This is a genomic window from Variovorax sp. P4_B10 (genome assembly GCF_056402375.1).
This window is the reverse complement of sequence record NZ_JBFUHN010000016.1, coordinates 1-55,724: the sequence shown is the minus strand read 5'-3', so window position 1 is coordinate 55,724 and position 55,724 is coordinate 1. Positions and strand designations below refer to the sequence as shown.

The 55,724-nt window shown below is 68.1% G+C and carries 52 protein-coding genes and 1 pseudogene (1 of these 53 running past the window's edge); 20 read left to right on the top strand and 33 right to left on the bottom strand.

The window, feature by feature from the left end:
• The 10 genes from AC1DXX_RS10440 to AC1DXX_RS10395 all read right to left on the bottom strand — a co-directional run.
• Window positions 1–629, bottom strand: partial view of an ATPase, T2SS/T4P/T4SS family gene (locus AC1DXX_RS10440; protein ID WP_478134108.1) — the 5' portion only. 1,015 nt of this gene lie to the left of the window's left edge; 629 of the gene's 1,644 nt are visible here — the first part of the coding sequence; the start codon lies at window positions 627–629; the stop codon falls past the left edge of the window.
• A 12-nt stretch (window positions 630–641) separates the two neighbouring features.
• Window positions 642–2,258, bottom strand: a complete 1,617-nt coding sequence (locus tag AC1DXX_RS10435) for a type II and III secretion system protein family protein (RefSeq protein ID WP_478134107.1) — start codon at window positions 2,256–2,258, stop codon at window positions 642–644.
• 65 nt (window positions 2,259–2,323) lie between these two features.
• On the bottom strand, window positions 2,324–3,235 hold the full coding sequence (gene cpaB, locus AC1DXX_RS10430) for a Flp pilus assembly protein CpaB (protein ID WP_478134106.1): 912 nt from the start codon (window positions 3,233–3,235) through the stop codon (window positions 2,324–2,326).
• Between the two features lie 54 nt (window positions 3,236–3,289).
• On the bottom strand, window positions 3,290–3,493 hold the full coding sequence (locus tag AC1DXX_RS10425) for a hypothetical protein (RefSeq protein WP_478134105.1): 204 nt from the start codon (window positions 3,491–3,493) through the stop codon (window positions 3,290–3,292).
• A gap of 10 nt (window positions 3,494–3,503) precedes the next feature.
• On the bottom strand, window positions 3,504–4,226 hold the full coding sequence (locus AC1DXX_RS10420) for a hypothetical protein (RefSeq protein WP_478134104.1): 723 nt from the start codon (window positions 4,224–4,226) through the stop codon (window positions 3,504–3,506).
• Window positions 4,226–5,218, bottom strand: coding sequence for a hypothetical protein (locus AC1DXX_RS10415; RefSeq protein ID WP_478134103.1), 993 nt, complete (start codon window positions 5,216–5,218; stop codon window positions 4,226–4,228). The genes AC1DXX_RS10420 and AC1DXX_RS10415 overlap by 1 nt, the downstream gene beginning before the upstream one ends.
• A gap of 16 nt (window positions 5,219–5,234) precedes the next feature.
• Window positions 5,235–7,121 carry a pilus assembly protein TadG-related protein gene (locus AC1DXX_RS10410; protein WP_478134102.1) on the bottom strand — a complete coding sequence of 629 codons (1,887 nt, stop codon included), beginning with the start codon at window positions 7,119–7,121 and terminating at the stop codon, window positions 5,235–5,237.
• A 22-nt stretch (window positions 7,122–7,143) separates the two neighbouring features.
• Window positions 7,144–7,449 (bottom strand): Flp family type IVb pilin, encoded by a 306-nt coding sequence (locus tag AC1DXX_RS10405; protein WP_478134101.1) that lies wholly within the window; start codon window positions 7,447–7,449, stop codon window positions 7,144–7,146.
• 133 nt (window positions 7,450–7,582) lie between these two features.
• Window positions 7,583–8,521, bottom strand: coding sequence for an AraC family transcriptional regulator (locus AC1DXX_RS10400; protein WP_478134100.1), 939 nt, complete (start codon window positions 8,519–8,521; stop codon window positions 7,583–7,585).
• Between the two features lie 328 nt (window positions 8,522–8,849).
• A complete protein-coding gene (locus AC1DXX_RS10395; protein WP_478134099.1) occupies window positions 8,850–9,284 on the bottom strand; it encodes a putative toxin-antitoxin system toxin component, PIN family in 435 nt (144 codons plus the stop codon).
• Window positions 9,285–9,365: 81 nt separating this feature from the next.
• Between AC1DXX_RS10395 and AC1DXX_RS10390 the strand changes: the two genes are divergently transcribed.
• Complete coding sequence (locus AC1DXX_RS10390; RefSeq protein ID WP_478134098.1) at window positions 9,366–9,788, top strand: surface-adhesin E family protein; 423 nt, start codon at window positions 9,366–9,368, stop codon at window positions 9,786–9,788.
• Between the two features lie 8 nt (window positions 9,789–9,796).
• Here the strand turns inward: AC1DXX_RS10390 and AC1DXX_RS10385 are convergent, their stop codons facing one another.
• Both AC1DXX_RS10385 and AC1DXX_RS10380 read right to left on the bottom strand, forming a co-directional pair.
• Entirely contained in the window at window positions 9,797–12,706 is a 2,910-nt protein-coding gene (locus AC1DXX_RS10385) for a C1 family peptidase (RefSeq protein ID WP_478134097.1), read from the bottom strand.
• Between the two features lie 211 nt (window positions 12,707–12,917).
• A complete protein-coding gene (locus tag AC1DXX_RS10380) occupies window positions 12,918–14,147 on the bottom strand; it encodes a THUMP domain-containing class I SAM-dependent RNA methyltransferase (RefSeq protein ID WP_478134096.1) in 1,230 nt (409 codons plus the stop codon).
• 82 nt (window positions 14,148–14,229) lie between these two features.
• Here AC1DXX_RS10380 and AC1DXX_RS10375 point away from each other — a divergent pair, with 82 nt between their 5' ends.
• The 5 genes from AC1DXX_RS10375 to AC1DXX_RS10355 all read left to right on the top strand — a co-directional run bounded on the left by AC1DXX_RS10375 (window position 14,230) and on the right by AC1DXX_RS10355 (window position 18,643).
• Window positions 14,230–16,014, top strand: a complete 1,785-nt coding sequence (locus AC1DXX_RS10375; RefSeq protein ID WP_478134095.1) for a sensor histidine kinase — start codon at window positions 14,230–14,232, stop codon at window positions 16,012–16,014.
• A gap of 90 nt (window positions 16,015–16,104) precedes the next feature.
• Window positions 16,105–16,719, top strand: a complete 615-nt coding sequence (locus AC1DXX_RS10370; RefSeq protein ID WP_478134094.1) for a cytochrome b — start codon at window positions 16,105–16,107, stop codon at window positions 16,717–16,719.
• Window positions 16,716–17,303, top strand: a complete 588-nt coding sequence (locus AC1DXX_RS10365) for a YceI family protein (RefSeq protein ID WP_478134093.1) — start codon at window positions 16,716–16,718, stop codon at window positions 17,301–17,303. The genes AC1DXX_RS10370 and AC1DXX_RS10365 overlap by 4 nt, the downstream gene beginning before the upstream one ends.
• 52 nt (window positions 17,304–17,355) lie before the next feature.
• Window positions 17,356–17,982, top strand: a complete 627-nt coding sequence (locus AC1DXX_RS10360; protein ID WP_478134092.1) for a YceI family protein — start codon at window positions 17,356–17,358, stop codon at window positions 17,980–17,982.
• 13 nt (window positions 17,983–17,995) lie between these two features.
• The gene (locus AC1DXX_RS10355) at window positions 17,996–18,643 is read left to right on the top strand and encodes a LysE family translocator (protein WP_478134091.1); all 648 of its coding nucleotides are present in this window, start codon (window positions 17,996–17,998) and stop codon (window positions 18,641–18,643) included.
• Window positions 18,644–18,653: 10 nt separating this feature from the next.
• On the opposite strand, the gene AC1DXX_RS10350 is transcribed toward AC1DXX_RS10355, so the two are convergent.
• The 7 genes from AC1DXX_RS10350 to argS all read right to left on the bottom strand — a co-directional run bounded on the left by AC1DXX_RS10350 (window position 18,654) and on the right by argS (window position 26,849).
• A complete protein-coding gene (locus AC1DXX_RS10350) occupies window positions 18,654–20,252 on the bottom strand; it encodes a phospholipase D family protein (RefSeq protein WP_478134090.1) in 1,599 nt (532 codons plus the stop codon).
• Window positions 20,253–20,262: 10 nt separating this feature from the next.
• Window positions 20,263–21,846 carry an RNA polymerase factor sigma-54 gene (gene rpoN / locus AC1DXX_RS10345; RefSeq protein ID WP_478134089.1) on the bottom strand — a complete coding sequence of 528 codons (1,584 nt, stop codon included), beginning with the start codon at window positions 21,844–21,846 and terminating at the stop codon, window positions 20,263–20,265.
• An 18-nt stretch (window positions 21,847–21,864) separates the two neighbouring features.
• Entirely contained in the window at window positions 21,865–22,659 is a 795-nt protein-coding gene (gene lptB, locus AC1DXX_RS10340; RefSeq protein ID WP_478134088.1) for an LPS export ABC transporter ATP-binding protein, read from the bottom strand.
• On the bottom strand, window positions 22,656–23,375 hold the full coding sequence (lptA, locus tag AC1DXX_RS10335) for a lipopolysaccharide transport periplasmic protein LptA (protein ID WP_478134087.1): 720 nt from the start codon (window positions 23,373–23,375) through the stop codon (window positions 22,656–22,658). The genes lptB and lptA overlap by 4 nt, the downstream gene beginning before the upstream one ends.
• Window positions 23,376–23,570: 195 nt before the next feature.
• Window positions 23,571–24,218, bottom strand: a complete 648-nt coding sequence (locus tag AC1DXX_RS10330; RefSeq protein WP_478134086.1) for a thiol:disulfide interchange protein DsbA/DsbL — start codon at window positions 24,216–24,218, stop codon at window positions 23,571–23,573.
• A 151-nt stretch (window positions 24,219–24,369) separates the two neighbouring features.
• Window positions 24,370–25,155 (bottom strand): SPOR domain-containing protein, encoded by a 786-nt coding sequence (locus AC1DXX_RS10325; RefSeq protein WP_478134085.1) that lies wholly within the window; start codon window positions 25,153–25,155, stop codon window positions 24,370–24,372.
• 8 nt (window positions 25,156–25,163) lie between these two features.
• Window positions 25,164–26,849 carry an arginine--tRNA ligase gene (gene argS, locus AC1DXX_RS10320; protein ID WP_478134084.1) on the bottom strand — a complete coding sequence of 562 codons (1,686 nt, stop codon included), beginning with the start codon at window positions 26,847–26,849 and terminating at the stop codon, window positions 25,164–25,166.
• Window positions 26,850–26,979: 130 nt separating this feature from the next.
• Between argS and AC1DXX_RS10315 the strand changes: the two genes are divergently transcribed.
• Complete coding sequence (locus AC1DXX_RS10315; RefSeq protein WP_478134083.1) at window positions 26,980–27,399, top strand: hypothetical protein; 420 nt, start codon at window positions 26,980–26,982, stop codon at window positions 27,397–27,399.
• Between the two features lie 72 nt (window positions 27,400–27,471).
• On the opposite strand, the gene AC1DXX_RS10310 is transcribed toward AC1DXX_RS10315, so the two are convergent.
• The 5 genes from AC1DXX_RS10310 to AC1DXX_RS10290 form a co-directional block, all read right to left on the bottom strand.
• The gene (locus tag AC1DXX_RS10310; RefSeq protein ID WP_478134082.1) at window positions 27,472–29,523 is read right to left on the bottom strand and encodes a fused MFS/spermidine synthase; all 2,052 of its coding nucleotides are present in this window, start codon (window positions 29,521–29,523) and stop codon (window positions 27,472–27,474) included.
• A 6-nt stretch (window positions 29,524–29,529) separates the two neighbouring features.
• Window positions 29,530–29,982, bottom strand: a complete 453-nt coding sequence (locus AC1DXX_RS10305) for a DUF2214 family protein (RefSeq protein WP_478134081.1) — start codon at window positions 29,980–29,982, stop codon at window positions 29,530–29,532.
• 61 nt (window positions 29,983–30,043) lie between these two features.
• Window positions 30,044–30,970 (bottom strand): LysR family transcriptional regulator, encoded by a 927-nt coding sequence (locus AC1DXX_RS10300; protein ID WP_478134080.1) that lies wholly within the window; start codon window positions 30,968–30,970, stop codon window positions 30,044–30,046.
• A 32-nt stretch (window positions 30,971–31,002) separates the two neighbouring features.
• Window positions 31,003–32,193, bottom strand: coding sequence for a CaiB/BaiF CoA transferase family protein (locus AC1DXX_RS10295; RefSeq protein ID WP_478134079.1), 1,191 nt, complete (start codon window positions 32,191–32,193; stop codon window positions 31,003–31,005).
• Window positions 32,186–33,133 (bottom strand): hydroxymethylglutaryl-CoA lyase, encoded by a 948-nt coding sequence (locus tag AC1DXX_RS10290; RefSeq protein WP_478134078.1) that lies wholly within the window; start codon window positions 33,131–33,133, stop codon window positions 32,186–32,188. Before AC1DXX_RS10290 ends, AC1DXX_RS10295 begins: the two co-directional genes overlap by 8 nt.
• Before the next feature lie 116 nt (window positions 33,134–33,249).
• On the opposite strand from AC1DXX_RS10290, the gene AC1DXX_RS10285 reads away from it, so the two are divergent.
• Window positions 33,250–33,990, top strand: a complete 741-nt coding sequence (locus AC1DXX_RS10285) for an IclR family transcriptional regulator (protein WP_478134077.1) — start codon at window positions 33,250–33,252, stop codon at window positions 33,988–33,990.
• Window positions 33,991–34,128: 138 nt separating this feature from the next.
• Here the strand turns inward: AC1DXX_RS10285 and hisC are convergent.
• Window positions 34,129–35,118, bottom strand: a pseudogene (gene hisC / locus AC1DXX_RS10280) (histidinol-phosphate transaminase); the annotation flags it as partial.
• 226 nt (window positions 35,119–35,344) lie between these two features.
• On the opposite strand from hisC, the gene AC1DXX_RS10275 reads away from it, so the two are divergent.
• Both AC1DXX_RS10275 and AC1DXX_RS10270 read left to right on the top strand, forming a co-directional pair.
• Window positions 35,345–37,519: a malate synthase G gene (locus tag AC1DXX_RS10275; protein ID WP_478134076.1), complete on the top strand. Its 2,175-nt coding sequence runs from the start codon at window positions 35,345–35,347 to the stop codon at window positions 37,517–37,519.
• Window positions 37,520–37,647: 128 nt separating this feature from the next.
• Window positions 37,648–38,916 carry an MFS transporter gene (locus AC1DXX_RS10270; protein WP_478134075.1) on the top strand — a complete coding sequence of 423 codons (1,269 nt, stop codon included), beginning with the start codon at window positions 37,648–37,650 and terminating at the stop codon, window positions 38,914–38,916.
• Window positions 38,917–38,943: 27 nt separating this feature from the next.
• Here AC1DXX_RS10270 and AC1DXX_RS10265 read toward each other — a convergent pair whose 3' ends face one another.
• A complete protein-coding gene (locus AC1DXX_RS10265; RefSeq protein WP_478134074.1) occupies window positions 38,944–39,735 on the bottom strand; it encodes a hypothetical protein in 792 nt (263 codons plus the stop codon).
• Window position 39,736: 1 nt separating this feature from the next.
• Entirely contained in the window at window positions 39,737–39,955 is a 219-nt protein-coding gene (locus AC1DXX_RS10260) for a hypothetical protein (RefSeq protein ID WP_478134073.1), read from the bottom strand.
• Window positions 39,956–40,412: 457 nt separating this feature from the next.
• On the opposite strand from AC1DXX_RS10260, the gene AC1DXX_RS10255 reads away from it, so the two are divergent.
• Window positions 40,413–40,919, top strand: a complete 507-nt coding sequence (locus tag AC1DXX_RS10255) for a fasciclin domain-containing protein (RefSeq protein ID WP_478134140.1) — start codon at window positions 40,413–40,415, stop codon at window positions 40,917–40,919.
• A 117-nt stretch (window positions 40,920–41,036) separates the two neighbouring features.
• Here the strand turns inward: AC1DXX_RS10255 and AC1DXX_RS10250 are convergent, their stop codons facing one another.
• Complete coding sequence (locus AC1DXX_RS10250; RefSeq protein WP_478134072.1) at window positions 41,037–41,972, bottom strand: LysR substrate-binding domain-containing protein; 936 nt, start codon at window positions 41,970–41,972, stop codon at window positions 41,037–41,039.
• An 82-nt stretch (window positions 41,973–42,054) separates the two neighbouring features.
• Here AC1DXX_RS10250 and AC1DXX_RS10245 point away from each other — a divergent pair, with 82 nt between their 5' ends.
• The gene (locus AC1DXX_RS10245) at window positions 42,055–42,378 is read left to right on the top strand and encodes a DUF2917 domain-containing protein (RefSeq protein WP_478134071.1); all 324 of its coding nucleotides are present in this window, start codon (window positions 42,055–42,057) and stop codon (window positions 42,376–42,378) included.
• 32 nt (window positions 42,379–42,410) lie between these two features.
• The gene (locus AC1DXX_RS10240) at window positions 42,411–43,214 is read left to right on the top strand and encodes an enoyl-CoA hydratase-related protein (RefSeq protein WP_478134070.1); all 804 of its coding nucleotides are present in this window, start codon (window positions 42,411–42,413) and stop codon (window positions 43,212–43,214) included.
• 61 nt (window positions 43,215–43,275) lie between these two features.
• On the opposite strand, the gene AC1DXX_RS10235 is transcribed toward AC1DXX_RS10240, so the two are convergent.
• Entirely contained in the window at window positions 43,276–44,169 is an 894-nt protein-coding gene (locus AC1DXX_RS10235; protein ID WP_478134069.1) for a DUF4261 domain-containing protein, read from the bottom strand.
• A 251-nt stretch (window positions 44,170–44,420) separates the two neighbouring features.
• Here AC1DXX_RS10235 and AC1DXX_RS10230 point away from each other — a divergent pair, with 251 nt between their 5' ends.
• Window positions 44,421–45,683, top strand: a complete 1,263-nt coding sequence (locus AC1DXX_RS10230) for a 6-phosphofructokinase (protein WP_478134068.1) — start codon at window positions 44,421–44,423, stop codon at window positions 45,681–45,683.
• Entirely contained in the window at window positions 45,680–45,907 is a 228-nt protein-coding gene (locus tag AC1DXX_RS10225; RefSeq protein WP_478134067.1) for a cysteine-rich CWC family protein, read from the top strand. Before AC1DXX_RS10230 ends, AC1DXX_RS10225 begins: the two co-directional genes overlap by 4 nt.
• Here AC1DXX_RS10225 and AC1DXX_RS10220 read toward each other — a convergent pair.
• Complete coding sequence (locus AC1DXX_RS10220; RefSeq protein WP_478134066.1) at window positions 45,898–47,232, bottom strand: zinc-binding metallopeptidase family protein; 1,335 nt, start codon at window positions 47,230–47,232, stop codon at window positions 45,898–45,900. The two genes, AC1DXX_RS10225 and AC1DXX_RS10220, sit on opposite strands and share 10 nt — an antisense overlap.
• Before the next feature lie 128 nt (window positions 47,233–47,360).
• Here AC1DXX_RS10220 and AC1DXX_RS10215 point away from each other — a divergent pair, with 128 nt between their 5' ends.
• The 3 genes from AC1DXX_RS10215 to AC1DXX_RS10205 all read left to right on the top strand — a co-directional run bounded on the left by AC1DXX_RS10215 (window position 47,361) and on the right by AC1DXX_RS10205 (window position 50,880).
• Window positions 47,361–48,848 carry a DHA2 family efflux MFS transporter permease subunit gene (locus AC1DXX_RS10215; RefSeq protein ID WP_478134065.1) on the top strand — a complete coding sequence of 496 codons (1,488 nt, stop codon included), beginning with the start codon at window positions 47,361–47,363 and terminating at the stop codon, window positions 48,846–48,848.
• Between the two features lie 74 nt (window positions 48,849–48,922).
• Entirely contained in the window at window positions 48,923–50,062 is a 1,140-nt protein-coding gene (locus AC1DXX_RS10210) for an ABC transporter substrate-binding protein (RefSeq protein WP_478134064.1), read from the top strand.
• A gap of 50 nt (window positions 50,063–50,112) precedes the next feature.
• Complete coding sequence (locus tag AC1DXX_RS10205) at window positions 50,113–50,880, top strand: class II glutamine amidotransferase (RefSeq protein WP_478134063.1); 768 nt, start codon at window positions 50,113–50,115, stop codon at window positions 50,878–50,880.
• 17 nt (window positions 50,881–50,897) lie between these two features.
• Here AC1DXX_RS10205 and gshB read toward each other — a convergent pair whose 3' ends face one another.
• On the bottom strand, window positions 50,898–51,851 hold the full coding sequence (gene gshB, locus AC1DXX_RS10200) for a glutathione synthase (protein ID WP_478134062.1): 954 nt from the start codon (window positions 51,849–51,851) through the stop codon (window positions 50,898–50,900).
• 214 nt (window positions 51,852–52,065) lie between these two features.
• Between gshB and AC1DXX_RS10195 the strand changes: the two genes are divergently transcribed.
• Window positions 52,066–52,479, top strand: coding sequence for a nuclear transport factor 2 family protein (locus AC1DXX_RS10195; RefSeq protein WP_478134061.1), 414 nt, complete (start codon window positions 52,066–52,068; stop codon window positions 52,477–52,479).
• Window positions 52,480–52,489: 10 nt separating this feature from the next.
• Window positions 52,490–53,413 carry a polysaccharide deacetylase family protein gene (locus AC1DXX_RS10190; protein ID WP_478134060.1) on the top strand — a complete coding sequence of 308 codons (924 nt, stop codon included), beginning with the start codon at window positions 52,490–52,492 and terminating at the stop codon, window positions 53,411–53,413.
• A gap of 25 nt (window positions 53,414–53,438) precedes the next feature.
• On the opposite strand, the gene AC1DXX_RS10185 is transcribed toward AC1DXX_RS10190, so the two are convergent.
• Together AC1DXX_RS10185 and AC1DXX_RS10180 are read right to left on the bottom strand one after the other, a co-directional pair.
• Window positions 53,439–55,307, bottom strand: coding sequence for a potassium transporter Kup (locus AC1DXX_RS10185; protein WP_478134059.1), 1,869 nt, complete (start codon window positions 55,305–55,307; stop codon window positions 53,439–53,441).
• A gap of 174 nt (window positions 55,308–55,481) precedes the next feature.
• The coding region (locus AC1DXX_RS10180; RefSeq protein WP_478134058.1) for a glutamate--cysteine ligase at window positions 55,482–55,724 on the bottom strand (243 nt) is incomplete at its 5' end.

The window sequence follows — 55,724 nt, the reverse complement described above, 5'->3', positions numbered from 1 at the left end:
ATCACTTCCGTCACGCTCTCGTCCTTGAGCAGCACTTCGAGCGGTCCGAGGCCGATGGCTTCGTCGAGCAGTTGCTGGCTCAGGAGCGCGCGGTCGAGTTCCACCGGCAGTTCGCGCGTGTCGCGAATGATTTCGCTGATGAGCGAACGGATGTTGGAGCGCAGTTCCTCGTCCTTCATCTGCGCGGTGTCGATACGGCGGTTGTCCAGTTGCTGCAGCAGGGTGCGGTGCAGCGTGCGGCGCCATTGCAGGAGCGGGTCTTCGATGGCGAGCGAAGTTTCCGCCATCTGCGCGGCATCGGCCGCATCCTGCGGATCGGTGCCTGCCGGCCTGAGCGCGACGTCGAGCGACACCACCAGCGTGTGGCCGCCAATGATGATTTCTTCTCCGCCCTTCATCGGCCCGAAGCGCGTGACGCGGTTGCCGTCGACCCAGGTGCCGAAGAGGCTGCCCAGGTCCTGCACGAACACCTCTTCGTCGTGCAGCACGAACTGGGCGTGCAGCTTCGCGACGTTCCAGCCCGACAGCACGATGTGGCTCGTGCTGTCCTTGCCGACCTGGAGTTCCGCGACGTCGATCGGGACCTCGCGGACGCCCTGCTGCGGAGAATTGACGAAGACCTTGTGCATGGCGGCCGTGCCTCAGGGAGCGACGGGCTGGGCGGGCGTGCCGGCGGGGATACCGCCGATGTCGGCCGCAGCGGGTGGCGGGCGCGTGCCGCCGGGGTCCGACTTGTCCTCGGTCAGCGTGCCGAAGTTGCTCCCCACGTCCTGCTCGAGCTGGCGCGCGCGCTCGACGCGCGGCCGGCTGTCTGCCGGGCCGACCACGCGCGGCGTGATGAACACCACGACCTCCTGCTCCTTGTCGGTGTCGTTGTCGGCACGGAAGGCGCGCCCGATGATCGGCGCCTTGCGCAGGCCCGGCACGCCGTCGCTGGAGCGGGTGGACTCGCGGCTCAGGAGGCCCGACAGCACGATGGTCTCGCCCGCCTTCACGTTGAATTCGGTGTCGGTGCGGCGGATCAGGAGACCCGGAATGCCCTGCACCGCCACGCTGCGGTCGATGCTGCTCACCTCCGTGAGGATGCTGCCCGACACGTTGCCTTCGCCGTCTGCGATGGGCTTGATGTTCAGGCGCACGCCGTAGGGCTTGAACTCGACCGAGCCGGCCCCCTGGGTGCTGAGCGCGGGCAGCGGAATTTCGCCGCCGGCCAGGAACTTGGCCTCGCCGCCGCTGCGCGTGGAGAGATTCGGCGAGGCGAGCAGGAAGGCGTTGCCGCGCTGCACCAGCAGGTTGATGCGCGAGGTCAGGCTCAGGCCGATGCCGAAATAGGCCTCGGGCGTGCGGCGGTTCTGGCTCAGCAGGTTCGCGGTATTGGAACCGTTGAATGCCGAGCCATCGGGCAGGATGCGGTAGCTGCCGCTGGAGGCGATGTCCGAGAACAGGCCGAAGTTGAAGCCGTCGCCCGAGCTCTGCCAGCGCACGCCCAGGTCGTCGAGCGCCGTCTTGCTGAACTCGACGATGCGCACCTGGATGTCGACCATGCGGTCGACGCGGATGCGGTCGGCCGTGGCCAGCGACACCACCGCGGGCGCATAGAGCTGGGCCACCGTGTTGAGGCGCTCCACCGCGGCCGGGTCGAGGCTGTTGCCGTCCATGATGATGCGCTCGCCGATGCGGCGGATGTTCACGCCGGAAATGCCATGCGTGATCTCGCGCAGCTCGTCGGCGATGCGGTCGAGGTCGACCACGTTGACGCGCACCTTGAGCTTGCGCACGGTGCCGTTCTTGTCCCAGACATGCAGCGTGCTGTCGCCCGCGTCCTGCGCGGTGATTAGCATGTTGGCGCCGTCGAGCACGCGCGCCTCGATGACCTTGCCGCTGCCGATCGCCACCCGGGCCACGCCCGGCATCTTGACCAGCACCATCTGCCCGACATAGAGCGTGAGCGAGTCCGGCAGCCGCTGCATCACCGTGGCGCGCGCGGCGATGCGCTGCAGCTCGGCCTCGGTGATCGCCGCCGGCGCGGGCGGCGGCGCGGCGGGACGGATGCCCGGGGAGCGTTCGGTGGCGGACGAGCCCGATGCGCCCGAAGGCAGGGGCGAGAACCCGGGCGGCGGCGCGATCGCGCCGGCCGGCACCGGCGGCGCCAATACAGGCGCCGGCGCCGCTGCCGTGCCAGCGCGCTGGCCCTGCGCCGTCGCCTGGAAAACAAGACACAGCGCCGTCGCTGCCAAAGTGCATCGCTTGAGGTTCATCGAACTTTTCTGGAAATCAATAAAACGGGCACGCCCTTGCGGGCGACGTTCGGGGCGACGGGACTTCAGCGCGGCAACGCATCGCCGGGCGGCAGCGCGGCGCCCAGGCCGGCCGCGCCGACGCTGCTGCGGTTGCCGGAGCCGCCCACGATGTATTCGACGCCGGGCCGCGAGGGTCCGCTGGCGACAGCCATCGGCCGCGAGCGCTGCGGCCTGAAGCCCGCCACGATGGCGTCCAGGTCGACCGCGTCGACCCCGCTGGTCATGGTGGCGCGGTCGTCGGGGTTGCGCAGCGTGGCGATGATCTTGCCCAGGCGCTGGGCCAGGATGAGCTTCTGCGCATCCTGCGGCTGGATCGCCACGGTGACGGTGGAGTAGCGCTGCTGCGCATAGGGGTCGGTGTCGGCCGAGACGTCGGCGCGCTTGCGCATCGAGGCGAACTGCTCCGAAGTGATCTGGCCGGTGGCGCGCACCTCGACGTCCTGCAGGAGCGGGATCACCACCGAGGGATCGTTGGCGGCAGACTTTTCGACCACGTACATGAAGTCGATGCGATCGCCGGCGCGCAGCATGCCCGAGATGGAGCTGATCTCGTCCACCGGAATGGTGATGGCGCGCACGCCCTGCTCGATCTCCTGCGCGAAGACCTTGCGCGGCGTCGAGAAGAACGACGCCAGCAGCGGCTTGCCGGCAGCCACCGGCACAGAAAGCTGGCGGCCCGCGAACTGCGCGAAGGTCTCGGGCGTGAGCGCGTCGTTGTGCACGTACTCGTTGGGCACCGAGCGCTTGGCCACCATGCCGGGCAGCACCGTGGTGCCGTCGCCCAGCGCCTGGCGCGCCACGACCACGTCGCGGCGCTGGCTGTCGGCGTCCTTCTCCAGGCTGGCGGCGATTTCGCGCTCGCTCGCCCGCAGGTAGTACCAGCCCAGGCCCGCGGCCAGGAGGCCGAGCATCAGGGCACCGATGAGGGGGGACAACCGTTTGACGCTTTGCTTGAACTTGAGGAGTCCCGGAGATGATTTCATGCCTGGCTACAGAGGATAGGAAAGGGTGTACGAGTAGGTCGACCAGGCATCGCGGAAAGCCTTGATGAGCAGCGCTATCACCGAGCGGTCGGAACCCGGAAAGGTGGCGAACAGCATCACGGCGAGGATGCCGGCGACGATCACGTATTCCGCGATGACCTGGCCGCGCTGGGCGCGGCGGGAAGAAGGACGGCGGTGGCGTGGACGCATGGGGGAGCCGCTATTCCGGCGTGGTCTGGCTGGCGACGATGAAATAGGCGCCGTCGTTCCTGGAGATGGTCACGACCATCTCCTCGCTGTTGCGGCGGAACACCAGCGCCGAGCGCGTTCCGCCCTCGACGGTGCGGTCCTGCACCAGCGTCCAGCCCAGGCGGATCATCTGTTCGCGCAGGTAGAGCGCATTGGTCTCCACGCTCACGTTGTTGGTGATGACGACGGTGCGGTTGCGCTGGCCCTCGTCGTAGGAGAGCGTGTCCGACACCACCTGCGAGCCGGCCGGGCGCGGAAAGCCCTTGCCGATGCGCTCGGCACGCTCGCGCAGGCCCTGCTCGCTCCTGACCTCGTCGTAGACCACCGCCGCCACCAGCCGGCCCACCGTGCCCGAGGGCGCCGCGCGCAGTTGCACCGTGACCTGGTACAGGCCCAGCCGTGCGCCAAGCACGCGCATGGGGCCCACGGTGTTCACACCGTAGCCGGTCTTGTCGGCGAGCCACTTTTCGTAGAAGCGCGAGACGACCTCCATCGAGTCCGCGGACTCGATGCCGCGGATCTGCATGGGAATGGTGTTCTGCTCGATGTACTCGGCGATCCAGAAGGTCTTGGCGCCCGAGGGGGACGGAATCGCCGGCCAGTCCAGTTGCGGCGGTGCTGCCGCAGCCGCGCTGCACAGGCAAAGCCAGCAGGCGGCGAGCATCCATCGCAGGAACGGCGCGGGCACGGTCATCAGGGCAGGGTGTTGACCACGGGGGTCGGCGGGAAGGCGCGGTAGTAGCGGAAGTGGTCCTTGACGCTGCCGCCGTTCGCCTCGCCGTCGCCGCCGGTCTCGCCGGTCGCTTCGGGCGGGATGCGCTCGAAGCGGTCCAGCGGTGTCTTCTCCAGGGCATCGCCCGGCGTGAAGCCCATGGTGAGGTTGTTCATGTCGAAGGCGGGATAGACCTGCTTGATCTGGTAGGCCGTCTGGTGCATGCCGCCGCGCAGCTGCTGGTAGAAGGCGCCGTCGAGAAGCTTCATCGGCACCAGGCCCTGGATCTTCGTTTCCTCGCGGTTCGTGCCGCCGGCGTTCCAGGCTTCGGTGAGCATGGTGACCTGCTCGCTCATGTCCAGCGCGGGAACCATCGTGAATTTGGTGTTGGTCTGGCTCACCTTCACCTCGTGGCGCAGGTAGCCGCTGCTCACCATCTGGAACTTGCCCAGCGGCCCCGTGATCGCGTTGGACCCCAGCGCGGCCTGCGCCACCCGGATGCCGCCGAACACCACGTCGCTGGCATTGAGCAGCGACGGCATGGGCGCGGCCGTGCTCGATGCGGTGACCGCCGTGGTGCGCGGGTCGATCGCCGGCAGCATCGGCTCGAACTCGGCGATGTCGGCGGCGTGGATGGAGATGCCGGGCGCCGTGCGATCGAGAAAGATGTGGCGGCGCAAGTCGCGCGTGACCTCCGCATCGGTCTTCTTGACGGCACCCGACGCGCCTTTGGCTTCCGCGGCGGTGATGCCTTGCTCCTCCGGCATCCACACGGTGCGCTGCCAGGCCACCAGCTTGGCGGCAGCCACGGTCTGCATGCGCTTGGCGCCGTAGTCGGCAATGGCCGGGATCGCGGCCAGCGTGACGGCGGCGAAGCTCACGATGAGCAGCGTCTCGACCATCGCGTGGCCGGCGACAGCGGCAGCGCTCGCGCGCGCCGGGCGTCTGGACGGGCATCGATGCGAGCGGGTCATGCGCGGGCTTTCTTCATCAGTTTCCGTTGTCTTCGTCGGCCGAGCCGCCGACGGCCGCGCCGCCCATGGCGATGGCGCGCGCCCAGAGCGATGGCTCCACGTTGTGCACGTGCCAGTAGGGACTGAACAGGCTGCGGTGCTCGATGTAGCCGCCGGCAAAGCCCACGTTGTATTTGCCGACCTTCGAAGGATCGGCAACCGCGTTGTCGCGGCGCGCCCAGCGGTCTTGCGGCCGGCGGAAGTAGACCTGCGAGGTCGACACCGCCTTGATCTCGCGGCCCTGGAAGTTGTCGCGCAGGCCCGCCTTGCCATCGGCCGCGGAGTTGCCGAAGCCCGCGACCTCGCCCGTGCGCACCTTGTCGCCGCCTTTTTGCACCACGAGCGTGAAGGCCGGGCCCTTGTCGGTGTTCTTGCCCCACTTGAGCGGGTTGGCGCCCTTGAAGCCGTTTTCGGCAAGCCAGTTGTCCGATTCGTTGGCCACCATCGGCGGGTGGTCCTTGATCTCGGTGAAGCGGGGCATCGCCCAGCTCTTCGTGACGGTGCCGATGTCGGTGCGCGGGCTGTAGTGCAGCTTGGCGTTGAACACCAGCACCGCCATCGGGGCCAGCAAGAGTTCGCCGTTGCGATCGCGGGCGGCTCTCTCGAAGGATTCGCGCTCCATGTACGCGGTGTCGCCGACCTCGCCGTTCAGGCCACCGTAGGTGCGGCCCTCGCGGGCATAGCTGCGCAGCGTGAGGCGCTGGCCTTCCCAGCTTTTCATGTAGTTGGGTCCGCCCGCGGCGGCCGCGCCGGCACCGAGCCCGAAGCGGCCGCGCACGATGTCGTCCCAGCCGCCGATGAGATCGGTGTAGAGCACCCCGATGGGCAACTTGATCTCGATCGAATCGGCCGACTGCCAGCGAATGCGCCCGGTCTCGTCGCCCACGATGCCTTCGGTCGCGACCAGTTCGGTGCCCCCCTTCCACTCGAGGAGCCCGCCCATCATGTCGCCGGTGACATCGCCGAAGCCCGGCGGCGAGGTCGGGCTGCTGGAAATCATGCCCTGCATGGCGCCGGACATGCCCGAGGCGACCCAGCCGAGAACGTTGGGCAGGAAGCGGCGATTCTTGGTCCAGTCGTCGCGTGTGGCCTGGGCGGCATGCGCGAAGCGCAGCACCTCGTTGAACTCTTCGTCGTTGAAGGCGAGGCTGCCCGACTGGTGGTAGGTCTTGAGATAGGTTCCCACGTCGGCCACGAACTTGACGACGAAGATCGCGGTCTCGGCCGGCGGGACCGACGCGTCGGGATCGTTGGAGTTGACGACGTCCTTCACCAGTTGCGGCAACTGCGCCGTCGTGCCCACGAGCATCGCGACCTGGCTGGCCGAGATGCCCTGGTTGAACGCGCGAAGAATGTCGGCCCCGATCTGCAGCGGCTTGGCCGAGGGCTCCACGAAACCGGCAATGCGGTCGGCGGTGCGCTGCAGGCGTTGTGCCTTGGCCAGGTTGCCCAGGTACTGCAGGAAGAAGATCGGGCCCACGATCGGGAGGCGGCTGCGCTCGAGATTGCGCGCACCCTTGAGGGCCTCGGCGACGACCAGCCCCTCCTGGATGTTGGCCGCGCTCGTGATCAGCATGGCCATCGAGGTCTGCGCACTCGCCAGCGTCGCGATGCTCGCCTCGTTGGCGGCCATCGCGCGGTTGGTGTAGGCCAGGTAGTTGAGGGCGCGTGCCGTGAGCACGCTCGCGCTGTAGGTGGTCGCGTCGGCCGTGTTCTGCAGCTTCATCTTCTCGCGCGTGGCGGTGGCGGTGTTGTAGACCACCAGCACGCTCAGGAAGATGATCGGCAGCATCGCCACCAGGTACACGATCGCCTGGCCCGACTGGCGGGCCACGGTCGTGGAAAGCCTGGGAGCGACAGCCACGGCCGGACTCACGCGGGTGGCGTTACTTCGCGCCGTCCGCACCGCCCTTGGTGTAGGTGCTCATGTTCATGTTGACCTGGGCATTGGTGGAAGCCTTGCCCGCGGCGGTCTGCGCGTTGGTGACTTCGGCGCTGCCGGTCTTGCCGCCCACTTCCTGCGCCATGCCGGCCACCTGGTTGCGCATGGTCTGGCCGAAGAAGCTGAACACGGCGATCGCGGCGATGGCGATGAGACCCAGGATCACGAGGTACTCGGTCATGCCCTGTCCGCGGATCTTGATCTTCGCGGCAATACGGCGGCTCAGCTGGGTCAGACGATGGATTTGCATGGGAGAGGTTCCTGAAAGGTGGCTGAAAGAACAGGCGGATCGTAGGGACGCATCCATCGCGTGCTCGATACACTTTTTGCGAATGCCGATACGAATTGACGTTCAGGAAACATTCTCGAAATGCGCGAATTCTTTAGTTCTCCAAACTACCCGCCCCTTCGAAACGCAGCTGGCTCTGCCTGCGGAATTCGGTCGGCGTCACGCCCTTGATCTCCAGGAACCGGCGGTTGAAATTCGAGACATTGTTGAAGCCGACCTCGTAGCAGATCGAGGTGACATAGCGCTCGCTTTGCATCAGCAGCAGGCAGGCCTTGTTCACCCGCACCTGGTTCACGTAGCTCAGGAAGCTGTGGCCGGTGGCGCGGCGAAACAGCCGGCTGAAGCGGCCTGCGTTCATGCCGAGTTCGGCCGCGATGTCCGCCGCGCTGAGRTCCTTCGAGGGCTCGCTGGCGATGCGCGTCACGATGTCGTTGATGGCCTCGATGCCGTGGTCGCCGTCTGTCTGCATGCCTGACAGCAGGCGGTAGTCGGTGCACTGCGCCAGGTCGGCAAGGAAGTCGCAGAAGAGGCTGAAGCGCTTGAGGCCGCGCGCCTCCCTCACGCGCCCCCARTGCGCTTCGGCGGCGGCGGCCATGCCGAAGAACTCGATGCCGTAGCGCGCGCGCTCGAGCATGCGCACGGCTTCGAGCAACTCCGGAATCCGCTGGGCCGCCTCGAAGATCGGATCGTGCAGGAACTGGATCACCAGGTCGCGCCGCGGCACGCCTTCCGGTGGTGCGTCGAGCGAGATCCAGTTGTGRGGCAGCTTGGGGCCGCACAGCACGAGGTGCCCCGGCGCGAAGGAACCGATCCAGTCGCCCACGAAGGCCTGGCCCGAAGTGGCGACGATCAGGTGGAGCTCGTACTCCTCGTGGCAATGCCAGCGTGCCAGCGGCGTTGGAAAGCCATGCGCAAGGCAGCGCACCAACCCCACGTCGTTCGATGGCTCGTAGCCGAGGTCTGTCGAGCGGGCGAGCTCGACTTCGAGCTCGGGCAGGAGCTGACGCGGTGATCGCTGGATGGAACTCGGCATGACTCTTTACCTGGATGACAAGGGGGCGCGTTCCCGATCCTGGGGCGCGCGGGCGACACGTCGATGAAGCGGCGGTCTTCGGGATCGAACAGGTCTGCGGCGCGCTCGTCTGAACGACGAGCGCAGGACCTGGGTTCGCGCCGCGGAAGATATTGGCTGGGCCTTGCAATTGCCAGACCCTATGCGAACTACGAAGATTCGTATGCGCGCATGGCAAGCGCCGGATTCGTGCCGCCAGCGCTGTCTATACAGCCGGCTTTCGCCCCTCGCTTCCCATGAAAGCTTTCGCCCGGGCAGGCGCGATGAAGAGGCTTGCGCAGAAGCCTGTCTAGACGGCGGCGATCAGCGCCGCCAGCACCGTCACGCGCTGTGCTGCGAGGCGTTTGCGCATCGTGAGCACCGCGCGGTCCTTGCTGATCAGCAGCGCGCGTTGCGCGACCGCGAGATCGATGAAGACCTGGTCGTCGGGGTCCTTGCACACACACGGTGCGCGCGGTGGTGCATCGGCCAGCAGGTGCACGCGTGCATCGAAGGCCTCGAGCACGCTGGCTGCTTCCATCTGCCGCGACGCCAACCGCCTTGCGATCAGCGGGTAGCCGAGCACCCGCGCGAGCTCGCTGCGCATGGGTGCGGTGGCGAGCCAACGCAACTCGCCGGCCGCGAGTGCGGCCGCCAATGGCGCGCAGTCGGGGTTGTCGAACACGAGAAGGTCGAGCGCGATGTTGGTGTCGATGACGACGAGGCCGGGTTCTGGAAGGGTCATGGTTGCGCGGAAATGAGTACCGATGTTGCACCATCACAATATGCGCACCGCGCCCTCTTCGACGAAACACAGCCTCCCCTCATGAAACGACTCCCGCTGCTCTGCCTTGTCCTGCTCGCCTGCGCGGGTGTCCGGGCCGAGTGGTTGACCCTGACCGGCTCGCCCGGCGATGCGACCAGCAACTACGTGCAGGTCGATCCGACCCGCATCGAGATCGACGGCTCGCGCCGCGGCGTGACCTTGCGCATGAACTTGGCGCAGGACCGCACCAGCAAGGACGGCATCCAGTTCCGCTCGTTCGAGGCCCGGGCGAATGTCGATTGCGAAGCCCGCACCGCCCGCTATGCGAGCGCCAGCTATTTCGGCCAGCCGAACTTCGTCGGCGAGCCCGTTGCCGTCAGGCATTTCGAAGAAGACGACATCCGTCCCATGACGCTGCCCGGCGCCCCGCCCGAGCTGGCCGCGAAGACGGTGAACGCCGCGTGCAGCGTGGGCACCCGGTAGCGCAGGCCTCAGAAACCCCGCAGGTCGTCCACCGGCAGTGACAGGCCGCCGCCCGTGATCCGCTCCAGCGTGCGGCCGAAGACCTCGATGTCGTTGTCGAAGCCGCCATGCCCTGCCGCCTCCAGGATCGGCGCGCCCTTGGGATCGAGCGCGACCTGGATGCGGTCGTCCTTGACGCGCTGGGTGCGCTTGTCGAGCTTCGCAGCCTTGGCCGAGCTGCGCCAGACGGAGAGCGCCTCGCCGGTGTCCGACGAGCCGTCCCATCCCGAATAGGCCTCGTCGTTGACGCGGTCGAGGCCGAGGATCGGCATGTGCAGGTCCGCCTCCAGCGCGTTGGACACGAGGTAGAGCAGCGACTTGCGATAGACCTTGCCGACGTTGTCGTCGGCTTCGAGCTTGTCCGAGAGCACGTCGAGGTGCAGGCGCTCCATCACCGTCGCGTTGCTGGCGTAGTGGCGGTTCGCGAAGGCGACGGTGCAGGCCGGCGCGTACAGGTTCACCGAGGCGAGCCGTTCGCTCAGGCCGCCGTCGCGGCCGGCGCGCCGGCGTGCGCTCAGTGCGCTGAGCAGATGGCCGATGGCGATCGACCCGGCCGAATGACCGACCAGGTGCAGCTCGAACTGCGCCCCCCAGTTGCCGGCCAGCGCCTGGATCGCGTCCAGCAGCAGGTCGCCGCCGCGGCGGTCGGCGAACGCCAGTTCGGCGTTTTCCTTCATCTCGCTCCAGATCGGGCGTGCGAGTGGCCGGCCGATGCCCTTTTCGATCAGCAGGTCGGTCTTGTCGGTGATCCAGTCGCCCGCACCGGAACCGGCGGGCAGCGAAGGCAGCTTGCCGGCGATGATGCCGCCGATCGATTCGAAGAGGCCTGTCTTCCAGACCAGGAACAGCGGGTAGCAGCCGTTGCCGACGAAGTAGCGCCCCATGGCGCAGGCGCGCTGGATCGCCGCGTCCTCGTCGTTGAGGCCGCCATGCACGTAGAGCACCAGGCGCTTTTTGGCCGAAGGCTGGCGCCTGAACCAGTCGTCGGGCAGCACGCAGGCCTGCTGCTGCAGCTTGCGGGGCTGCTCGTCTTCGGTGAGGTAGCGGCTCACGCGGCCGTCGTTGCCCAGCACCACGCTGTGCTGGTAGGCCAGGCCGGTGTCCCACCACTTGCGGCGGTCCGCGGCCGAGGCGCTGCCGCGCGCCTCGGTGGCGGCGGCGCCGTTCACCGCGAGCCGGCCGGCCACCACGCCGGGCACGCCGAGCGAGACCACCCAGGCGTCCATCGCATGGGCCAGCCAGTCGAGGTAGCCGATCACCGCGAAGCCGCCCGCGCCCCATCGGTTGCCCCAGGAGTTCTGCAGGATGAAGCCCTGGGCGTTGAAGCCGACCAGCGCGAAGGCATGGCCGCCCTCTTCGGAGCGCCGGCCGTCGAAGGGAATGAGCGGAAGGTCGGCGTGCGTCTTCGGGGTCTTCGATGCCTTCACTTGGCTCCAGCCGTCGTGCGTGAAGGCCGAGACGAACACCGCCTGGTGCTGCGCGATGGCCGCCTGCATGTCGGTGATCGACGAAGTCTCGATGCGGTAGTAGACCCCGAGGGTGGTGTTCGCGGCGCGGTCGGCGAAACCGTACTTCGCGGTGTTCGACTTGTCGGCCGAGTAGGGCCAGTCCGACTCCAGGCAGACGCCGTTGTTGAACCAGCCCTTGAGCGCGCCGCGGCAGCTCGAGCCTTCGTAGTTCTCGCCCTCGTACTCGTCGTGGCGGCGCGCCAGCGTGTAGAGCATGCGCGGACTCACCGATTCCATCCTTGCCGGCGTGCGCGCCTTGACCCAGCGCAGGTAGTTGACGACACAGCTCAGGCCGAAGCCGGTGCAGGCGCCTTCCTGGCCCTGGTCGAGGATGAGCCCGGCCTTGTCGTAGGCCGGCAGGTACTTGCGCATTTCCTCCACCGGCGGGTGCTCGTCGGGCAGGCTGATCGCGGCGGGCTGGTAGAGCCGGTCACGCAGGTCGGCGGCGTCCTTGCGGGTGCGCAGGTCGGCGGTGCGGGGGGCCGAGGACTTCGGCCGGGCCGCTGCGGCGCCCGCGCCAACGCGTGCGACCTTGACCGCGCCTGCGGGGGCATCGCCCCACACCGTCTTCGCACGCTCGAACACATCCCTGAAGCGATCGAGCCCGTGCGCACCGCCATTGACCAGCCGGCGGGCCTCCTTCAGCCCGTCCTTGCCGCCGATGCCGTCGCTGCGGATCGCAGCGCGGAACTTGTCCGCCTTGTCGGCCAGGAAGAGCGCGAGCAGCACCGCCGCGATCTCGGGCGCATTGGCGCGGTCCGGGGTCGCCTCGAGCGGCATGCCGACGCGCTGGCCATAGCGCCGGTAGTTGTCCTTGCCGGTCAGCTGCACGAAGCCCCGGCCGCGATAGCGCTCGCCGTCGCCGGGCTGGCTGTTGCCCAGGTCGCCGCGCGTGTCGTAGAGGCTGAAGGGCGCGCCGCCGGGCGGCGTGTTGAATTTGGAGATCCCCTCCGGAATCGGCACGAAGCCTTCGGTCTCGGCCCGGATGGTGCCGAGCGCGCCGAGGATCATCGCCCGGTCGGTGAGCTTCGCGACGCCGAGCGCCGCCTCGATGTAGGGCAGGTAGCGCGCGATGTTCGCCGCCTTGGTGGCGGGGAAGAGCCTGCTCACATGCGCCACGTCGAGCGCGAGCTCGAACTGGCTCGTGTCGAGCGCGATGAGATCGAGCAGCAGCTGGCAGCGCGGCCCGATCACGCCATCGCCGATCAGCCCGACGCCGGCCTGCCATCGGCGGATGGCGGCATCGAAGTCGTCGTCGATCGGCGTGCCGGATCGGCTGAGCGACGCAAACAGGTCTGCGTCGCTGCCGAGTGCCTTGGCGAGGGCCTTGCGCAGACGGTCGACGTCTTCACCCACGCTGCCTTTGCTCATCAGGATGTCCATGCGCTTCCCCTTTGCGGGCCGTGGTGGCCGCGGAACGCATGGTGAGACGCACCCGAAGGCGCGTCCATCCATCAAATTGACTAGGCCAAGCGTCTCCCCTTCGCGAAACACGTGGAACCGGCTTCGCCGGGCCACTGGTGCTGTCCCCGGCCCGGGGGAAGGCGCAGCGACACGAAGTGCGCGCAGCCTGGGGGCGAGCCTATTTCCGCGCGGAGCCAGCGACCATGTCGAAGCGGAACAGTCGACACTCGATCGGCCCGTTCCACATCGGCACGCGGCGCGATTCCTTGAGCCGCATGTGCTTGGGCAGCTTCAGGTCGGGCGTGAGCACCCAGGCTGTCCAGCCGGCATAGTTCTTCTTCCAGTGGGCGGCGAGCTGCGGAAAGAACTCGCCGCCGTCGCCCTCTTCGGTCTGCGCCGATTCGCGGGCGCCGAAGCGGCCCGTGCCGGCCACGCCGCCGACTTCGATGCGCTCGCCGTACGGCGGGTTGAGCACGATCACCCCGCCTTCGGCCGGCGGCATGCGCTGCAGCGCGTCGCCGCCGCGGAACTCGATGGCTTCGGCCACACCGGCGCGCTCCGCATTGCGCTCGGCAAAATCGACCATGCGGTGCGAGACATCGGAGCCGAAGATCGCGACATCRCCCGCTTTCACGGCCGACTCGGCTTCCTTCCTGATGGCGTCCCAGACATGCGCCTGGAACGGCAGCAGCTTCTCGAAGCCGAAGCGCCTGAGCGATCCGGCCGCGATGCCGCGCGCGATCTGCGCCGCCTCGATCGCGATGGTGCCGCTGCCGCAGCAGGGGTCGTACAGCGGCTGCGCGGCCACGGTGCCGGTCTCGGGGTTCCACCAGCCGCTGGCGGCCAGCATGGCCGCGGCCAGGGTTTCCTTCAGCGGCGCATCGCCCTTGTCCTGGCGCCAGCCCCGCTTGAACAGCGGCTCGCCCGAGGTGTCGATGTAGAGCGTGCAGCTGTCGGTGGTCAGGTGGGCGAACACGCGGCAGTCGGGCCACTGGGTCTCGATGCTGGGGCGCACGCCGTTGGCCTTGGCGCGGAAGCGGTCGGCAATCGCGTCCTTGATGCGCAAGGTGGCGAAATTCAGGCTCTGCAGCGGGCTGTGCTGGGCGGTGGTCTCGATCTTGAAGGTCTGCTTCGGCGTGAACCAGATCTCCCAGGCCACGCCGCTCGCGATGGCGTAGAGGTCGTTCTCGTTGCGGTAGGGCGCATGGGCCAGCTCGACCAGCACGCGCTGCGCGAGCCGGCTGTGCAGGTTGAGCTTCAGGGCGTCGCGCCAGTCGGCGCGCACCCGCACGCCGCCGCGCAGCGTGAGCAGGTCTTGCCCGGCGCGGCCGGTCAGGGCATGCACCTCCTGGGCGAGGAACTCCTCGACGCCGGCGGCGCAAGGCAGGAAAAAAGAGAGGTCGTTCACGGGAAGTTGGCCATCGGGAAGCCCGACTAGGGGACTCCATTGTCGCCGCGTCACGATCCTTCTCTATATAGTCGATTTGCCGATGAATCCCACTCCCGCACCCCTGGTCGCCCCGGCCGCCGACAGCAGCGACCGCTTTGCGATCCAGTGCGAGGTGCTGCGGCTGTCCATCCGGCCCATCGGACCGGTGCTGCTGGTGCAGTACCTGCTGAACTGCGGCGTGGCGGCGCTGTTCGCCTGGCAGTACTCGCTGGCGCACGCGCTGGCGTGGATCGCGCTCATCACCGGGGTGACGGTGATGCGCGGCTTCTTCCCGCAGCGCCTGCCCGATCCCTTCACGCCCGGGAGCCTGCGCGCCGCACAGCGGCTGCATACGCTGCGCACCGCCATCTGGGAGCTGGCGCACGGCCTGGCCGGGGTGCTGCTGTTCAACCCGGACAAGCCCGACCAGCAATTGCTGCTCGGCTTGATGCTGATGGGCATGACGCTGTCGTCGGCCTTCTCGGTGTCGTTCTACACGCCGGCCACGCAGCTGGCGATCACGCTGCTGCTCGCGCCCGTGATCGTTGCCGGCCTCTGGCTGGGCGCGCCGACGATGATGGCCGTCGCGGTGATCGGCATCGGCCTGACCGCAATGATGTGGAAGCTGGTGGCCGAGCGCTCGCGCCAGCTCGAGGAAAACATCGGCCTGCGGCTCAACGAGCGCACGCTGCGCGAACAGGCGCTGGCCGGCCTGCGCGCCTCCGAGCAGGCGCAGGCCGAGCGGCTGCGCTTCTTCTCGGCCGCAAACCACGACCTGCGCCAGCCGGTGATGGCCATCGGCCTGCAGACCGAGGTGCTGCGCCAGCAGCTCGACACCGGCGCGGATGCCGGCGCGGTCCAGCACACCGTGACGTCGCTCGCCCGGGCGCAGCAGGCGCTGGAGGGGCTGACCAACCAGCTGCTCGAAATCGGCCGCATCGAAGCGGCCGTCGATCCGCTGCGGCCCGTGGCGGTGGCGCTGGCGCCGCTGCTGCAGGATCTGGCGCGCCAGGCCGGCAACGGCCGCGTGACGGTGCGCTGCCCGGCCGACGCCGTCGTCTGGACCGATGCGGTGTCGCTGCGCCGCGTGCTGGCCAACCTGGTCGACAACGCCGTCAAGTTCACGCCGCGCGGCCGCGTGCTGCTGGCAGTGCGGGCGCGGCGGCGCGGTGCCGAACGGGCCTGGCGCATCGAGGTGCGCGACAGCGGGATCGGCATCGCGGCGGAATCGCAGGAACGGGTGTTCGACGATTTCGAGCAGATCGGGAATGTCGAGCGCAACCTGCAGCACGGCCATGGCCTGGGCCTCGCGATCGTGCGGCGGCTGGCGGCGCAGCTCGGCATCCAGGTGTCGCTGCGCTCGGCGCCGGGGCGGGGTTCGGTGTTCGGCTTCGCGCTGCCCGCCGCATCCGGCAACGCAGCCGTGCCGCCCCCCGGCCCCACGCCGCAGGCCGGCCCCGACACGGCGCCCGTGCTGCGCCCCGGCCTCGCCGTGCTGGTGGTGGAAGACAACGCGGTGGTGGCCGACAGCCTGTTCGCGCTGCTGCGGCAATGGGAGGTGGCACCACGCGTCTACACCAGCGCGGCCGAGGCGCTGGCGCTGGCCGACCTGCAGGCGCTCGACGCGGCGCTGTGCGACATCCGGCTGCCGGGCGCGCTCGACGGCATCGCGCTGGCAGAAAGGCTGCAGCGGCAGAAGCCCTCGCTCACCATCGCGCTGATCTCGGCCGACATCAACGAAGCCACCCAGCGGCTCGCCATGGAGCGCGGCTGGCATGCGCTGCGCAAGCCGGTGCAGCCGGACGAATTGCGCGGCGTCCTGCTGCGGGCCCAGCAGCCGACCTGACGCGCGGTGCAGCTTGCGCTGGCACGGGCCGTGCAATGCTGTCATCACTTCCGAGATATGCTCCGCGCACAGGCCGCAGGTCCCGCCCCGATGTCCGTCGCCCCTCCCCTTCACCCCGTTGCCGCCGATCCGCACGGCCTGCGCAACCAGCGCTATGGCCTGGTCGCGATCGTGCTGCACTGGCTGCTCGCGGCCATGATCGTCACCTCCCTCGGCGTGGGGCTCTACATGACGGGCCTGCCCTTCTCGCCGCAGCGCCTCAAGCTCTACAACTGGCACAAGTGGGCCGGCATCACGATCCTCGTGCTGTCGGCGCTGCGGCTGCTGTGGCGGCTCGTCCATCGCCCGCCCGCGATACCCGCGCACGTGCTGGCCGCCATGCCGCGCTGGCAGCTGGCGGGCTATCGGGTCAGCCACGCACTGATGTACCTGCTGTTCTTCGCGGTGCCGCTGTTCGGCTGGGCCTACACCTCGGGCCTGGGCATTCCGGTCGTGTGGTTCGGCGTGCTGCCGCTGCCCGACTTCGTGCCGGTGGACAAGGATTTCGCCGAGGCCATACTCAAGCCGCTGCACAAGGGCAGCGCCTTCACGCTGGCGGGCGTCACGCTGCTGCACGTGGCGGCGGCGCTCAAGCACCACTTCATCGACCGCGACGGTCTTCTGAAACGCATGTGGCCCGGGCCACGCAAGGAATCTGCCGGATGACGCGCCTCTTTCGCCCCTTGTCCCTCCTGATGCTGCCGGCACTGGCCTTCGCCGCACCGATGCCGGCCGCCGCCGCGCCGGCCGCGAAGCTGGTGGCCGACAAGAGCCAGATCGTCTTCGTCAGCAAGCAGATGGGCGTGCCGGTGGAAGGCAGCTTCAAGAAGTTCGACGCCCAGATCGCCTTCGACCCGAAGAAACCCGAGGGCGGCACGGTCGCCCTGCAGATCGACACCGCGAGCGCCGCCTTCGGCGTGCCGATGAGCGATGCCGAGCTGCCCAAGGCGCCATGGTTCGATGCCGCGCGCTTTCCGCAGGCGAGCTTCCAGTCGACCGCCATCAAGGCGCTGGGCGACGGCAAGTTCGAGATGGCGGGCAAGCTCACCATCAAGGGCACGGCGAAGTACGTGACGGTGCCCGTCAGCATCGCGCCGGCCGACGGCTACCACGCGGTGGCCACCGGAAGCTTCACGATCCAGCGGCTCGACTACAAGGTGGGCGACGGCGAATGGACCGACACCTCGGTGGTCGGCAACGAGGTGCAGGTGCGCTTCAAGCTCACGCTCTCGGGCCTCGGGCCGCTTTGACGCCAACCCTCTTTTCTCATTGCACTCTTCCATGTTCCACACACCCACCGCCATGAAGAAGCTCCTCCTTGCCTCGGTGTTGTCGGCCACGGTCGTCCCGTGGGCCTCGGCCCAGGAATTCACCCCGCCCGTGGCCGCCAAACCTGCGGGCGGCCCCGCGAAGAACGCCAGCTACGTGATCGACCCGACGCACACCTTCGTGATGTACGAGATGGGCCACTACGGCACCACCACCAACCGCGGCCGCTTCAGCACCAAGGACGGCTCGGTGCAGATCGATGGCACGGGCACCAGCGGCAAGGTCGACATCACGATGGACATCGGCACCATCAACACCGGCGTCGACCTGCTCAACCGCCATGTGCAGAGCAAGGATTTCTTCAACGTCGCCGAATTCCCGACCGGCCGCTTCGTGGCCGACCGCATCGACATCAGCGGCGACAAGGTGGTCGACGTGCCGGGCACGCTCACGCTGATGGGCCAGACCAAGCCGGTGACGCTGAAGGCCGTGCGCTTCAACTGCTACCTCAACCCGCTGATCAACCGCCAGGTGTGCGGCGGCGACTTCGAGACCACCGTGCAGCGCAGCGACTGGGGCATCACCTGGGGCCTGAACTTCGGCTTCGAGAACAAGGTGAAGCTGCTGGTGCAGGTCGAAGCGGTAAACGTGCAGCAATAGCCGGAGCCACGCGATGATGGACACCACGCTTTCCCTGCTCGGCATCGCCGGCGCCATGGCCGTCGGCGCCATGAGCCCGGGCCCGAGCTTCGTCATGGTGGCGCGCACGGCCGTGGCTTCGCGCGGCGACGGGCTGGCCGCGGCGTTGGGCATGGGCGCAGGCGGCATCGTCTTCGCAATTGCGGCGCTGGCCGGACTGCAGGCGGCGTTTCTCGCGGTGCCGGGGCTTTACCTCGCCATCAAGGGCTTCGGTGGCGCGTACCTGATCTACCTCGGCATCCGCATCTGGCGCGGCGCACGGCAGCCGCTCACGATGACGCAGGATGCAGCCGGCACATCGCCCGGGCAGCAGGGCCGCGGCGGGCGCACCTTCCTGCTGGGGCTGGCCACGCAGGTCAGCAACCCGAAGACGGCCGTGGTCTACGCGAGCATCTTCGCGGCCTTCCTGCCGCGCGAGGTGCCGCTGGTGCTGGCGCTCGCGGTGCCGGTCGTGATCTTCTGCATCGAGACGGGCTGGTACGCCATCGTCGCGCTGGCGCTGTCCTCGGCGGCGCCGCGTTCGGCCTACCTGCGCTACAAGGTCTGGATCGACCGCGCCGCAGGCGGCGTGATGGGCCTGCTGGGCCTGCGGCTGGTCTGGTCGGCCGTGCGCGGCAACTGACCGGCCGGGTCTACAGCAGGCTCTCCGGCGTCAGCGGCGCCAGCAGTTCGAGCATCGTGCGGTCCCAGAAGCCGGAGTCGGGCTCCTCGTCGAGCACCGTGGTCTTGCCCGCTTCTTCGCTGATCCACTCGATGCGCGACGCGCTGCCTTCGGCGAAGCGCAGACGATAGGCGCCCTGCTGCTTGAGCACGTCGATGAGCTTGAGCGTCTGCTGCGCCATCTCGGCGCTGCGGATGAAGAGGCCGATCTCGGTGTTGTGCGTCTCGGAGCGCGGATCGAAGTTCATCGAGCCGACGAAGAGGATGCGCCGGTCGATCACCGCCGACTTGGCATGCAGCCGCCCCACCGAGGTGCCGAACAACCCGAGCCGCACGCTGCGCCGCGTGCGCGTGGTGCTCAGCTCGTAGAGGTCGGCGCCGAGCGTGAGCATCTCGGGCCGGTAGCGGCGGTACGCGGTGTGCACCAGCGGCTCGTCGGTGGCGGCGAGCGAGTTGGTCACCACGCTGATCTTCACGTTGCGCCGGCGGATCTCGCGCATCACCTCGAGCCCCGCGGCGCCCGGGATCAGGTAGGGCGAGACGATGGTCACCTCGGAGCGCGCGCGGCGCATCTGCTCGACCACGTTGTAGCGCACGCTGTCGACGTCGAGCAGCGGCACGCCGCCGTACGAGGCGGTCTTGCCGATCACGCGCTCGGGCGAATCGGCGTACGCCTCGGCGATGGCCCAGATCAGGCCGAGCTTGCCGGTGTCGAGGTCCTCGACCAGCGGGCTGTAGCCCAGCAGGTCGTTGGGGGCGGGCTTCGGCGGCGGCGGCGTGGTGTCGGGGCCGGTGGCGGCGTCGAAGCGCTTCTGCAGCTTCTCGCGCGACAGGCCGCTCGCCACCACCGACTGGATCGGCCGCACATGGACGCTGTTCCAGTACTGGTCGAACAGGGTGCCCAGGCGCGGGATCAGCGCGCCGGTCACGAAGGTGTCGAGGTCGATGAAGTTCTGGCCCGAGTTGCGCCTGAAGTACTGGTTGCCGATGTTGCGGCCACCCGCCACCGCCATCGCGCCGTCGGCGATGAAGAGCTTGTTGTGCATGCGCCGGTTGACGCGGCTGAAGTCGAAGAGCGAGGCGGTGAAGCGCCGCAGCAGGCTGCCGCGCCCGGCCGGAAACGGATTGAAGAGGCGCAGCTCGACGTTCGGCGTGGCGGCCAGCCCGAGCAGCAGTTCGTCTTCGCCCGAGGTGTAGAGGTCGTCCATCAGCAGCCGCACGCGCACGCCGCGCTGCGCCGCATCGCGCAGGGTGCGCAGCAGGTAGCGGCCGGTCTCGTCGTTCTCGATCTGGTAGTACTGCACGTCGAGCGTGCGCTGGGCGCGGCGCGCGAGCTGGATGCGGGTGTCGAAGGCGAAGTCGCCGCCCGGCATCAGGCGGAAGCCGCTGAGGTCGGGGTCGGGCTGGGAGGCCAGCGCGATCTTGCCGAGGGCCGTGTCGGCCGAGACGGCGAGGGCCTTGGTGGGCGGGCGTGGCGCTTCGTCGGGCAGGGTGGCGCAGCCTGCGAACAGCAACGATGCCGCCACGACGAAGACCCAGTGCCCACAACACGACAGCAGGCGACGGATCATCGGCGGCTTTCTACAGTGCCTTGCGCAGGTTGGCGGGCGCGATGCGCAGGGCTTCGCGGTACTTGGCCACGGTGCGCCGCGCGCACTCGATGCCCTGCTCCTTCAGCATCTCGGAAATCTGGCTGTCGGACAGCGGTTTCTTGATGCTCTCGGAGCTCACGAACTGCTTGATCAGCGCGCGCACCGCGGTGCTCGACGCATTGCCGCCGGTCTCGGTGCCGAGCGCCGAGCCGAAGAAGTACTTGAGCTCGACCGTGCCGAACGGTGTGGACATGTACTTGGCCGTGGTCACGCGCGAGATGGTCGATTCGTGCAGGCCCAGCTCGTCGGCAATTTCGCGCAGCACCAGCGGCCGCATCGCGAGCTCGCCGTGCACGAAGTAGCTCTTCTGACGCTCGACGATCGCATTGCTCACGCGCAGGATGGTATCGAAGCGCTGCTGGATGTTCTTGATGAACCAGCGCGCCTCCTGCAGCCGCTGCGACAGCGCCTGGCTGCCCTCGCCCTTGTGCGACTTGAGCGCACCGGCGTAGATGTCGTGCACGCGCAGGCGCGGCATCACCTCGGGGTTGAGCATGACGCGGAACTTCACGTTCGTGCCGCGGCCGATCTTGGTGACGATCACGTCGGGAATCACGATGTTGCGCTCGACGTCGACGAAACGGCGGCCCGGCTTGGGCTCGAGGCGCGCAATGATCTGCAGCGCCGAGCGCACCAGCTCTTCGTTGGTGCGCGTCAGGGTGGCCAGGCGCTTGAAGTCGCGCCGCGCGAGCAGCTCCATCGGCTGCTTGCAGATGGCGATGGCGGTCTTGCGGACCAGCGCTGCCTCCTCGGCCTCGTCCTCGCTGGCCAGTGCGCGCAGCTGGATGCCGAGGCATTCGCCCAGGTCGCGCGCGCCGACGCCGACGGGCTCCAGGCTCTGCAGCAGGCCGAGCGCCATCTGGAAGTGGTGCACGAGTTCGTCGAACTGGTCGTTGTCGTCGCCCGCAAGGCCCGAGGCCAGCGCGGGCAGCGAGTCTTCGAGGTAGCCGTCGTCGTTGAGCGATTCGATCAGGAAGCGCAGCGCGGCGCTGTCGTTCTCGTTCAGGCGCAGGCTGAGCGCCTGGCGGTGCAGGAACGATTGCAGCGATTCCTGGCTGCGCGCGAGCTCGGTGGCGTCGGCACGTTCGTCGTCGCCGAGGTTGTTCTGGCGCGCAGGCGCATCGCTGCCCCACTCGCTGTCGTCGGGCGCCATGTCGACGGTGCCGTCGCCTTCCCAGTCGGGCTCGCGCTCGGTGGTGTCGGCAGTGGCGCCATCGGCGTCGCTGGTTGCCGCGGTGTCGGTGGAGGCGGTCGTCGCGCTGCTGGCCGGCGCCGAGGCGAATTCGCTCTCGCCGGCCTCCTCGCGCGGCACGGGTGTGTCGACGGCATCGAGCCCGAATTCCTCGCGCGCCGCTTCTTCCGCGGTGCGTTCGAGGAACGGGTTCTCGTCCAGCATCTGCTCGACCTCCTGGCTCAGTTCGAGCGTGGAGAGCTGGAGCAGCCGGATCGACTGCTGCAGCTGTGGCGTGAGCGCCAGATGCTGCGAGACGCGAAGGGACAGCCCTTGCTTCATGGAGAACGCGACCCTCCCTTACATCCGGAAGTGCTCGCCCAGGTACACCCTGCGTACTTCGGCGTTGTCGACGATCTCCGAGGGTGTGCCTTGTGCCAGCACATGCCCGTCGCTGATGATGAACGCGTGATCGCAGATGCCCAGCGTTTCACGCACGTTGTGGTCGGTGATGAGCACGCCGATGCCGCGCTCCTTCAGGAAACTGATGATCCGCTGGATCTCGATGACCGCGATCGGGTCGATACCGGCGAAAGGCTCGTCCAGCAGGATGAAGCGCGGCTGGGTGGCCAGCGCGCGCGCGATCTCGACGCGGCGGCGTTCGCCGCCCGAGAGCGCGAGCGCGGGCGAGTCGCGCAGGTGGTCGACCCGCAGGTCGGCCAGCAGCTCGGACAGGCGCTCTTCGATGTGCTTCTTGGAAAGCGCCACCACCTTGCCGCTTTCGTCGGGTTCGCGCTGCAGCTCGAGCACGGCCCGCACGTTCTCTTCGACCGTCAGCTTGCGGAAGATCGAGGCTTCCTGCGGCAGGTAGCTCAGGCCCATGCGCGCACGGCGATGGATCGGCATGTGGGCGATGGGCTCGCCGTCGATGGTGATCTCGCCGGCGTCGGCACGCACCAGCCCGACGATCATGTAGAACGAGGTGGTCTTGCCGGCGCCATTGGGGCCGAGCAAACCGACGACTTCGCCCTTCTGCACGTCGAGCGAGACGTCCTTGACGACCGTGCGGCTGCCATAGCTTTTCTGCAGGCCGCGTGCGACCAGGCGGCTGCCCGGGACGTTGTTGGCTTCCTGGATTCCGGCGGTTTCGATCACTTGTGCCCTTCTCCCTCTCCACTGAGCGTGGTGGTCGAGCGCAGGCCGGTGCCAGGCGCGGGTGTGGGGGCCGGGGCCGCGGCAGGTTTCGCGCCCGCCGGGGCGGAGGCGCCGGGCTTCGGTGCGGCGGCCGCCTTGGGGGTGAGGATGGTCCTGACGCGTCCGCCCGGATTCGCCGCGTTCACGGCGGTGTTCGGCGGCACGGTGGAGCCGTTGACCGTGTAGGTGTCGTTGCTCTGGTCGTAGACGATCAGTGCGCCGGTGCTTTCGTCGTTCGGCGTGGCGCCCAGCAGGCGGCGCATGACGGCATTGCGGATGAACTTGACGTTGTCGGCGCGGCTGTCGTACTCGATGACTTCGGACTCGCCCTCGATCCACTCGTCGGGCGCATTGCGTTTCTGCTTGTAATAGGCCCGCTTGCCCGGCGCCGCCGTGACCACCCCGTACTGGTAGCCCTCGGCATCCTGGCGCACGTCGAGGCGCGCGCCGCGGATGATGATCGTGCCCTTCGTGACCAGCACGTTGCCGGTGAACACGCTGGTCTGTTTCAAGTCGTCGTAGCGCATCGAGTCGGACTCGATGTTCATCGGCTTGGTGCGGTCGGCCGTCTCGGCCAGGGCGCCCGAGGCGAGGCCGGCCAGCAACAGCGCGCCGATGGCCAGGTGGCCGATGCGACGAATGAGGGGGGGAGTGGTAGGGTAAGAATGCAATGTCATAGAGGCACGAAACTTGCTCTGAACCATTGTATGCGGCGGATTGCACCAGCCCACCAGCGCGGATGAAAAAGCCCGCCAAGGCGGGCCGGGTGTCCCTCAGGGGAGACACCGCGAAACCGGCTTCGCCGGGCCGCAGGTGTCGCCCCCTGCAAGGGGGTAGGCGCAGCGGACACGAAGTGCCGCGCAGCCCGGGGGTTAACCCTTCTTTGCTTCGCCGATCAGGTAGGTGACGACCTGGAGCACGTTGGTCATGTTGCCAGCGGTTTCGCCATCCACGTACCAGCGGCCGGCAACGGCCATCGCCGGCACCCCGGCCACCTTGTAGGCATCGGTCATCTGCGAGGCGCGCTTGGCCTTGCTGGCCACGCCGAACGAGGTGAAGACTTCCTTGAACTTGGCGCCGTCGAGGCCGTTGGCCGCGGCCCAGGCAATGATGTTGGCATCGCCGTTCACGTTCTGGCGCTGCTTGTGGATCGCGTTGAAGACCTTGGGCTGGAATTCGTCGACCTTGCCCATCGCTTCGAGCGCGTAGTACAGGCGCTGCTTGGCTTCGACGTCGTTGCCCACGAACGGCACCGGAATGCGGCGGAAGGCCACTTCCTTCGGGGCCGCCTTGGCCCAGGCCTCGAGCGCCGGCTCGAAGTCGTTGCAGTGCGGGCAGTTGTACGAGAAGAACTCGACCACTTCGATCTTGCCGGCCGGGGCATCGACCGGCACGCGCTTGTCGAGCACGAGGTACTGGGAGCCGGCCTTGGGCGCGAGCGCCTGGGCGCGGGCCGGGTTGGCGGCCAGCGAAAGCAGCCCGAGCGAAGTGGCGGCCAGCGAAAAGTCACGACGTTTCATTGAAAGAATTCTCCTGTTGTACGGCAGACTGAGCCGGCGCGCGGCGGGGAGTTCCCCCGATGCACAGTGCACACGGCGCGCCCAAGGCGATGGATGGTGGCGGCAAACGCCGCGCGGCGAAGCTTAAAGGCTATTCGTGGCAGTTGCTTGCTCAGCGCTGCACGCGGACCAGGGCCGACTCCAGGCCGCCGCCGTCGAGCCGCTCCTTGAGCCGGTCGGCCTCGTCCTTCTTGTTGAACGGGCCGGCACGGACACGGTAGACCGTGCGGCCGGCCTGCTCGCGCTCGGTGACCTTGGCCTCCACGCCCATCAGCGACAGCTTGGCGCGTTGGGCCTCGGCGTCGTCGGTGGTGCGGAAGGCGCCGGCCTGCACGAAGTACATGAACGGGTCGGAACCGGAGGATGCCGCCGCATTGCTGTTGCTGCTGCTCGGCGCGGCGGACGCCGTGGTCGTGCTGCCTGAGCCCGAGCCCGAGCCGGCGCCGATGCCCGCACGCGCCCGGGCGAGGTCACCCAGCGGATCGTTCGATGGCGGCAGCGCACTGGCTTCGGCCGGCACCGGCGCGGCGCGCGTCGGCTTGGGCGCGACCACCACGGGCACCGGTGCGGTCGCCGGGGGCGGCGGCGGCGTGCCGGGTGCGACGGCGGTGTTGGTGGCCGGCTCGCCGGTGACCGGGTTGACCGGACCGGCCGCGGCCGGCGGCGTGGGCCTGGCTGCGCCGGCCTTGCCGGCGAGCGGTGCGTTGGGGTCCCAATCGCGGTTCTTGCGGGCTTCGGCTTCGTCCTGCTCGGCGCCGCCCTTCTGCGTCTTGGTCACGAACGGGATCGGCACCTTGGTCACGTAGACCGCGATGCCCAGCGCGACCCCCAGGCCGAGCACCAGCCCGATGATCAGGCCGATGACGATGTTGCCGCGTTGTCTGGTTGTCTTCTTCATGGTGAGGTTCACATCTTGCTCGGCGCACTGACGCCGAGAATCGCGAGGCCATTGTGCAGCACCTGCGCACAGGCTGCGACAAGCGAAAGGCGGGCTTTTTTGAGCGTTTCGTCGTCAACAAGCACGCGTTCCGCGTCGTAGTAACTGTGCAGATTGGACGCCAGCTCGCGCAGGTAGAAGGTCACGTCGTGCGGCGCAAAATCCTTCGCTGCTGCTGTCAGCATCTCGGGATACTTGGCAAGCTGCAGCATGAGGGTCTGTGCCTGTGGCGCCTCCAATGAGGACAGATCGCTCGTGCTCAACGATGCGACTTCGCCACCCCAATCGCGCAGCATCTTGCAGATGCGCGCGTGCGCCATCTGCACGTAGTAGACCGGGTTGTCGTTGTTCTGAGCCAACGCCAGATCAATATCGAAGAGAAATTCGGTATCGGGCTTGCGGCTCAGCAGGAAGAAGCGCACGGCGTCCGTGCTGGTCCACTCGATCAGATCGCGCAGCGTGACGTAGCTGCCGGCGCGCTTGCTGATCTTGACCTCTTCGCCGCCCTTCATCACGCGCACCATGGTGTGCAGCACGTAGTCGGGGTAGCCCTCGGGGATGCCCTCGCCAGCCGCCTGCAGGCCGGCGCGCACGCGCGCGATGGTGCCGTGGTGGTCGGTGCCCTGGATGTTGACCACCTTGTGGAAGCCGCGCTCCCACTTGGCGATGTGATACGCGACGTCGGGCACGAAGTACGTGTACGTACCGTCCTGCTTCTTCATCACGCGGTCCTTGTCGTCGCCGTAGTCGGTCGACTTGAGCCACAGCGCGCCGTCCTGCTCATAGGTCTTGCCGGCGGCCACGAGCTTCTGCACCGCGGCCTCGACACGGCCGCTGGTGTAGAGGCTGGATTCGAGGTAATAGTTGTCGAAGCGGACGCGGAAGGCCTGCAGGTCCAGGTCCTGCTCGCGGCGCAGGTAGGCCACCGCGAATTCGCGGATCGCGTCGAGGTCGCCGATGTCGCCGCTCGCGGTGTACTCGCGGTCGTCCGACTTGACGGTCTTCTTCTGCTTGAAGTCTTCGGCGATGTCGGCGATGTAGTCGCCGTTGTAGGCGGGCGCCTTTTCGCCGCTCGGCCACTCGGGGTCGCCGGGCTTGAAGCCGCGGGCGCGCAGCTGCGTGCTGTTGGCCAGCGTCTGGATCTGCACGCCGGCGTCGTTGTAATAGAACTCGCGCCAGACGGTGTCGCCCTGGGAAGCGCGCAGGTTGCAGATGGCGTCGCCCAGCGCAGCCTGCCGGCCATGGCCCACGTGCAGCGGGCCGGTCGGGTTGGCCGAGACGAACTCGACCAGCACCTTCTCGCCGGTGGCGGGCTGCTGCCCGAAGGCGTCGCCGGCGGACAGCACTTCGCGCACGATCTGCTGCTTGGCGGCGGTCTTGAGGCGGATGTTGAGAAAACCGGGGCCGGCGATCTCGATGGCTTCGACCCATTGGCCGAAAGCGGGGGTGGCGAGCAGCGCGGCGCTCAGTTGCTCGGCCAGTTCGCGGGGCTTGCGGCCCAGCGGTTTGGCGAGCTGCATGGCGGCAGTGCTGGCGAAATCGCCATGCGCTGCCACCTTGGGCGATTCGAACGCGGCTTTGGAGCCGGCGCCGGGCGAGAGGGATTCGAGCGTGTTCGCGAGCGCCGCGAGCAGCTCCTGTTTGACCAATAGCATCTGCGAATTTTACCGGGGGCAAACCCGGACACAGTTAACCATCGTCATCCGATCGTTACCTTGGCCCGTTAGGAGGGTCGGCCCCGGGGCGGGGCACCTGTCACAACCCACCTTGCAAGGACATATCACCATGAAGAAGTTCCTTTCCCTGGTCGCCCTGGGCGCCTGTCTCTCCTTCGGCGCCGCACAGGCACAAGACAAGGCCCCGGCCAAAGCCCCGGCGCCTGTCGTCGTCGCTCCCGCTGCCACGCCAGCCACTCCAGCCACGCCTGCCACGCCCGCCGCTCCTGCGGCAAAAGCCCCTGCAGCGCCCGCCACCGCGGCGGCTCCCGCCGCCGGCGCGAGCTGCGAAGCCAAGGCCATCGACAAGAACGGCAAGCCGCTGGCCGGCGCCGCCAAGGGCAGCTTCATCAAGAAGTGCGAAAAAGACGCCAAGGCGGCCGCAGCGCCCGCTTGCGCAGCCAAGGCCGTCGACAAGAATGGCAAGCCGCTGGCCGGCGCCGCCAAGGGCAGCTTCATGAAGAAGTGCGAAAAGGACGCCAAGGCCTGAAGCCGCGCTGCGCTTCAGCCTGCGCAAACAGGGCCCGCCGCGTGCGGGCCTTTTTCATGGCCGCGACGCCGGCTACTTCAGCACGCTCAGCAGGTTGTTGAAGTCGTCGGTCCAGGGCCGCATGCCGGCCACCGGCGCAATGGCGGATGCCGCAGCACCTATCGGCTCGCGCGCCAGGGTTTGCGCATCGCGCGCGACCAGCACCCAGTCGGTGTCGCGCAGCCACGCGGTGTCGGAGGTGTCGTCGTGCACCAGCACCGCATGCAGGCCCTTGGACTCGGCGATCTTCGCGACCACCGGCGCCAGCGCCAGGAAGCGGTTGGTCACATGGAAGGCCACGATGCCGCCGGACCGCAGATGCCGCAGGTAGACATCCATCGCCTCGGCGGTGATCAGGTGGATAGGCACCGAGTCGCCCGAGAAGGCATCGACCGCCAGCACGTCGAAGCCCTGCGCCGGCTCGCCTTCCAGGGCCAGCCGCGCGTCGCCCAGCACCCGCTCGATCCTGGCGGGGCTGTCGCGCAGGAAGCTGAACTCGGTGTCGGCCAGCTCGAACACCTGCGGGTTGATCTCGTAGACGCGGTAGACGTCGCCGGCCCGGCCGTAGCCCGCGAGCGTTCCCGCGCCCAGTCCGATCAGGCCGACACGGCGCGGCCCCGCAGGGGCGGCAGCGATCGTGCGGCCGATGCCTGAGGTGCGGCCGTAGTAGGAGGTGGGCTCGCTGCGCCGTGCCGGCGCGAGGAACTGCTCGCCGTGCTTGACCGAGCCGTGGTACATCTGGCGCACGTCGTCGGCCGGGTCGTCGCGTCGCGTGTCGAGCGTGACCAGCGTGCCGTAGAAATTGCGCCGCAGGGTGCGCGCATCGGCCGTGTCGTCGCGCACCTGCAGCGACAGGAACCAGGCGCAGCAGCCCGCGACCGCCACGCTGGCCGCCAGCAGCCAGCGCCTGCTGCGCAGCACGGCCGCAGCCACCAGCGCCGTCAGCACGAGACCGATGCCCAGCTCGTAATAGGCGGGCAGCACCAGCGGCGCGACCAGCCCCACCGTCACGCCACCCAGCGCACCGCCGAGCGACAGCATCAGGTAGAAGCGCGTCAGATAGCGCGCGCCCGGCCGCAACCGGGCCATTTCGCCGTGCAGGAACATGCACAGCGCGAACAGGCCGGCCGCATAGATCGGCAGCGCGGTCTTGACGTTGGCGCCGATGCTGTCCTGCAGGCCGAAGGAACACAGCAGCAGCATCACGGCCGCGAGCGGCAGGAACACGCCACGCCGGTACCAGCGATCGCTCTCGAAGCACAGCACGAAGGTCAGCAGATAGAGCGAGAGCGGCAGCACCCAGAGAAAGGGAACGGCCGCCACGTTCTGGGTGATGTGGTTGGTCACCGCCAGCAACAGCCACGAGCCCAGCGCAGGCAGCGCGAGCCACAGCAGGTAGTCGGCTGCACGCGGCGGTTTTTTTTCAGGGGCGACGGCTGCGGCAGCCGCGCTGCCTGAAGCTTGCGGCAGTGGCACCGCATCGGCCCAGCGGCGCGCCACATACAGCGTGGTGCCGCTGCACAGCGCCACGAACGCGCCGTAGCCCCACGACCAGCCGTGCGCCTGCTGCAGCAGCGCGCTGCGCGGCTCGATCAGCACCGGATAGCTCAACAGCGAGAGCAGCGACGCCAGGTTCGACAGCGAGAAGTACCGGTACACCTGCGCGCCCCAGGGCGTGCGCGCCACCCACGACTGCACCAGCGGTCCGGTGGTCGAAAGCAGGAAGTACGGCAGGCCGATGGTGCCGAGCAGCAGGCCGAGGATCCACCAGGTCGGGTCTTCGGCGCCAGTCGGCTTCCAGCGTGCGCTGGTCACGATCGGCAGGAAGGCGAGGCTCGCGAGCAGCAGCGCGACGTGCAGCGCCGCCTGGGCGCGCACGCGAAGACGGCGCGTGATCCAGTCCGAATACGCATAGCCCGCGAGCAGCACGACCTGGAAGAACACCATGCAGATCGACCACACGGCGGCCGAGCCGCCGAACCACGGCAGGATCTGCTTGGCAATGAGCGGCTGGACCAGGAACAGCAGGAACGCGCTGCTGAAGATCGTGCCGGCAAACAGGAGCTGGATGCCGGCGGGTCCCATGCCGGCTTACTTGCCGAAGCCGCGTGCGAGGAACACGGCCACCAGCGGAATCAGCGCGATCAGGTGGGCCTGCACCATCACCAGCTTGCGCGTCTTCTTGATGTCTTCTTCCACCGGCAGCTTGCCTGTCGAACGCAGCGTCTTGCGCCAGCGGAAGTAGGTCAGCGTCGGGAAGATCGAAAGCACGCCGACGATGATGAACAGCCCCAGCTTCACATGCAGCAGCGGGTTGGTCCAGTACCAGGCCGTGCCCTTCACGCCCCACCAGGTGCGCGCGATGCCGGTGGCGAGCACCGCGATGGCGGCGATGCCGTAGACCATGTCGACCTTGGCGAGCCGCTCGACCACCGCGGCGTTGAGCCACTGGACGCGGCACAGCGCGGCTTCACTGGAGATGAACACGACCATCGTGAGGATGGCGAGCAAATGCACGTAGGCGAGGATGGCTTCGAGGGTCATCGATGGCTTTCTTCCGGAACGGGTTGCAAATGCAAACAGATTGTGACGCCGCCGGTGCGCCTTAAGGCATGCCTCCCCAGAATTCAGGCCGTCCGTATTGATCCTTGAGGAAATCGAGCCACAGTCGCACCCGCAGCGGCAGGTGCTTGGCGCCCGCGAACACCGCATAGATGCCATTGGGCGGTGCGGCGAAATCGTCGAGCAGCGGCACGAGCAGGCCGGCGTCGATCTCGGCCTCGACCTCCCAGGTGCTGCGCCAGGCGATGCCGTGGCCGGCCAGGCACCAGTCGTGCAGCACCTGTCCATCGGAGCAGTCGAGCGGGCCGCTGGGGCGCAGGTGGATCAGCTCCTGGGTACCGCCTTCGGCCGTAATGCGAAAGGCCCAACCGCGCGTCTGCGAGGCATCGCTCGACAGCGTCAGGCAGGCAAAGCGCGACAGCTCGCCCGGGTGCTTCGGCGTGCCGTGGCGGCGCAGGAACTCGGGTGTCGCCACGCAGCGGCGGCGGTTGTCCGCGAGCCGTACGCTCACCAATGAAGAGTCGGGCAGGTCGCCCACGCGCACTGCGCAGTCGAAGCTTTCGCCGGTGACGTCGACCACGCGGTCGCTGAGGTTGAGCGAGATCGTCACCTCGGGATGCATCGCATGAAAGCGCGGCACCAGCGGCGCGACGTGGCGGCGCCCGAAGCCGGCCGGCGCAGTGACGCGCAGATGGCCGCTGGCCTTGACGCCGCCGGCACTCACGCTGGCCTCGGCGTTGGCGAACTCGGCCAGCAAGCGCTGGCAGTCCTCGAGAAAGGCGCTGCCCTCGTGCGTGAGCGTGATGCGGCGCGTGGTGCGCACCAGCAGCTTGACGCCCAGCCGCTCCTCGAGCGCGTCGAGCCGCCGCCCCATGATCGCGGGCGCCACGCCCTCGGCCTTGGCCGCGGCCGTGAGACCGCCGCGGGTCGCCACCGAGACGAAGGATTCGAGTTGCTTCAGGCGGTCCATGGGGCGGGAACTATATCGCCCGCCGCCGGGGATCAGTCGCCTGTCGTGATGCCGTGCGTCCTGAGCACGGCGATTTCCGCGTCGCTGTAGCCCACTTCTTTCAGCAGCGCGTTGCTGTGCTCGCCGATATGCGGCGGCTGCAGGCGGATGCCGGGGCGCTCGCCGCCGAGCGTGAAGGGCATCAGCGGCACCCTGGCCTCGCTGCCGTCGTTCATGCGCACCGGCGCGAGGCCGCCGGTGGCGTTGAGGTGCGGATCGTCAAACAGCTCCTGCGGCTTGGTGATGGGCGCGAAAGGCAGCTCGTTCTTCTCGAACACCGCGGCGAGCTCGGCCGCGCTGTGGCCCGCGAGGTGCGAGCGCAGGATCGGCATCATCCAGTCGCGCGCACGCACGCGGTCGTTGTTGGTCTTCAGGCGCGGATCGGCCAGCATCTCTTCGAGGCCGAAGGCCTTGCAGAAGATGGCCCACTGCTTGTCGCTCACCGCCGCGAGGAAGATCTGCTCGCCGTCCTTCACGGTAAACACGTCGTACACCGCCCAGGCCGAGATGCGGCTCGGCATCGGGTCGGCGGCCTTGCCGGTGGCGGCGAACTGCATCATGTGCTGCGCGACCAGGAACACGTTGTTCTCGAACAGCGCGGCCTGCACCTCGCAGCCCTTGCCCGTGGCATCGCGCTGGCGCAGCGCGGCCATCGCGCCGATGGCGCCGAACATGCCGCCCATGATGTCGTTCACGCTGGTGCCCGCGCGCAGCGGGTCGCCGGAGCGGCCGGTCATGTAGGCGAGGCCGCCCATCATCTGCACCACCTCGTCGAGCGCGGTGCGGTGGTCGTACGGGCCGGGCAGGAAGCCCTTGTGGCTCACGTAGATGAGGCGCGGGTTGAGCTTGGCCAGCGTGTCGTAGTCGAGCCCCAGCTTCTTCATGGTGCCGGGCTTGAAGTTCTCGCTCACGATGTCGGCGGTGGCGATCAGGCGCAGCGCGGCCTCCACGCCTTCGGGCTTCTTGAGGTCGAGCGCAATGCTCTTCTTGTTGCGGTTGAAGGTCGGGAAAAAACCCGAGCCCGAACCGAGCAGGCGGCGCGTGCTGTCGCCCTCGATGGGCTCGACCTTGATGACCTCGGCGCCGAGGTCGGCCAGCAGCAGTCCGCAGGTCGGGCCCATCACCATGTGGGTGAATTCGACGACGCGGACGCCGGCGTAGGGAAGTGGGTTGGCTTCAGACATGTGCGTTGGTTTCCTGGACAAAGCCCTGAACAAAACCTCTGGGCAGGCCGGCTTCGGGCGTCATGCCGTAGACCGGTTCGCCGGGCAGGCCGGCCATGAGCGGCGCGCGCGCCGCAATGAGTTTCCCGATGTCGATGCCGGTGCGAACGCCCATGGCCTCGAACATGAAGACGAGGTCTTCGGTGACGGCATTGCCCGAGGCGCCGGGCGCGTAGGGGCAGCCGCCGAGACCGCCGAGCGAGGCGTCGAAGGTGCGCACGCCCTCGTCCCAGGCGGCGAGGCAGTTCGCGATGCCGAGGCCGCGGGTGTTGTGCATGTGGGCCGCACCCGCGTGCTGGCCGATTTCTGCACGCAGGCGCTTGAAGAGGCGGCGCACCTGCGCGGGATTGGCATAGCCCACGGTGTCGGAAAGGCCCGACTCRTCGGCGCCGGCCTCGACGCATTGCGCGGCGAGGCGGATCACGTCGTCCTCCGGCACCAGCCCCTGCAGCGTGCAGCCGAAGGCGGTGGAGATGCCCGCTTCGAGCAACACCCGCGGCGCGATGGCGCGGCGCAGTTCGGAGATGGCGCGCACCTCCTCGACCATCTCGGCCGGCGTCTTGCGTACGTTGGCGAGCGAGTGCGCCACGCTGGCCGAGACCGGCATCGTGAGCTTGTGCACGCCGGCTTCGAGCGCGGCCTGCGCGCCCTTGCGGTTGGGCACCAGCGCCATCACGGTGAGGCCGGGCAGCGTGATCGCATGGCGCACCACCTCGGCGGCGTCGGCCATCTGCGGCAGCAGCTTCGCGGGCACGAACGAAGCGACCTCGATCTCGCGCACGCCGGCAGCGTAGAGCGCGTCGATCCAGCGCAGCTTGTCGGCGGTCGGCATGGTGGCCTTGACCGATTGCAGGCCGTCGCGCGGACCGACCTCGCTGATGAGGACGTCGGGGGGTGTCATCGAATTCGTCTCCTTGAAGCGATCGGATGTTGATCGCTTGACAGTTCTATCTAACAGAACTAAATTCCGCCAAACAGAATTAAACCGCCGATCGACTTTCACTGTCAAGTCACGCCATGCCCCGCAAAGCCCAGACCGAATCGGTTTCCGACCTCAATGCCGCTCCCGGCGGTGCCGCCGCGGTCGACCGCGCGCTGAGCTTGCTCTCGGCGTTCCAGCCAGGCGACGAAGCGCTGACGCTTGCGCAGTTCGCCGAGCGCACGCAGCTCTACAAGAGCACGGTGTTGCGGCTGCTGGCTTCGCTCGAACATGCACGGCTGATCCGCCGGCAGGACGATGGGCGCTATGCGCTGGGCATGGAGATCGCGCGGCTGCACGGGCTCTATGCGGCGTCGCAGTCGCTCGACCGCATCGTGCTGCCGGTGCTGCGCGCGCTGGCCGCCACCACCGGCGAGAGCGCGGCGTACCACGTGCGGCAAGAGCAGGGCGACAGCTGGGTGCGGCTGTGCCAGTTCCGGGTCGATTCATCACATGTGGTGCGTGACCATGTGCGGGCGGGCGACCTGCTGCCCAACGACCGCGGTGCGGGTGCGCGCGTGCTGATCGCCTTCGGACCCGAGGCCGAGCGGCCGCGCGGCGCCAAGGAACGCAAGCTGTACGACGCGATCCGCGCGCAGGGCTGCTGCGCACTGGTAGGCGACCGCACGGCCGAACTGGCGGGCATCTCGGCGCCGGTGTTCCATGCGGACGGCAGCCTCGCCGCGGCGGTCACGCTGACGATGCCGACGCACCGCTACGACGAGGGCTACATCGAGCCCGTGCGCGCTGCGGCGCGGGAGCTCAGCGGGCAGGTGTGACGGCCTTCTTTCTTGCTCCTTCCCCTTCCGGGGGAAGGCTGGGATGGGGGCAAGCGGCCTTTGAACAGGCTGCGGCGCATCGATCGCCGTCGTGCCCCCACCCCGCCCTCCCCCGGGAGGGGAGGGAGAAATGCGGGGTCAGCGCAGCGCAGCGAGCACGGCCTGGTTCTGTTCGGGCAGGCCGACGCTCACGCGCAGCCATTGCGGCAGGCCGTAGGGCCCGAGCAGCGAGACCTCGATGCCGGCGGCCAGCAGGCGTGCATGCACGGCCTGGGCATCGCCGACCTGCACCATCAGGAAGTTGCCCGACGAGGGGATGTACGTGAGGCCCAGTTCGGCGAAGCCCGCGGCGAGCTGGTCGCGTCCGGCCGTGTTGAGTTCATAGGTGCGTGCGAGGAAGTCGGCATCGCCCAGCGCCGCCACCGCCGCCGCCTGGGCCGGCGTCGTCACGTTGAAGCGCGGGCGCTGCGCGTTCATGCGCGCCGTCAGCGCCGGCTGCGACACGCCATAGCCGATGCGCAGCCCGGCCAGGCCGAAGGCCTTGGAGAAGGTGCGCGCCACGATCAGGTTGGGCAGGCGCCGCACCCATTCGATGCTGTTGTAGCGCTGCGCGGGCGAGAGGTACTCGGTGTAGGCCTCGTCGAGCAGCACCGTCACGTGTGCGGGCACCGATTGCAGAAAGGCCAGCAGCGGCGCAGCATCGATGAAGGTGCCGGTGGGGTTGTTCGGGTTGGCGACGAAGACCAGTTTCGTGTCGTCGCCGATGGCGGCGCGCATCGCGTCGAGGTCGTGCCCGAAGTCGCGCGACGGCACGACGGTGGCGCGCGCATGGGCATGCGCCGTGGCCTGCGCGTAGACGATGAAGCCGTACTGCGAGTAGACGACGCCCTCGCCCGGCTTCAGGCTCACCTGCGCCGCGAGTTCGAGGATTTCGCTCGACCCGCTGCCGAGCGTGAGCCACTCGGGCGGCACGTCGAGCCGGGCGGCGAGCGCATTCTTGAGCGCCGTGCCGTTGCTGTCGGGATAGTTGCCGGCGCCCTCGAGGGCGGCTGCGGCGGCGCGGCGGGCCGACTCGGGCATGCCGAGCGGGTTTTCGTTGGAAGCCAGGAGGATCATTGCGGCAGGGTCGGATTATTTAAGAAGTTAAATATATCCCGCGTTTGCGCCGCGCACCTATCAGTGCCTACCCTTTGAGCAGAAAGACGCAACCCAGGCAATTACATTCATTTTTGTCACAGATAAATCCCGATTTCGGCTCTTACTCGTCAGCAAAGTATCGAATAAAGTTCGTGCACCTGCCTCTGACATCCTTCGTCTTTTGATTTCCGTATTGCGTTCCCAAGGAGAGAAACCCATGACCGCCCGCACCACCACCCACGGCCTCGAGGTTGCGACCGAGCTCCACCGCTTCATCGAAGAAAAAGTCCTGCCCGCCAGCGGCGTGGCCAGCGACGTCTTCTGGAAAGGCTTCGACGCCATCGTCAGCGACCTCGCACCGAAGAACATCGCCCTGCTCGCCGAGCGCGACCGCCTGCAGACCGAGCTGGACACCTGGCACAAGAAGAACCCCGGCCCGATCGCCGACATGCCGGCTTACCGCGCCTTCCTCGAAAAGATCGGCTACCTGCTGCCGCAGCCCAAGGGCGTGAAGGCAACGACCGCGAACGTCGACTCCGAACTCGCACTGCAGGCCGGCCCGCAGCTGGTGGTGCCGATCCTGAACGCGCGCTACGCGCTCAACGCCGCCAACGCGCGCTGGGGTTCGCTGTACGACGCGCTCTACGGCACCGATGCCATCTCCGAAGCCGGCGGCGCCGAAAAGGGCAAGGGCTACAACCCCGTGCGTGGCGCCAAGGTCATCGAGTTCGCGCGCAACGTGCTCGACCAGGCCGCGCCGCTGGCCAACGGCTCGCACAAGAACGCCACCGGCTACAGCGTGAAGGACGGCAAGCTGGTCGTCGCACTGCAAAGCAGCAGCACCGGCCTGGCCGACCCCGCGCAGTTCATCGGCTACCAGGGCGATGCGGCGGCACCGTCTTCCGTGCTGCTGAAGCACAACGGCATCCACCTCGACATCTGCATCGACCGCAACACCGCCATCGGCAAGGCCGACGCGGCCGGCGTGAGCGACCTGGTGCTCGAAGCCGCGCTCTCGACCATCCTGGACCTCGAAGACTCGGTGGCCGTGGTCGACGCCGCCGACAAGGTGGTCGCGTACGCGAACTGGCTCGGCATCGTCGAAGGCACGCTGACGGAAGAAGTCGCCAAGGGCGGCAAGACCTTCACGCGCGGCCTCAACGCCGACCGCGAATACACCGGCGCCGACGGCCAGCCCGTCAAGCTGCACGGCCGCTCGCTGATGTTCCTGCGCAATGTGGGCCACCTGATGACCAACCCCGCCGTGCTCTACGCGGGCGGCAAGGAAATCCCCGAAGGCATCCTCGATGCCGTGGTGACCACCACCATCGCCACCATCGACCTGAAGCGCAAGGGCAACTCGCGCACCGGCAGCATCTACATCGTGAAGCCCAAGATGCACGGCCCGGCCGAAGTGGCCTTCGCGAGCGAGCTGTTCGGCCGCGTCGAGCAGCTGCTCGGCCTGCCCGCCAACACCGTGAAGCTCGGCATCATGGACGAGGAGCGCCGCACCAGCGTCAACCTCAAGGCCTGCATCGCCGAGGCCGCCGCGCGCGTGGCCTTCATCAACACCGGTTTTCTCGACCGCACCGGCGACGAGATGCACACCGCCATGCAGGGCGGCCCGATGATCCGCAAGGGCGACATGAAGTCGAGCGCGTGGATCGGCGCCTACGAAAAGAACAATGTGCTGGTCGGCCTGTCGTGCGGCCTGCGCGGCAAGGCGCAGATCGGCAAGGGCATGTGGGCCATGCCCGACCTGATGGCCGCGATGCTCGAGCAGAAGATCGGCCACCCCAAGGCCGGCGCCAACACCGCCTGGGTGCCCTCGCCCACCGCCGCTACGCTGCATGCGCTGCACTACCACCAGGTGAGCGTGACCGCGGTGCAGCAGGAGCTTGAAAAGATCGACGCCGACGGCGAGCGCGACAACATCCTCAATGCGCTGCTGCAGGTGCCGATCGCAGCCGTTGCCCGGTGGACGCCCGAAGAACGCCAGCAGGAAATCGACAACAACGTGCAGGGCATCCTCGGCTACGTGGTGCGCTGGGTCGACCAGGGCGTGGGCTGCTCGAAGGTGCCCGACATCCACAACGTCGGCCTGATGGAAGACCGCGCCACGCTGCGCATCTCGAGCCAGCACATCGCCAACTGGCTGCTGCATGGCGTGGTGACCAAGGCGCAGGTCGACGAGACCTTCCAGCGCATGGCCAAGGTGGTCGACGAACAGAACGCGGGCGACCCGCTGTACCAGCCGATGGCCGGCAACTTCGCGACCTCGGCCGCCTACAAGGCCGCGCAGGAACTGGTCTTCAAGGGCATCGAGCAGCCCAGCGGCTACACCGAACCGCTGCTGCATGCATGGCGCCTGAAGGTCAAGGGCGAAGCCTGACCTGCGACCCCGGCACCCTGCCGGGGCTTGAGCGAACGAACGGCGCCCGAGGGCGCCGTTCTGCATCTGGGGCAGCGTGCCGGTAGCATTCACGCCGCTCTCCCTTCTTTCGGATCCTTCCCCTCTCGATGAACACGAACGCGGCATCGCCGTCCCCGCCGCGCTGGTCGACCTCGGCGGCCGCCATGCTCGTGGCATTGGCCTCGGCCTTCGCGCTGAGCCAGGCCTTCCGCACCGTCGGCGCCATGATGGCCACGCCGCTCGCCGGCCACTTCGGCCTGACACCCCAGCAACTCGGCACGTGGGCAGGCACCTTTCACTTCATGTTCGGCATCATGCAGCTCGCGATGGGCGTGTCGATCGACATGTTCGGCGTGCGCCGCACGGTGCTCACCGCCTTTCCGCTGGCCATCGCGGGCGCCGCGTTGTGCGCGGTGGCATCGAGCTTCCACGCGCTGCTGCTGGGGCAGGCGCTGATCGGCGTCGGCTGCGCACCGGCGTTCCTGGCCTGCACGGTGTTCATCGCGCGGCATTTCGATGCCTCGCGCTTCACCGCGATGTCGGGGCTGGTGATGAGCCTCGCGGGGCTGGGCATCCTGTTCACCGGCACGCCGCTGGCGCTGCTGATCGAAGCCTCGTCATGGCGCGCCGGCTACGCTGTGCTGGCCGCGTTCGCAGTGCTCTCGTGGGTCGTCATCTTCTGGCGCGTGCGCGAACCGGCGCGCGCGGTGGATCACGCGACCGCGCAGGCAGCACCGGCCGAACGCCAGTCCCTGCGCAAGGCGGTGCGCGAGCTGCTGCCGCTGTTCGCGATGCCGCACACCCTGGGGCTGCTGTGCTTCGCGTGCGTGTCGTATGCAGCCTTCATCACCTTGCGCGGCCTGTGGCTCGGACCGGTGCTGCACGAGCGCCATGGCCTGTCGCTCGTCGCAAGCGGCAATGTGGCGCTGGTCATGACCATCGCCGGCATGATCAGCCCGGCGCTGTTCGGCCGCCTGGACCCGGGCCCCGCACGGCGCGCGCACTGGATGATGGGCTGCGCATCCGCCGGCGCGCTGATGTTCGGCGCGATGGGGCTCGCGCATTCGCGCGCAGTGGACATCGGCCTGCCGATCGTCTACGGCCTTCTCTCGGGCTACGGCGTGCTGCAGTACGCGTACACCAGGAACGCCTACCCGGCGGCCATGACCGGGCGCGCCATGGCGCTGCTCAACATGGCGATGTTCCTCGGCGTGTCGCTCACGCAATGGACGACAGGCGTGGCCGCATCGTGGGGCGTGGCCCACGGCGTCGAACCGTTCCGCGCGGTGTTTCTCACGGTCGCTGGGATGCTGGCCGCGGGCACGATCGCGTTTCTTGTGCTGCCGCGGGCTCCGGCATCGGCACGCCCGTCTTGAGCGCGCGGAAGACCGGAACCGCACCGCTCAAGCGTCGCCGCCGAGGCGCGCCTGCACGGCCCGGCGACTCAGCTGCCGCTTGGCAGCCGCGTAGACATCGTGGCGTCCGTACATGCCGAAATGGGTGGGCAGGCTGGGCGCGTGGCGCTGAGCGGCACCGCTGCGCGTGACGAGGCTGCGACGCAGCACGTCGTAGCGTTTCTCCTCCGACTGCGCCGCGTCCGCTCTTTCGGGAAACTGCACCAGCGTGACCTCGAACCAGCATCCGTCGACACGGTGCCATTGCGTGGTCTCGTCGATCACGTGGTAGGCCGCACAGGGCGTATCGCCACGCTTTTCGGCCCAGGTTTTGCGGCCTGCCTTCTGCGCCGCACGCGCCTCGCGCAACCGCCGGTTGGGCAGCAGGATGCCGGTGACCGGATGCACGAACAGCTCGACGTCCGGCGCATCGCTCAACGGCACGCGAAGACGGTTCCCCCACCGACGCGGCGGCACCCACACCTCGCCCTCGTGGAACTCGGCCTTGCGCACGACGAAGTCGTCGATGTGCTGAAAGATGTGCGCCTGCACCGTGCTGCGGCGGTCGATGCCGCTGCACAGTTCGGCGTACACCTTGTCCCACGGCCGGTGCACCTGCTTGTGCAGCCAGCGCTTGAGCGGCGCGAGGTTTTCGTTGAGCCGCTTCGGGTGGCTGTAGCCACGCTGCATGCCCAGGTGCGAACCGCGCTCCTTGCTGTTGCGCCAGTTGCGCCCGTCGCCCTGCACACCGCCGCCGCGACGCGGCCGTTCGACGATGACCTTGTCCATGTCTTCGCGCATGTCAGTCCTCCCGTCCGAGGCTGCGTGCAGCCTTCTGCAGCGCGACCTTCTGCGCGCGCCGCTCGGCGCGGTGCGTGCGCAAGTGACGCCCGGCACCCTGGCTCGATTCGCGGCGTGCCATCGCGGCCACCACGGGATTGCGCGGTGCCGTTGCCGGCACCGAAAAGTAAAACCGGCCCAGACGTTTCTCGTCGTCGCGGGCCTTTCGTTGAGCACTCATGTGCGCACACTCCAAAAACAAAAAGGCCCCGGCGAATGGCTGCGCGGGGCCTTTGTCGATGGGCCTCGGCGGATGCATGGATGCACATCCGGCCGGGGCGGTCGGTGTGCGGATCAGGTGTTCAGAAAACGGTTCATTGAATGGAGTTGTCGCCCGGGAGGTTGGTCGTCGCCAGGCGAGAGGGAAAAACGGTTGCTGAAAAACGAAGGGCGGATTTTGGCGAGCACGCCAACGATGCGCAAGCGCTGCATGAATCGCTGTGGTGCAAAGCCGACGCGGCTTCGTCCGCGAATCCAATCGCGCATCCGCGCCGTATTGCTCTCAAGCGCTTCGCGCCTCCGAGCTGTTGGCGGTTTCCACAGAGCACTTCAAGAACCATTCTTTCCAGGAGCCTTCCATGAAAAAACTCATGATTGCAGTCGGTGTTTCGGTCCTGCTCGGCGCTTGCACGGGCGGCATGGGCATGAGCGGCAGCAGCGCATCGAACCCGATGGTCGGCGGCGCACCGATGTACCCGACGAAGGACATCGTCGACAACGCGGTGAATTCGAAGGACCACACGACGCTGGTCGCCGCAGTCAAGGCCGCGGACCTGGTCGGCACGCTCAAGAGTTCGGGCCCCTTCACCGTGTTCGCACCGACCAACGCCGCCTTCGCCGCGCTGCCGGCCGGTACGGTCGACACGCTGCTCAAGCCCGAGAACAAGCCCACGCTGACCAAGGTGCTGACCTACCACGTGGTGCCCGGCCGGATGGACGGCCCGGCGCTCATGAGCGCGATCAACGCGGGCGGTGGCAAGGCCACGCTGAAAACCGCGAGCGGCGGGACGCTGACCGCGACGATGAGCGGCAGCAACGTGGTGGTGACCGATGCCAAGGGCGGCGCGGCCACGGTGACGATCGCCAACGTCTACCAATCGAACGGCGTGATCCACGTCGTCAACAAGGTGCTGCTGCCGGGTTGATCGTTCGCGCGCAGTTCGCGGGCGCGTTCGGGGGGACACGGCCGTTGTGCCGGCCGAACAACCATTGTGCTGACCGATCAGGCCCACGGTGCCCGCACTCCCCAAACCACACAACCTTCAGGTCCGCTGCGCCGCCTCGGCTTCATCGCGCAGCCATTGCGCGAAGTCCTGCGCGTCGCGGTTGCTGGCGGCGCGCCTCGAGGTTTCGACGAAGTAGCCGCGATGCGATGCCGCGCCCTCGCCGAGCGGCGCCACGAGCCGGCCATCGCGCACCAGCTCGCGCAGCAACGGAAGCCGGCCGATCACCACGCCCTGCCCCGCCACCGCGGCGGCCACCGCATCGGCGTACTGGGTGAAGCGCAGCGTGCTCTTCATGCGCAGGTCTTCGAGGCCCATTACCTTGAGCCAGGGTTCCCAGTCGGCGGTCGGTGCTTCGCTGTGGTCGGGGTATTCCACGGTCAGCAGCGTGAGCTTCGAGAAATCCGACGGCTCGCGCAGCGCCGCAGCGAGTTGCGGTGAACACAGCGGGATCACCGACTCCTCGAACAGCGCCGGGCCGACGCCACGGCCGATCGGCGCAAAGCGCACCGCCAGGTCGATGCGGCTGCTCTCCAGGTCCAGCACGTCGAGCGTGGCCGACACGCGCACGTCGACCTGGGGGTGGCTGCCGGTGAAGCGCGCCAGCTTCGGAATGAGCCAGAGCGATGCGAACCCCGGCGTGGTGGTGATCGCCACCTGCCGCGGCGCGGAGCTGGCGCGCACCCGCGCGGTGGCGTCGCGCAGCCGCTCCAGGCTGTCTGTCACGGCGCGCTGCATGACGCCTCCCGCCTCTGTGAGCGCCAGCGCGCGGTGGCGGCGCTCGAACAGCAGCACGCCCAGGCTGGCTTCGAGCTGCTGGATCTGCCGGCTCACCGCGGACTGCGTGAGGTGCAGTTCACCGGCCGCCAGCGTGAAGCTGAGCCGGCGCGCCGCGGCCTCGAAACTGCGCAGCAGCTCGAGCGGCGGCAGCTCGCCACCCACGGCGCCAAGGGCTTTCACATTCTCTGGATGCATGCAACGAGTTCCGAACGACCGCGTGTAAGGAGGAGATCAACTCACTATATTCATTCGTATCACGAATGCAATGGAGCTTGCCATGAGCACCCGCCAGAATCCTTCTTCCCGTTTCCACATCAGCCTGCCGACCCGCTCCGTCTTCGCCGTGCCCGATGGCGCGGGCGTGGGCATCGAATGCCGCAGCGGCTCGGTCTGGGTCACGCTCGACCGCGATCCGCGCGACATCGTGCTCGAACCCGGCGACCGTTTCGAGGGCACCGAACACCGGCGCATCCTGGTGTCGGCACTCGAGTCGTCGTGCATCACCGTGTCGGATGCGCAGCCCGCCGCGATGCCCCTCGCGCGACCCGCCCGCGCATGGTCGCCTTGGCGACTTCTGCCCCACGGGTTGTCCCCGGCTTGACCGGAGTGCCATCGGCATCGACCCTCGATGCCATGGACTCCCAAGCACTGATCCTCTACGAACTGGCCGACGGCATCGCGACGCTTACGCTGAACCTGCCGGCCAAGCTGAACCCGATCGCGCACGGGTTGCAGATCGAGCTGCGCGACACGCTGGAGCGCATCCGCGACGACCGCGCGGTGCGTGCCGTGATCTTGACCGGCGCCGGCAAGGCCTTCTGCGTGGGCGCCGACCTCAGCGCGATGGCGCCCGGCGAGGAAGGCAAGTCGCTCGGTGCGCAGACGGCCGAATGGATGCAGTCGCTCAGCAACCCGCTGATCGAGACGCTGCGCACGCTGCCGGTGCCGGTGGTCGCAGCCGTCAACGGCCCCGCGGCCGGTGCCGGCGTGGGCCTGGCGCTCGCGGCCGACGTGACGATCGCGGCGCGCAGCGCCTACTTCTACCTGCCCTTCCTGCCCAAGCTCGGCATCGTGCCGGACCTGGGCTGCACCTGGGCGATTCCGCGGCGCGCCGGCAAGGCGCGCGCGATGGGCATGGCGCTGCTCGACGAGCGCCTCAGTGCGGGCCGTGCGGTGCAATGGGGCCTGATCTGGGCCTGCGCCGACGACGAGCAACTGCTCGACGAAGCCCGCGCGATTGCACAGCGGCTCGCCCGCTTGCCGGCACATGCCGTGATCGAGGCGCGCGAAGCCTTCGAAGCCTCCGAGCGCCACACGCTGAAGGAGCAGCTGCACTACGAAAGCGAGCGCCAGCGCGAGCTGATCGACCGGCCGACCTTCCGCGAAGGCGTGAGCGCATTCCTGCAGAAGCGGCCGCCGGTTTTCGAGAGCCGCTGAAGGCGCCTGAAACAGCCGAGGGCGACGGGCGCACGGGCCTTGCCCATCCGACAGCGCAGGCTCAATGCGGGCGTGCCTGGATCTCGTCGGCGCCGATCACTTCGGCCACCAGCACGGCATCGGGGCCGTCGAGAAAGTATTCCGCTTCGAGCGGCGCGCGCAGCCGCAGGAACTTGTCCTCGCCGACCTGCATGGTGTGGCCGGCGCCCATCTCGGCGCCGCTGTCGATCAGGTAGCGCAGGACATTGCCGAACAGCTCGAAGTACTTCTGCCCTTCGTGGTGGCCTTCGGCCAGTGACGCGAAATCGGGCTGGCCGAAATGATGCGCGCCATAGGTGCGCATCCACACGCCCTGCACACCTTCGACCTCGTACTTGACGAAGCCGCAGTACAGGGCCGGCAGGTCGAGATGCCGCAGCAATTCGATGCTGTCGCCTTCGATGTCGGCGTCGAACACGCCCGCGGGCAGCGAGGTCCGGGCCGATTCGTTCAGCACCGCCAACGCGCCGATCCGTGCCAGCGCGCCGGCAACGGTCGCCAAGGCCACGTACTGCTCGAGCACCGACGCCTCGTAGCCCGCGTAATAGAGGATGACGTGGCTGCGGTGCGCGCGGACCCGGGCCTTGAGCTCTTGCGGATAGTGCGCCGGTGCCACGCAGGCCTCGACCGATTCGCCGGGCATCGGCGCATCGAAGCCGACCATCCGGACCACGTGCTTTTTCCAGCCGGCCAGCGCAAGAAAAGGGCCTGGGTCTTCGGTGATCTCGCAGCGCGCGTCGCCGGTGGAGCGGTGGTAGGCGCGCAGAGCCTGCGCGAGCGCGGCGACATCGATGTGGAGCACGTCCGCAAACACGACCGTCAGCGCAACGGTGTCTTCGCAGTCGGGGTTGGCCACCAATGCGCCGGCATCGCCCGGCTCGTCCTTGCGGCCAAAGAAACGGGAAAAGATGCTCACGCGCGGACTCCTGGAATGGGGGTTTGCCTGAAATCAAGTGGAGGTTGGCGCGGACCCGGTCGCACGCCGCGCACGCCGCTTTCACGTGCGGCATGCAGAAACGAACTGTAATCGCGCGAGACGGGCCGACCGGCCATTGGCCTGCGGCCCGCGACTGCGCCAGAATGGCCCTCCCGCGAAGCGTTTGCCGCCATGCGCCCTGGGCCGGCCCAAAGGCAATGACCGTCGCGTACCAGCACGGAGATTTCTCAATGAGCACTGCCATCCTCAACGCCTTCTACGCCCAATCGGGCGGCGTCACCTCGGTCATCAACGCGTCGGCCTGCGGCGTGATCGAGACGGCACGCAAACATCCGGACCGCATCGGCAAGCTCTACGCCGGGCGCAACGGCATCATCGGCGCGCTGACCGAGGAGCTGATCGACACCGGCGCCGAATCGGCCGAGGCCATTGCGGCACTGCGCGCCACGCCTTCGGGGGCTTTCGGCTCGTGCCGCTACAAGCTCAAGTCGCTCGAGAAAAACCGGCGCGAGTACGAACGGCTGATCGAGGTGTTCAAGGCGCACGGCATCGGCTATTTCTTCTACAACGGCGGCGGCGACTCGGCCGACACCTGCTTCAAGGTGAGCCAGCTGTCGCAGTCGCTCGGCTATCCGCTGCAGGCCATCCATGTGCCCAAGACCATCGACAACGATTTGCCGCTGACCGACTGCTGCCCGGGCTTCGGCTCGGTCGCGAAGTACGTGGCGGTGTCGACGCTCGAAGCCTCGTTCGACGTGCGCTCGATGGCGGCCACATCGACCAAGGTGTTCGTGCTCGAAGTGATGGGACGGCATGCGGGCTGGATTGCCGCGGCGGGCGGGCTGGCGGCGGACCACGGCATTCCGGTGGTGGTGCTGTTCCCCGAGATCGAATTCGACAAGGCCCGCTTTCTCGCGCGGGTCGAAGCGCTGGTGAAGCAGCACGGCTACTGTTCGGTGGTGGTGTCCGAGGGCTGCCATCACCCCGACGGCACCTTCCTGGCCGAGCAAGGCACGCGCGACGCTTTCGGCCATGCGCAGCTCGGCGGCGCCGCGCCCGTGGTGGCGCAGATGGTCAAGGACGCGCTGGGCCACAAGTTCCACTGGGCCGTGGCCGACTACCTGCAGCGCGCCGCGCGGCACATCGCCTCGGCCACCGACGTGAAGCAGGCCTACGAGCTGGGCCAGCGCGCGGTGGAACTGGCGCTCGAAGGCCGCAACGCGGTGATGCCGACGATCGAGCGCACCTCCGACGTGCCGTATGCCTACCGCCTGGGCAGCGCGCCGCTCGAATCGGTGGCCAATGTCGAGAAGCCGATGCCGCGCGATTTCATCTCGGACGACGGCTACGGCATCACCGAGAAATGCAGGCGCTACCTGCTGCCGCTGATCGAGGGCGAGGACTACCCGGCCTACCGCGGCGGGCTGCCGGTCTACGTGACGCTGCAGAACGTCGCGGTGGCGAAGAAGCTGCCGGCTTTCGAGCTCGCATGACGACCACGGCGGCAGCAGCGATCGACGCCACGCGCTGCCCGCTGTGCGGCGAGCCGAACCGCTGCGCGATGGAAATCGAACGCGAGACGGGCCGGGCACAGCCGCCCTGCTGGTGCATGCAGGTCGACTTCAGCAATGCGCCGCTCACGAACCTGCCGGAATCCATGCGCGGCCTGGCCTGCATCTGCGCACGCTGCGCGGCGGGGACGCCGCCTCAGGACTGACCGGCGCCTTGCGACTGCGACTGTGATGGCACCTGTTCGGGTGCGGGCTCGGCCGGTTCGGGCGCAGGCGCAGCCACATCGCTGGACATCACCATCGTCGGCGCCGAGCCGGACCGCTGCGCCGTGATCACGCGATGGATGAACTGCAGCTTGCCCACCGCCGTGCGCGGCAGCACGAAGGGGTAGTAGTCGGGCTGCCCCATGCTGCGCGACAGCTCGTTGAGCACATTGGTGAGCAGCACCCAGCCGTTGATGAAGTCGAGGAATGTCGCGGCATCGGGATGCCCGGGCTGCCACAGGTCGCCGAGGGTGAACAGGTCGCTCGTCAGCTCGACGCCGGTCGCGTCGACGCCAAAGCTCATCGCGGTGTCGGCGGTGTCGGCCATGTGCAGGTAGTGGGCCCAGGTCTCGGCCCAGTCTTCCCACGGGTGCATGCTCGCGTAGCTGCTCACGAAGCGGTCGGCCCAGTCGGGCGGCGGGCCCTGCTCGTAGTGCGTCTGCAGCGCGGCGGCGTAGTCGGCGCGCTCGTCGCCGAAGAGCGCGCGGAAGTCCTCGATCCACGGCGTGGGCTGCACCAGCAGGTCCCAGTAGTAGTGGCCGATCTCGTGGCGGAAGTGGCCGAGCAGCGTGCGGTAGGGCTCGCGCATCTCGGCGCGGATGCGTTCGCGCACGGCGTCCTCGGCTTCCTCGGCGTTGAGGGTGATCACGCCGTGCTCGTGGCCGGTCATCACGTGCGGGCCGCCCGGCATGTTGCTGAGGAAGTCGAAGGCCAGCCCGTGCACCGGGTCGGCATGGCGGCTCACCACCGGGAGGCCGAGCGCGAGCAGTTGCGAGATGAGCCGGCGCTTGGCCTGTTCGAGCTTGCGCCAGAACTCGCCGTTGGTCTCGACCGAGAGATCGGGAATGGTGCGGGTGACGCTGCAAGCCAGGCAGTAGCCGGGCGCCAGGCCTTGCGTGTCGACGGGAATCTCCTCGCCTTCGCGCGGCACCGGCACCATCCAGCTGCAGGCGGCGGGGGTCATGAGGTTGGCGCAGCGGCGGTAGGTCTTGCCGTGCGGGTCGCCGAAGACGGTGAAGGTGTCGGGCTGGGCGCCGTCGCCGGCGGCCGGTGCCAGCGGCATGACGCCGAGGCGGTCGATCACGTAGCCGAGCGGCGTGTGGCAGGCCAGGCATTCGCTGTTGCGCAGGAACACGGGCCGGCCGCACTGGCAGCGGTAGGCGCGGCTGACGGTCGGCGCGGCGAGCTCGGCCGCAAGCGAGGGCGCGGCCTCCGGCTCGGCGTTGCCGGCTTGTCCGTTGGCGGGACCGTTGATCGGGGAATCCATGTGGTTGTCTTCTTGAGCTCGACGCGGAGGGGACAGCCGCTGCATTGTGCGGCCGGCCGCCGCACCCTTCGCCGCGCAAACACCGATATGCTTGTAGGACGACGGACCCCGAGACATTCCGCCGACCCATGACCTCCCCACAGATTCCAGAAGCCGCGGCAACGCCGGCCCCGCCCTCCATCGGCACGCTTCGCGAACGCTATGGCGAGCGCTACCGCTGGTACCTGCTGCTGTCGGTGATGGTGGGGACGATGGCGTCGATCATGTCGTCGACCATCGTCAACGTCGCGATCCCCGGCATGAGCCATCACTTCTCGCTCGGCCAGGAGCGCGCGCAGTGGGTGAGCTCGGGCTTCATGGTGGCCATGACGGTGTCGATGCTCACCACGCCCTGGCTGCTGTCGCGCTACGGCTACCGGCGCACGTACGTCGGCACGATGGTGCTGCTGCTGGCGGGCGGCATCGTGGGCGGCCTGGCCAACGACTTCTCGCTGGTGCTGTTCGCGCGCGTGGCCGAAGGGCTGGCGGCGGGCGTCGTGCAGCCCATCCCGGCCATCATCATCCTGCGCGCCTTCGAGCCGCACGAGCAGGGGCGCGCGAGCGGCATCTTCGGCATGGGCGTGGTGCTGGCGCCGGCCATCGGGCCGAGCATCGGCGGGGTGCTGGTCGACCTGTTCGGCTGGCGCTCGATCTTCTTCATGGTGGTGCCGTTCTGCCTGGCCTCGGTGTGGCTGGCCTACAAGTTCGTGCCCACCACGGCGCCCGGCGGCGTGGCGGCAACGCGCGGCAGCGGACTCGACTGGCGCGGCCTGGCGCTGGGCACGGCCGGCACGATCTGCCTGTTGAACGGGCTGGTCGAGTTGCGCGGCGATTCGCCGCTGCAGGCCGCCTTGCTGCTGGGCGTGGCGGTGGCGGCCTTCGCAGGCTTCGTCTGGTGGCAGCGCCGGTTCGCGGCTTCGGGCGGCACGCCGCTGATGAACCTGGCGCTCTTCCAGTACCGGCAGTTCGCCATGGGCAGCGTGGTCGCCTTCATCTACGGCACGGCGCTGTTCGGCTCGACCTACCTGCTGCCGGTGTACATGCAGGTCGGGCTGCAGCTGTCGGCCTCGCACGTAGGCACCATCCTGCTGCCGGCAGGCATCGTGCTGGCGGTGACCATCGCCGGCGTGGGCCGGTTGGCCGACCGGCAGCCGACCTGGATGCTGGTGAGCATCGGGCTGGTGCTGCTGGCGGTTTCCTTCGCGCTGATGACGGTGCTCAGGCTCGACAGCGCGCTCTGGCTGCTGGTGGCGTTCGCCATCATCGGGCGCATCGGGCTCGGCTTCATCCTGCCTTCGCTCAACCTCGGCTCGATGCGCCCGCTGGCCAAGCCGCTGATTCCGCAGGGCGCCAGCGCGATCAACTTTCTGCGCATGCTGGGCGGCGCAGCCGGCGTGAGCCTGTGCGCCATCGTGCTCGAGTGGCGGCTGGCGGCGCATGGCGATTCGCTGGCCAACGCTGCCAGCGGCCCCGCGCGGCTGGCGGCCTTCGACGAGGTGTTTGCCATGCTGGCCGGACTGTGCGCCCTGGCCATCTGTGCGGCGTGGCAACTGCGCCGACCCGCGCAGCAAGGGTAAGCACTTAGTAGTACGCAAGCATCTGTCGCTTCTAATTGTTAGCATTTGTTAAATAGCCATGGGATGGGTCTTTCATGCAACGCAGAAGTTTTGTCGCCTCGACGGCGGTTTTCGCCGCGGGCCTGGCCCGACTGTCGTCCGCGCAGGCCGCCGAGGCGGGGGTGAGCGACGGTGAAATCATGCTCGGCAGTTCGGCCGTGCTGAGCGGTCCGCTCGGTTCGCAGATCAAGATCGTGCACAACGGCGCCGCGCTGGCCTTCGATGCCATCAACGAACAGGGCGGCGTGAACGGACGCAAGATCAAGCTGGTGGCGCTGGACGACGAGCTGAAGCCCGACAAGGCGCTGGAAAACTACGGCAAGCTGCTCAACGACCATCGCGTGTTCGCGTTCTTCGGCTGCGTGGGCTCGGGCACCACGGCCGCCGCGGCCAAGCTGCTGCAGCAAAGCGGCGCGCCCAGCGTGGGCGGCTACGGCGTGGGCGACGGCGCGCGCGAACGCGTCGCGGGCTCGGCGTACTTCGTGCGCGCCAGCAACGCACGCGAAGCGCAGGCCCTGGTCGAGCACCTGGTGACCATTGGCGTGAACAAGATCGCGATCGCCCACCTCGACAACCCCGGCGGCGCCGAGGCGGTCAAGCTGATCGAGGCGGCGATGGTCCCCCACAAGCTCGTGCCGTCGGCCAAGGTCATGGCCAAGGGCGACGGCTCGGACGCCGCTGCCGCCGGCAAGGCGCTGGCCGACAGCCAGCCCCAGGCCATCCTGATGTACCTGGCCGGCACCGTGGCCGGCGAGGTGATCAAGGGCACCTACGCCGCCGGCAGCAAGCCGATGTTCTATGGCATGTCGGTCGTGCCGGGCGAGATCACGGCCAAGGTGGTTCCTCTGCAGGCAGGGGGCCTGGCGATCTCGCAAGTCATGCCCTATCCCTGGGGCGAGGTGGAAACCGTGACGCGCGACTACCGCCGCCTGGCCGAACGCGCGCAGGTGCCGGTGGGCTACGGCAGCTTCGAGGGCTACCTCAACGCTCTGGTGATGATCGAGGCGCTCAAGCGCACCGGCCGCGACCTGACGCGCGCCCGCCTGCATGCGACGCTGCGCGCCTTCAAGCTCCGCCTGGCCGGCATGGACATCGATTTCTCGACCGGCGCCACCACCGGCTCGCGCTTCATCGAAATGGTGCGCGTCACGCCCGAAGGCCGTTTCGTGCGCTGAACGGGCGGCCGGGTTCGCCGAGCGGCCGGCGCACGCGCTTTAATAGCGCCATGTGTCAACTGCTTGGAATGAACTGCAACACGCCCACGGACGTGACCTTCAGCTTTACGGGGTTCGCCCAGCGTGGGGGCCGCACCGACCACCACGCCGACGGCTGGGGCATCGCGTTCTTCGAGGACCGCGGGCTGCGCCACTTCGTCGACCACATGCCGGCGAGCGAATCGCCGGTGGCCGAGTTGATCCGGCGTTATCCGATCCAGAGCCGCAACGTCATCGCGCACATCCGCAAGGCAACGCAGGGCGCCATCAACCTGCAGAACTGCCACCCTTTCGTGCGCGAGTTGTGGGGACGCTACTGGGTGTTCGCCCACAACGGCGACCTGAAGGACTTCCGACCGCGCTTGCACGGCAACTTCCATCCTGTGGGCAACACCGACAGCGAACACGCCTTCTGCTGGCTGATGCAGGAGCTGGCCAAGTCGCATGCGGGCGTGCCGAGCATCGAGGAGCTCACGCTCACGCTGCGCGAACTGGCGCCGCAGTTGGCGAGCCACGGCACCTTCAATTTCATGCTGTCGAACGGCCAGGCGCTCTGGGCCCACGCCTCGACAAACCTCTGGTACGTGGAACGCCGCCACCCTTTCGTGACCGCGCAGCTGTCGGATGAAGACCTCGAGATCGACTTCGCGCAGCACACCACGCCGAACGACCGCGTGGCGGTGGTGGTGACCGCGCCGCTCACCACCAACGAGACGTGGACGCCGTTCGCGCCCGGCGAATTGCATGTGTTCGTGGACGGCCAGCTGGCGCCGTTCTGAACCGGGCCGGGCTGGGTTCAGCCGCCGGCCAGGTGCGCCTCGAGCGCATCGATGAACATGGCCGGCACGTCGAAGCCGGTCTGTTCGGTGATCTCCTGAAAGCAGGTCGGGCTGGTCACGTTGATCTCGGTCACGCAGTCGCCGATCACGTCGAGCCCGATCAGCAGCAGGCCGCGCGGCGCGAGGGCCCGGCCCACGGTTTCCGCGATCTCGCGGTTGCGCGCGGTGAGCGGCTGCGCCACGCCCTTGCCGCCGGCCGCGAGGTTGCCGCGCACCTCGGAACCCTGCGGAATGCGCGCCAGCACGAACGGCGCCGGCTCGCCCGCGATGATCAAAATGCGCTTGTCGCCCTGCACGATGTCCGGCACGAAGCGCTGCACCATGATGGTTTCGGCGCCGTTCTTGTTGAGCGTCTCGACGATGGAGCCGAGGTTCAGCCCGTCCGGCCTGACGCGGAAGATGCCCATGCCGCCCATGCCGTCGAGCGGCTTCAGGATGATGTCGCCGTGCTCGGCGTGGAAGTCGCGCACGGCCTGGGCACTGCGCGTGACCAACGTGGGCGTGGTGAACTGCGGAAACTCCATGATCGCAAGCTTCTCGGGATGGTCGCGCAGCGAGCGCGGCTTGTTGACCACGCGCGCGCCTTCGCGCTCGGCCTGTTCGAGCAGGTGGGTGGCGTAGATGTACTCGGCGTCGAAGGGCGGGTCCTTGCGCATCAGCACCGCGTCGAAATCCTTCAGCGCCTTCGATTCGCGGATGTCTTCGCGGTACCAGGCCTTGCTGTCTCCGGTGAGCGTGATCTGCTGCACATTGGCCGTCACCACGCCGCCCGACACCCACTGCAGGTCTTCCGGCAGGCAGGCCGCGATGCGGTGCCCGCGCCGCTGCGCCTCGCGCATCATCGAGAAGGTCGTGTCCTTGTAGATCTTGAAGTGGTCGAGCGGGTCGGCGACGAAGAGGATGTTTTTCATCAGGGAGTCTTTCCGGCGCCGGGTGCGGCCGCCATGTTGCTGCTGTCTGGCGCGATGTTGCCGGAAGCGGCGATGCCCTTGCCGGCGGAGGCCTTTGATTGTGCCGGGCGCCGGCCGCCGCCCATTCGGCACAGGAATTGCGGAGGTTCCGGGTGCGCATCTCGCCATGCACTGCCATGCACCGCCGTGGCCCACACGATGGAAACCCCACCCCATGAACACCCCTGCCCTGCGCGACCCCGCCGCCGTGGTCGATGAATTCCTTCGGCTGGTGATGATTCCCGACCCGCCATCGGCCTCGCGCTTCACCGCGCCCGACATCCGCATCCGCTTCACCGGCAACCGCGAAATGCACGCGCCCGGCGACACCTCGGCCTTCAATGCGAAGCGCTACGCCTGGGTGAAGAAGAAGATCGAACGCACCGAGGTGGTGGCAGGCGGCACGCCCGAAGAAACGGTGGTCTACAGCCTCGGCACGCTCTACGGTGCCTGGCCCGATGGCACGGCCTTCGAAGGCAACCGCTATGTCGACCGCTACGTGGTGCGCCACGGGCTCATCGTGCAGATGGATGTGTGGAACGACAGCGCCGAATGGCTGCTGGTGCGCGCCGGGCTCGCGGTGCTGTGAGGCGAAGCGCATGACGACGCGCTGGCCCGGGCTGCTGCCCTCGCATGATCGCTTCGACTACCGGCCGATCACGCGGCGACCCGACTACGCCTGGCCGAATGGTGCGCGGCTTGCCGTGTACCTCGGCTTCAACATCGAGCACTTTGCCTTCGGCGACGGGCTGGGCGCCTGCATCGGCCCGGCGTCGCCGCAGCCCGATGTGCTGAACCACGGCTGGCGCGAATACGGCAACCGCGTGGGTGCGTGGCGCTGCCTCGAACTGTTCGATGCGCTTGCGCTGCCGACCGGCGCGCTCATCAACACCGCGCTCTACGACCACTGCCCGGAGCTGGTGCAGGCCTGCGTCGCGCGCGGCGACGAACTGATCGGCCACGGCCACAGCAACGCGGAGCGCCAGGGCACACTGGATGAGCCGCATGAGCGCGCGCTGCTGCTGCGCTGCCGGGAACGCATGCTGCACGAAAGCGGCCGGGCGCCCGCGGGGTGGCTGTCGCCGTGGATCTCGGAGAGCACCGTCACGCCCGACCTGCTGGGCGAGACCGGCTACGGCTACACGCTCAACTGGTGCCACGACGACCAGCCGGTGCGCATGCGCACGCGCGGCGGCGGTTCGATCTGGTCGGTGCCCTATCCGCAGGAGCTCAACGACATTCCGATGATCGTGGGCCGCCTGATGGACGCGAAGGATTTCAGCGCGATGGTCGTCGACAACTTCGACGAGATGCTCGAACAGTCGCGCGCGCAGCCGCTGGTGATGGGCCTTGCGCTGCACCCCTACATCGTGGGCCAGCCCTACCGGCTGCGCCACCTGCGCACGGCGCTCGCGCACCTGGCGCGTGCGCGCGACCGCGGCGAGATCTGGTTCACGACGCCGGGGGCGATCGCATCGCACATGCAACAGCTTGCGGCGGAGCGGCCCGCGGACTTTTGCTGAAGAGGCCACCGCCCCTTCACCTACTTCAGATCTCGATCTTCGACCCCAGCTCCACCACCGCATTGTTCGGCAGCCCCAGGAACGCCGCCGCCCCGCTCGCGTTGTGGTGCATCTGCGCGAACAGCTTCTCGCGCCACGGCGCCATGCCGCTGCCCAGCGTCGGGATCACGACGTCGCGCGAGAGGAAGTAGCTGGTCGTCATCGGCTCGAGCTGGCAGCCGCGCAGGCGCGCATGCTCCAGCGCGCGCGGCAGGTCGATGTCGTTCTTGAAACCGTAGTGCACGATGACCTGCCAGCAATGGTTGCCCAGCGGCTCGATCGCGATGCGCTTGTCCATCGGGATCCACGGCACCTCGTGGTTGCGCACGGTGACGAACATGTTCTGCTCGTGCAGCACCTTGTTGTGCTTGAGGTTGTGCAGCAGCGCGTTGGGCACCGTGCCGGGCTCGGCCGTGAGGAACACCGCCGTGCCGTCGACGCGCGCCGGCGGGCTCACGAACACCGAATCGAGAAAGGCCTTGAGCTCGATCGCATCGGCGCGCTGCACCTCGCCCATCAGGCGCCGGCCTTCCTTCCAGGTGATCATCAGCGTGAACACCGCACCGCCGATCAGCAGCGGGAACCAGCCGCCTTCGAACAGCTTGAGCAGGTTCGAGGCGAAGAACAGGAAGTCGACGACGAAGAAAACAGCAGTCGACGCGATGCACAGCGCGAGCGGCAGCTTCCAGGCGTAGCGGATCACGAAGAAGGTCAGGATGGTGGTGATCAGCATGTCGGTCGTCACCGCGATGCCGTAGGCCGCCGCCAGGCTGCTCGAGGAGCGGAACATCACGACCGCCAGCACGATGGCGACGAACAGGCCCCAGTTGACCAGCGGAATGTAGATCTGCCCGGCCGTGCGAACGCTGGTGTGCTCGATGTTCAGGCGCGGCAGGTAGCCGAGCTGGATGACCTGGCGCGTCACGCTGAACGCGCCGGTGATGAGGGCCTGCGACGCGATCACCGTGGCCAGCGTGGCCAGCAGCACCAGCGGAATGAGCGCCCACTCGGGTGCCATCATGAAGAAGGGGTTCTTCACGGCCTCGGGGTTCTCGAGCAGCAGCGCGCCCTGGCCGAAGTAGTTGAGCGTCAGCGCAGGCATGACGACCGAGAACCACGCGACGCGGATCGGGCGCTTGCCGAAGTGGCCCAGGTCGGCATACAGCGCCTCGGCGCCGGTCACGCACAGCACGGTGGCGCCGAGCAGGATGAAGCTGGTGCCCGGGTTGCTCCACATGAACTTCAGCGCATACCAGGGGTTCAGCGCCTTGAGGATTTCAGGGTGATGCAGGATCTGCGTCACGCCAAGCACCGCAATCGCCGCGAACCACACCAGCGTGACCGGCCCGAAGAACTTGCCGATGCCCGCCGTGCCGCGCTTTTGCACCACGAACAGGCAGAACAGCACGACCAGCGTGAGCGGAATGACGTAGTGCTTGAAGTGCGGCGACACCACCTCCAGGCCCTCGACCGCCGACAGCACCGAGATGGCCGGCGTGATGACGCCGTCGCCATAGAACAGCGACGTGCCGAAGATGCCGATCACCAGCAGCACATGGCGCAGGCRCGGCTTGTCGGCGACGGCGCGGGAAGCCAGCGCGAGCATGGCGACCAGGCCGCCCTCGCCTTCGTTGTCGGCACGCAGCACCAGCACCACGTACTTGATGGAGACGATGACGGTGAGCGTCCAGAAGAACATCGAGAGGATGCCGTAGACGTTCTCGACGGTGAACGGCACATGGCCGTGACCGAACACTTCCTTGACCGCGTACAGCACGCTGGTGCCGATGTCGCCATAGACGACGCCGATGGCGCCGACGATCAGGCCGGCAGAGATTGATTTGGGGGCTGACACGAAGTCGATGGGAAAAGGGCTGGCCGTTGTGGATCGACGCGTCAGACACGCGAGGGTGTCATGACGACGGAACTACCGCTCCGCCACGCGTCACCCCTCCCGCCCTTTTGTTTCCGTTGCTGTGGGGCCGCTATTTTGCCGTTGCCCGCTGCCGCCGCAACCCGGCGACGGCAATCATTCGTAGATTTCGGCGTCCGGATCGGTCGCTTCCATCTCGTAGCTGGCCGCGACCATGGCCAGACGGCCGACCACGCCATACATATAGAAACGATTCGGCGCGCTGGCGCCGGGCTTGGCACCGGGCTGCGGCAGGTGCGCGCTTTCCGAGAATGCCAGCGGCACGAAGCTCGCCCCCGGCAGCTTGAGGTTCTCGTCGGCGGCGCGCTCGGCGTGCACCCGGTAGAAGCCGCCCACCAC

Excerpts from the sequence above, each read along its gene's own strand:
- AC1DXX_RS10395 (WP_478134099.1), bottom strand. The coding sequence starts at position 9,284 with ATGACCCTTCCAGAACCCGGCCTCGTCGTCATCGACACCAACATCGCG.
- AC1DXX_RS10270 (WP_478134075.1), top strand. The coding sequence starts at position 37,648 with ATGAACACGAACGCGGCATCGCCGTCCCCGCCGCGCTGGTCGACCTCG.
- AC1DXX_RS10420 (WP_478134104.1), bottom strand. The coding sequence starts at position 4,226 with ATGACCGTGCCCGCGCCGTTCCTGCGATGGATGCTCGCCGCCTGCTGG.
- AC1DXX_RS10225 (WP_478134067.1), top strand. The coding sequence starts at position 45,680 with ATGACGACCACGGCGGCAGCAGCGATCGACGCCACGCGCTGCCCGCTG.
- AC1DXX_RS10325 (WP_478134085.1), bottom strand. The coding sequence starts at position 25,155 with ATGAAGAAGACAACCAGACAACGCGGCAACATCGTCATCGGCCTGATC.
- AC1DXX_RS10275 (WP_478134076.1), top strand. The coding sequence starts at position 35,345 with ATGACCGCCCGCACCACCACCCACGGCCTCGAGGTTGCGACCGAGCTC.
- AC1DXX_RS10415 (WP_478134103.1), bottom strand. The coding sequence starts at position 5,218 with ATGACCCGCTCGCATCGATGCCCGTCCAGACGCCCGGCGCGCGCGAGC.
- AC1DXX_RS10245 (WP_478134071.1), top strand. The coding sequence starts at position 42,055 with ATGAGCACCCGCCAGAATCCTTCTTCCCGTTTCCACATCAGCCTGCCG.
- AC1DXX_RS10310 (WP_478134082.1), bottom strand. The coding sequence starts at position 29,523 with ATGGGACCCGCCGGCATCCAGCTCCTGTTTGCCGGCACGATCTTCAGC.
- AC1DXX_RS10330 (WP_478134086.1), bottom strand. The coding sequence starts at position 24,218 with ATGAAACGTCGTGACTTTTCGCTGGCCGCCACTTCGCTCGGGCTGCTT.
- argS (WP_478134084.1), bottom strand. The coding sequence starts at position 26,849 with ATGCTATTGGTCAAACAGGAGCTGCTCGCGGCGCTCGCGAACACGCTC.
- AC1DXX_RS10405 (WP_478134101.1), bottom strand. The coding sequence starts at position 7,449 with ATGCAAATCCATCGTCTGACCCAGCTGAGCCGCCGTATTGCCGCGAAG.
- AC1DXX_RS10360 (WP_478134092.1), top strand. The coding sequence starts at position 17,356 with ATGAAGAAGCTCCTCCTTGCCTCGGTGTTGTCGGCCACGGTCGTCCCG.
- gshB (WP_478134062.1), bottom strand. The coding sequence starts at position 51,851 with ATGAAAAACATCCTCTTCGTCGCCGACCCGCTCGACCACTTCAAGATC.
- AC1DXX_RS10190 (WP_478134060.1), top strand. The coding sequence starts at position 52,490 with ATGACGACGCGCTGGCCCGGGCTGCTGCCCTCGCATGATCGCTTCGAC.
- AC1DXX_RS10315 (WP_478134083.1), top strand. The coding sequence starts at position 26,980 with ATGAAGAAGTTCCTTTCCCTGGTCGCCCTGGGCGCCTGTCTCTCCTTC.
- AC1DXX_RS10365 (WP_478134093.1), top strand. The coding sequence starts at position 16,716 with ATGACGCGCCTCTTTCGCCCCTTGTCCCTCCTGATGCTGCCGGCACTG.
- AC1DXX_RS10250 (WP_478134072.1), bottom strand. The coding sequence starts at position 41,972 with ATGCATCCAGAGAATGTGAAAGCCCTTGGCGCCGTGGGTGGCGAGCTG.
- AC1DXX_RS10425 (WP_478134105.1), bottom strand. The coding sequence starts at position 3,493 with ATGCGTCCACGCCACCGCCGTCCTTCTTCCCGCCGCGCCCAGCGCGGC.
- AC1DXX_RS10255 (WP_478134140.1), top strand. The coding sequence starts at position 40,413 with ATGGGCATGAGCGGCAGCAGCGCATCGAACCCGATGGTCGGCGGCGCA.
- AC1DXX_RS10355 (WP_478134091.1), top strand. The coding sequence starts at position 17,996 with ATGATGGACACCACGCTTTCCCTGCTCGGCATCGCCGGCGCCATGGCC.
- AC1DXX_RS10435 (WP_478134107.1), bottom strand. The coding sequence starts at position 2,258 with ATGAACCTCAAGCGATGCACTTTGGCAGCGACGGCGCTGTGTCTTGTT.
- AC1DXX_RS10305 (WP_478134081.1), bottom strand. The coding sequence starts at position 29,982 with ATGACCCTCGAAGCCATCCTCGCCTACGTGCATTTGCTCGCCATCCTC.
- AC1DXX_RS10205 (WP_478134063.1), top strand. The coding sequence starts at position 50,113 with ATGTGTCAACTGCTTGGAATGAACTGCAACACGCCCACGGACGTGACC.
- AC1DXX_RS10210 (WP_478134064.1), top strand. The coding sequence starts at position 48,923 with ATGCAACGCAGAAGTTTTGTCGCCTCGACGGCGGTTTTCGCCGCGGGC.
- AC1DXX_RS10350 (WP_478134090.1), bottom strand. The coding sequence starts at position 20,252 with ATGATCCGTCGCCTGCTGTCGTGTTGTGGGCACTGGGTCTTCGTCGTG.
- AC1DXX_RS10385 (WP_478134097.1), bottom strand. The coding sequence starts at position 12,706 with ATGAGCAAAGGCAGCGTGGGTGAAGACGTCGACCGTCTGCGCAAGGCC.
- AC1DXX_RS10240 (WP_478134070.1), top strand. The coding sequence starts at position 42,411 with ATGGACTCCCAAGCACTGATCCTCTACGAACTGGCCGACGGCATCGCG.
- AC1DXX_RS10220 (WP_478134066.1), bottom strand. The coding sequence starts at position 47,232 with ATGGATTCCCCGATCAACGGTCCCGCCAACGGACAAGCCGGCAACGCC.
- AC1DXX_RS10195 (WP_478134061.1), top strand. The coding sequence starts at position 52,066 with ATGAACACCCCTGCCCTGCGCGACCCCGCCGCCGTGGTCGATGAATTC.
- AC1DXX_RS10260 (WP_478134073.1), bottom strand. The coding sequence starts at position 39,955 with ATGAGTGCTCAACGAAAGGCCCGCGACGACGAGAAACGTCTGGGCCGG.
- AC1DXX_RS10265 (WP_478134074.1), bottom strand. The coding sequence starts at position 39,735 with ATGCGCGAAGACATGGACAAGGTCATCGTCGAACGGCCGCGTCGCGGC.
- AC1DXX_RS10215 (WP_478134065.1), top strand. The coding sequence starts at position 47,361 with ATGACCTCCCCACAGATTCCAGAAGCCGCGGCAACGCCGGCCCCGCCC.
- AC1DXX_RS10390 (WP_478134098.1), top strand. The coding sequence starts at position 9,366 with ATGAAACGACTCCCGCTGCTCTGCCTTGTCCTGCTCGCCTGCGCGGGT.
- AC1DXX_RS10370 (WP_478134094.1), top strand. The coding sequence starts at position 16,105 with ATGTCCGTCGCCCCTCCCCTTCACCCCGTTGCCGCCGATCCGCACGGC.
- AC1DXX_RS10295 (WP_478134079.1), bottom strand. The coding sequence starts at position 32,193 with ATGTCTGAAGCCAACCCACTTCCCTACGCCGGCGTCCGCGTCGTCGAA.
- AC1DXX_RS10230 (WP_478134068.1), top strand. The coding sequence starts at position 44,421 with ATGAGCACTGCCATCCTCAACGCCTTCTACGCCCAATCGGGCGGCGTC.
- lptA (WP_478134087.1), bottom strand. The coding sequence starts at position 23,375 with ATGACATTGCATTCTTACCCTACCACTCCCCCCCTCATTCGTCGCATC.
- AC1DXX_RS10300 (WP_478134080.1), bottom strand. The coding sequence starts at position 30,970 with ATGGACCGCCTGAAGCAACTCGAATCCTTCGTCTCGGTGGCGACCCGC.
- AC1DXX_RS10285 (WP_478134077.1), top strand. The coding sequence starts at position 33,250 with ATGCCCCGCAAAGCCCAGACCGAATCGGTTTCCGACCTCAATGCCGCT.
- AC1DXX_RS10375 (WP_478134095.1), top strand. The coding sequence starts at position 14,230 with ATGAATCCCACTCCCGCACCCCTGGTCGCCCCGGCCGCCGACAGCAGC.
- rpoN (WP_478134089.1), bottom strand. The coding sequence starts at position 21,846 with ATGAAGCAAGGGCTGTCCCTTCGCGTCTCGCAGCATCTGGCGCTCACG.